Raw genomic sequence first — 57,671 nt, forward strand, 5'->3', positions numbered from 1 at the left:
AAACAAAATGGATGCCACCTGTACAATACAGGATAGCATCCATGTGTTCAGCCTAGTTCATAAATATGTGTCCAGGATTCTGGGTACATATCAAAAATTCGGGCTGGTCATATTATTTTATCTACTTAGCTTCGCTATCATCTCTCTTAATTTTTGTAAGTCCTACAAATCCTGCAATAGTGCCAAGTAATGGAAGTGTGCTTCCGTTCCAACTAACGAAACTCTTTGCAACCTCTGCAGCTTTTGCTATTTCCTGTTCCTGAATTGTAACTGTCTGAGGCATATCATCCTCAGCCTCTATATCCACTACTGCTAGAGGTACCTGAACCTCCTGTATAGGCTGAATCACTACCTGTCTTGCTGAAGCTTCCACTGCTGGCTGAGCTACCTCCTCCTCTACCTGAGTAACTGTAGCTGGCACCTGACTCTCTTCAATAGTTCTAGAAGCAACTACTGAAGCTGTTCTCTGAACTGAAGCCTGTGATATTTCAACTACCTGTTCTGTCTCTACAGCCTGTGGCGCTTCTACAACCTGTAGTGACTCTTCTATCTGTAGTGACTCTTCTATCTGTGGTGTTACAACAATCTCAGGCTCCACATTGTTCTGTGTCTGCTGCGCAGCAATAATATCCTGAATTCTGCCATTAAGAGCATCCACCTTATCCTTTAAGTAGTCAACTTTATTGTCATATCCTTGGATTTCAACCTGAATATCTTCCAGGTCTTCACGAAGAGTATTAATTCTATTTGTCACATTAGAAAGTGTAGTGGTAAGCTCTGCTATTTTGCTATCAAGATTTGATAAAGTGTTTGTGACTGTTTCTACAAACTCTTTATACTCATTTCGATTATTGGCATCCTGCTGATACTGCTTCTGTGTATACCAGTCAACGCCCTTCTTCTGCTGACCTTCTTCCGCATAAAAACCAGCCTTTTCATCGCGCTGTGCTGCATGGAAAGTATAACCAAACACTGTCTGATTCTTAATTTTTCCTGACACGTTTTTTTCGTATGTAGATACCTTATGTGGGTCCTCTGTCCATACTTTATATGTAGGAGTCTTTTCAACTACGTTGATACCCGCAGCTAATGAAGAATCATTCTCATTTTCAACAAGCCCCTGAAACATTGAATTACCTTCTTCATCACAGGTTACATAATCAAAATATCGCTCCACATATACTGGTTCATCATCAATAATTTTTACGTACTTAACGCAATAATGCTTGTCTTCATAATCATGATTGAAGTTCTCTCCAAAAAATACTTTATCAGCATCCTCTGCACTAACTTCTCCAGTGAGAATCAGCTTGTATAAAATCATTTCTTTAGCAAGCTGACGACCTTCGTTCTTATAGTAATTATCTAATGTAAGATTCTTGCCCTGCTCGCTAAGAGTTTCTCTTACTGCAGCTTCCTCTTCAGCCTTTTCATCTACCACAGCCTGCTGCTCATCAAGTCCCTCTTGATCATAACCTGCTTCGTGATATGCCTGCTCTCTCTCAACCATATCCTGCTCAACAGCAGCCTTTTGATTTTGAGCCTCTAAAAGCTCGTTAGCTACTGTATTCTGTTCTGTCTGAGCACTCACAAGATTCTCTACAATAGTATCCTTCTCTATTTCAGCCTCAGCCTTCAATTCTTCTGTTGCTGTAATTTCCTCCTCAGCCTCAGCTACTGCCTCCTCTGCGCTTTCTACTGTCTCATATGAATATAGGTCATATTCATCCTGCTGCTCCTGCACGTATGTCTCTTCAATACTCTGTTCTGTAACAAGCTCTGTTTCAGTATTCACTTCCTCCTGAATCTCCTGTGCAAATACTAAATCAGCGCCTGTTAGAGCTGATGCTCCGCCAATTGCAACTCCTGTGATAGCAGCTCCCTTTAATAATCCTACAACTTTCTTTGCCATAATCCCTCCAAAAATATCATGCAACACTTCAACTTCATTTTTGTTACTCGATATATCGGAGGGAGTATTAGGTCTCTTAACATTATATCTTGCCAGATAATTGCTTTTTATGCCATGCAATATAACTATTTATCTGTGGATTAATTCTCCACTTTATCAACTAAATAGCCATGAACTGTAAATCTCATTTCCTGAGCAGAACAAGTAGAAAGAGTTACTATTTTATCTGACGAACTGACCTCACTGGAGACAGAAGGCTTTCTATATGAGTGCTTATTTAGATTATTAATATAATCCTGAAACTCTGGATTGTCATAATAAGGAACTGTGTAGACCCATGAGGCTGGCTCCGTGTCAAAATATGAAAAGATTTCAAATCTCATTTTTCCAGATGGTGTAATAATCTGAAAGTACCTATGCTCATCATAGAAAATCTCATCTGATTTGTAATATCTTAATTTTCCAAACATGGAAAGATTTCGCATATTATGTCCGTAGATAATGTTATGGCTATCACTAAAATCCTTTAGGTTGTATCCCTCCAGGAAAATACTTCCTGCAGTGGCATACTCCTTATCTATAGTAGTGCGAAGATATCTTTCATCATCCCCTGAATACATTATAGGATAACTAATTTCTGTCCCCTCTAAATATATCCATCCTGCTACATCGGGATTGATGCTCTGCAAGGCGGAAATATCCACATCAATCATTTCCTGCCATGGGACTTGTTGTACTTGATTATCTGCCTTTGTAACATAGGTCTGTTCCAGTGAGTCATATAAGTTATTGGACTTTTGATATCCCATATAAATGTATATAAATCCCCCTATGGAACCAAACACTATTACAAGACCTGTAATTAGGATTATCGTAGGATTAACACCTTTTTTGGTTTTATCAGATGAACTTCTCTCCTCCGGAATAATTTCATCTGACTTCTTTTTCTTTTCACCAATATTAGAAAGAAGCACTCCTACGACAAGAATAATAAAGGCCGCAATCTTTCCTGTAGTTTCTGATATTAATGCCGCCAGATTTCCCACGAAAGGATAGTGTTTAACTACCTTTCCCCTGACTTTTGCGTAGGACACAGGCATAAAATCATTAGTTGGGTTTGCATCACCTTTTGTAGTGAACATTCTCCTGTCAGTGTCGATATCAGCGATTCTATGAGTGACTATAGTTGCTCCCACATCAAAAGCAATAACATCACCTACTGAAAGGTCCTGAAAATCAACCTGCTTGACGTAGACAATTGAGCCAATTGGAATTTCAGGAGTCATTGAGCCTGTAATGACATTATATTCCTGCATTCCCATTGCCCGTGGAATGACAAGTGGAAGACATGAAACTATCACTAAAATGACTATACAATTCCCCAGTATTTTTAATAATTTTACCATAATTAAATTTTACCACACTTTAAAAGGGACGACTATTAAGTCGCCCCTAATTCTCTTTAGTTGTTAGTTTTTGTGTTTTTTATCGTAATTAACTTTGATAGTACCAATAATAGTAATGAAAGCGATTAATAAACCAATCCCTGCAATGATAATAAGATAACGGATGTACATTGTAAATAATGCATTTTCATCCTTTCCCTTTGGATTCTCAGGTTCTGGAATATTTGTAGGAGTTTCTTCTCCACCACCTAAAGGAACCTCAGCCTCTCCAATCTGAGTGGTATCAGCCTCTCCTCCTGCTTCTCCTGCCTCGCCACCTGCTGCACCGCCTTCACCGCCTGCTGCAGGAACTCTGTTATCTGTTATACCAGCTTCTTCTGCAGGCATTCCAGGAATTGTTTGGTATGTTGTTGTTGGATCCCCAATAACCGTTGAATAAGATATAGAATCTGCCCCCTGTGTGTATGTAATTGTATCAGTAGGACGATTCGTATATACGAACTTAACAACCTCACCCAATCCTGAAAGTGTTACAGCCTTATATTTTTCTCCATTAAGCGGATAATATCCTTCAATTTCCTTATATGGTACATAAAACTTAGTATTGTCTATACCATAATATGTTTCATCTGCAATAGGATTTCCATCCTTGTCCAATATGGTATTGCCCTTCTCATCCACAAACACTGCTGTATATGGAATAGTCTTATAAACACCATATGCAATGACGTATGATTCATCCTGTGTAACCGCTGGAATACTTATAGTGCTTTCACACTTATTATCACCACTTCTTCTTGCACCTATAACTTTATATCTGGCATCTGTAGAAGAAATAATAACTTCATCCTGAGGATTAAAGGTAAATGGCTTACCTGACTCAACCTTTGTGTCTATATAACTTCCACTTGCAGATCTGAAAGATGCACCCTCTTCACCCATACCACCTAAATAAACTCTGACGGTATAAAGATATTCTGCATGTGAAACTGTAGATAAAGACATCACACCAGATATCACTATAAGCGTTGCTAAAAGCAGGCTTGTAAATTTATTAATCCTTTTCATTTCAGATTACCTCCTGCTTCTTTGCTTGAAAACTATAGAAAAATAAATTGCAATTATAAGAAATCCCAAAACTAATCCAGCTGTGCATACCAAGATAGGAGCAACTAAATCACCTGTCTGTGGGTTATTTCTAACAACTGCCAGCGGTGTATCTGGATCTGTTATTGAAACAATATCCAATCCACCAGGCACTGTATAAACAACATTCTTTGTAGTACCAGGTTTGTGCTCAATTATGTTTTTTGGAGCAGCCTGAGCACCAATCTTGATATCAAGAGTAGCTAGTTTATACATGTATGAGTTGTCCTGTGAGTTACCATCAAGAGTAATTGAAATGGTAACTTTACCAGTTTTTCCTGCGGCAAGACGGCCAAGCTCAAAGTACTTGTCCTCGCCATCAACCATCTTAAGACCTTTTATAAGATCCTCTTCGTCAGACACACCGAACAACTCACTATCACAAACAACCTGATCTCCGTTCTTAATGATGTAAGTATAAGCACCTTCTTTTGCCTCTGAAGAATCAGTTTTATCTGCTGCCTTCTCCTCAAGAGAATTTATAATATCTGCATTAAGATAAAAGTCCGCATCAACTGATGTACTGTAATTTACTTCATATATTACGGTGTCACCAGGCATTACAGCTGACAAAGTGTCATTTGTAACATTCTCAGAAAACTTAGATGTAACCTTACTTCCATCATATGTAACTGGCCAGCTGGTTGTATGTGTCTTCGCCTCTGCTATAAGATTTTGTCCTGCCAGTCCTACTACTGTCAGCGCCAGAGCAAGGACTATATTAAGTATTCTCTTTTTCATCGCTTGCCCCCTTTTTTATTCATCTTCAATAACAAAGTTTACTGTTGTTTCGTTTCCTGATGTATCTATACCTGTAAATGAATCTTTAATTCCCCATGCAGCGCTTATTGCATCTCTGCCGCTGTTTGTCTGAACTGCATCTGCCTGTACTGAAATATCTATGCAGGCTCCGTCATAAGAATATTCATTGTAAATAATAGTAGATGAATCACCATGCTGAACTTCCCTGATGACTTTATCATTAACCTTGATGCCTGTAATAAAAGGAACTTCTTCATTCTGAGCTACTGGTGTAAGTCTGTAGTACACTGTAGTCTCATCTGTTGATTCATCTTTATTGATGTACCAACCTGGTGCAACCTTTACTTCGATAAGAGCAGGTGTAAGAGAAAGATTCTTTCTATAGCCACCACCGTCTATCTCATTTTTCCAGCTCTTTCTTAAAACTACTCGAATATATTCGTTATAGTTTCCACCAGAATCATTTTTTACTGATATATTTTCATTGTAAAGCTTTCCAATTTTAATTGGCTCTTCTTCATTAATCTCTGGGAATTGAATCTGATTATCAGCAACATCTCCCAAGATATCAACAGAGAAGGTAGCTGTTGTAAAATTCACTCTGTCAGCCTCATCCTGGGAGATCATTGCAGCTCGTGTAGCTCCTACTGTACTGGCTCCGATTACCAATAATCCCAATGCCAAAAGCACCAGAGGGTTCTTATAAAATTTTTTCATATCATCCCCTCCTATCTTCCAACATTAATACTGTTAGTAATGGCATTTGCCCAATCATCTGGGATAGGGTTGCCCGCTTCATCGTAATATACCTTTGTTGCTTCCTGAACAATTACTACGTTAAAGCTGTCTGGAACGTCATATTCCTCTTCTACCTGCTTTGGAAGGATTTCCAGGGTTAACTGTGTAGCTGTAGGTTCCGATGGAGCAATTGGCTTTGTGTAGTAATAATAATCACCTTCCTGAATCCATCCATCTGTTGCAGTGAACTTTACAGTCCAGTTATCAGGTGCGATGGCTCTTGCTCTAACGAAAATGTCAGAATCACCATTATTCGTAATTACGATTTTCTTAATCATTCCATCGATTTCTTCATCCAAATATGGTGGACTATCTTTAATCTCCAACGCTTTGGTTGTTCCATCTACAGTTTTTGTTGCTGTGAAGTATGCTAAAGCAGGCTTAACTGCAGATATACTTAGTACCAATACTACTGCAGCAACTAAATATAACCATTTTGTTTTCATAATTAGTTACCTCGCTCTCTCATCACTATCTGTTCTATGACCTACATATTCACCATCTATTTTCTCGAATGTATTCACAGCACTTATACCGCCTGAAATCAACTTGGTGTCATCATATTCGTTTTCGAATTCAACTGTTGTTGTAGTCTCTCCTGTAATCTCTATATCTGATTCTGTAGCAACTCCAACTACCTTGTAGCTTGCACCTGTATTTGCCTCTGTAATTGTTACTATTGCTGTTGAAGGAAGCTCTATTCTTAATTCCTGAGTTTCAGGCCTCTCAAAATCCAATGTTCTTACATCATCAAAAACTACTGTACCTTCAGCAAGCTTAGCCTTTATCTTGTATACAAATGAAGCAGTGCCAAGGTCTATATTGTAATTATCCAAAACCTTTCTAATTACAAGTGTTCCATATCTTCTCTCTTCGCTAGACTTAAGCTTGAAGCTTACATCATAATTCCATTCATCTGAGCCCTGACCTGAAGCGATGTACTCACTACCTGGTGCATAGATTACATATGGAGTAAATTCATATTTATATCTGTCATCCTCAGCAGGCTGTGGAATGTAAAGGTAAATTCCTGCTCCAGCTTCAATTGGAACACTGGCACTTGTCTGCTGCTGTTCTCTGTCTAATGTTATTACCTTATCAGCTTCAAGTGATTCAGAAACTGGAATAGCCTTATCGACAATTGCTGTTTTTACATCATCAACTGTCGGCTTATTCTGAAGAACAGTTAAATCTATGCCTGAATTTTCAAAATTAGAAGTCAGTTTAGGATTTCCTGATTCATCAAGAGATGCCACCTTATACAGTTCAATCTCAACTTTGCCATTGTAGTCTGATGCGAATTTAGATCCGTCATTCAAATCTACCAAAGCTGTGATTGTAACAGTTTTGTCAGTTTCTACCCTTGTTGCAGCTCTAAGACTATGAGCTCCAACGCCCAGGATACATAAGGCTAATGCCATGCATATTCCTATTAGACCTTTTCTTCTCAAACTAACTTTAATCACTGGCGACTCCCTTCCAAGCCACTAGGCCTTTCAACATTATTACTATCCTCCGATTTACATCACCTGGAACAAGATACTGCATCAATATCCTCTTCCTGATAATGTATTGGATGTCACTCCCCCGCCGCGAACCTACAACGGCGGGGAAACGCATCCTATTGTTTACTTAATTACTTAGTTGTTTTATTCTTCTTGTTTGAGTAGTACAAACCTGCTGCTACGCTCATTAAAAGTACACCAAAACCTGTGAAAGCTGCTGTACCCTTACCACCTGTATAAGGAAGCTCTGAAAGCTTTGTATCATACATTTCAGCTTCTGCTATCTGCTGATCATCTGGCATATCAACTTTCCACTCCGCCTCAACAGGATCAGTATTAAGTGCATAATCTGTAGGTGCTACAACCTCAAGGAATCTATATTTCTGATCTGGATCAAATCCCTTTACTGTTGCTGTACCATCAGAACCAGTTGTTACATAGCAATCCTCTGTGTACTCATCTACCCATTCCTTAAGAGTATCATCCTCGATAACTGCGTACTGTCCATCTGCATTCATTACTACGAATGATGCTCCAGAAAGTTTCTCAGGATTGTTTGAATTTGCTTCATTGTACTTTGTAATCTTAAGCTTACCAGTATATGAATTAACCTCGTCTTCTGTTAATGGGTCATTATTCATAGTAGCTTTATTGTTAATTACTTCTGCTGTACAAATTGCAGTATAGGTAATGACTAATTCCTTATTAGCATTCTCATTATCCTCTGAAATCAAATCACCAAGATCAATTACTAACTTTGAATCTGACTCAGGTTCAATATATCTAGGTGTACTCTCGATAGAAATCTGTACTTCTACCTTACCCTGATTTGCTCCTTCTTTTACTCTCTTGAAAACACCACCTGTAAGAGTATCAGTAATAACAAGCTCTGCTGTTCCGCCCTTTGGAAGATAAGGAACTGTTGCATTTACGTCGTAACTAATTTCCTTGTTATTTTCAACATAATGATCATTATCTTTGTCAGAAAGTTCCTTGTCTATCTCATCTGGAGTTTTCTTTGCTATAACTGTAATTGTTTCGCCATTCTTTGCATCATCTGGGCTAACGTAAGCAAGCATTGGGCTGAATGTATATCCAGGCTCAGTTCCCTTGATTAAATATAAACCAGCTGCTGCACCTTCTAATGGATTAGGGAATGTAGTTGATACAGTTGCTGAACCAAGCTTTGATAATCTTGTTGATTCAGATTCATCAATAGCAGCTATCCATCCCTTTATCATGGACTGCTCATCAGTACCATACTGTGTAAATAGAGAAGAATAACTTGAATTTGTAAATGCCCAACCAGTTTCTTTTGTAGGATCAACCTTAATAACCTGTGCGTAGGTTAACTGAGCATTATCTCCCACACCTTCTACCTTGATTTTAGCTCCTGCTGGAACATCGTTACCTGAATCTGTTGCAAATGCCGTAATAGACATTGCAAACATCATGGTGATTGCCAAAATTAGAGTTAATAGTTTCTTTGCTTTCCTCATAGGTTTACCTCCTTAATTTGATGAACCATCCTACTTGATACAAACCTTTGATTTTTTCTTGTTTCTATAGAAAAGGAATACTGAAGTAAGCATTAATACAATTCCGTATAATGTAGTTCTGTAAATTCCGTTTCCACCTGTTTCTGGTAATGAGTATGTCTCATGCACATTCTTGAAATACAGTGAATAAGTGACTACATTACCATTTCTGTTTCTAACCATCTCATATTCGCCTTCTGTCTCATCCTCCTTGTATGCATTGACTGTTGGGACATTGTCTTCGCTTATTTCAATTTCCCAATAATCCGTGCATTTGAGATATCCAAGTGGTGGTGATTCTTCAGTAAGCGTATATGTCTTTCCTGTAGGAATAACCTGTGTTCCATCAGATCCCCATTTAACAATACCTTTGTCTTCAGGGGTATCTAATTTACTAGTACCTTCATAAGACTCTTGTGGATTATCCTTTACCGCAAGTTTAAACTTTGCTCCTCCTAGAGGATTCTCAAAACCATCTGTCTTATAAAGATTCCACTCATTTATTACGTATACCTGAATTACTGGATGTGGGAATTCAGGTGTAGGATTATTACCTTGGAACTCATAAGATACAATTGCCTTATCGTTTGAGTAGAATCCATCTTTTAATGAAGACGTTGGTTGTTGAGCAGTTTCATTATCGGTATTAGGATCACCCACAGCATTATAACCGCTATTTAGATATTCCTCGTAAGCTGTATCACTTGGAATAACCTGGAAAGATAACTTAAATGCGTAGTTAGGCTTTAATTCATAATCCGAAGGGATGGTCATTTTCATCGTTCTACCTTCGGCATCATACTCGGCTTTAAGTTCATGTGTACCACCATCTTCGAGATAGAATATAGCTGGATTTAACTGTTTACCATCTGCACCAATTTTTCCATTGATGTATGTAGCTGACTGCCATATATCAACGTTATCTATTTCCACACTGATATAGAACTCTGAACCTGGTTCAATATCTACATACTCACTTAACGGATCTGTAATTACTACATTAGATGCTCTATAAGTAGTTGTTTCAGTTATCTCCTCTCCTGTGGTAACTGATGATATCTTTCCTGCAATGCTTCTAAATAATGCTGGTATATTTTCAGCATCCACTGTAGAATCACTCTTTGTTGTTGCATTAACCTTAGCCGTAATATTCTTTAACATATCAGCTGCATACAAATATGTGTTACGTGAAATCTGATATGGAGTATTATCGAAATCAACACCTATTGAGTAAAATGCATTACAGGTAATTCCTTCGGCAGCTGAAAGAGCCCTCGTGTATGCTGTAGCGGTAAAGCTTTGTCCACCACCACTTTCGTTATACATTGTAGGCACACCATCTGTAAGGAATATGATGACCTTTTCTACATTAGCTTCCGCTGTGGCAATTTCATCTTTTGCCTTTAGAAGTGCTCCCTCGTAATTTGTACCACCACGCTCCCAACGATCATATCCATCATAATACCAATCAAAACCGTATCTATCGTTATTATATGGATCAGTAGCAGCTCCTGAATAACTCCTATTGGTTCCTTTCTTGCTTACAATTCCATAGAATGTATCAGTGTCAACCCAATTACTTGTAGCACTAGCTAAATTTGCATATGAACCAAAATCAACTATTTTCCATTTGGCTTCTACATGCTTCTTGGTTTTAAAAACCTCTGCCATAAGTTGTGTAGCTTGCTGTATATGACTGGCTCTGTTTCTACTTCCCATCGAACCCGAACGATCAATTACAAGTACAATATTTAAATGTTTTGGTTCTATAACTGACTCAGATTCAATTTCATAGCTAGTCTCTTCTACAACTTTCTCAGGCCCTACGAATTTGAGTTGAAGATTATAATCTTTTGCATCAGGATCATATTTAATATATTTTGAAAGAATTTCCTGACTTTCAGATACCTCTTCTTTTGTATAGTAATAATTCTTTACAATAATATCTGTAAGATTATTTTCCTCAATTGTAAAAGTAGCATTTCTTTCTCCTGTATATTCTGGAGAATACGGCTTGCCATTAAATAACTCACCATTTACAAATATCATTGTTTTGAAATCAGATAGCTTATATCCTTCTACATCACCTTCAGTCTGAGATTCGACAACTCTTGTCTCTGTGATAATATAAGTTCCGGAATCAAACGTAGCAAAATCAGCACTTTCACCGGCCTTAAGAGTAAATACTCCATTGCTGTCAGTAGACTTATCAGTATTTCCTACCTTAAAGCGTTTATTAGCTGCTGGAGCATTTGTCCCACTTTCAACAATTCTAAACTCATATTCTGTCTCATCATCAGCTGCTGGATCGCCAGTAGCCTTCTTTGTAATAGTAAGAGCAAGGGCTTTTTCATAAATCATATCTACAAGCAACTCGCCCGCTATCTCAATACTGTCAGTAACCGCAGTGTCGTCCTGATAAAGCCTAATAAATCCGCTATAGACTGAACCCCAGCCATTACTACCTGTTTGCTTGGTCTCATATTTAAACTTGTTAAAAGTTACTGTCTCCTTAGATATAGGGTCTGTATATCTTGCCTCTAAGAACCTGTAACCTGGAATTGCTTCAACAAAATCTCCAATATTATCTACCTGACTAGCACTAGTAACACGATGATTAATTACAGTAGTACTTACATCTGAAAGATTCTGATCATTTCTATCAATGTTATTAAACAGAATTCTTATCTGCTCATACATGTTTGCTGTATAAGTAAATACATATGTTGAAAATGTATCACTTGTAAACTCAGCATTGGATATAGCTTTTTCACCATCTAGTTTTAATTCTGCCTTATTTTCTTTTGTTAAATCATCAACTGTTCCTGTCTCTTCGTTTATATGAATTACCGAAACATCAACAGATTCAACTTCATCAAAATTCAGATTGTCAATTGGTAAAGCGTGCTGCTTGTACTCCATCGAAATGGTTACATCGCCATCCGGCTCTACCTCTTCCTTAGTTTCAATATTAATGAAGCAAATATCGTATGCTATGAAACCAACTGTTCCGAAGTTTTCAACCTCTGTATTTTCAAGTACTTTCGCTGCGACCTCTTCAAAGGCTTCAGCTGTCTCCTCTACATCCTTCTTAATTGGTGTAACCTTAAGGTCTGCGTTCTCTGGAACTGCTCCCTTTACTGTTACGATTACTTCGTCATCCTCATAAGTAAGAACTGGTTCAGGAAGTCTTTCGAATCCGCAGTGGATACATTTTCCGTCCTCATCGAACTCGCATGATTCTGTGTACTCTTCCATATCGCATTTGCTGCACTTAACTGTGTGAGTACCATCACCGTTTGATGTGTAAACTAATTCGTGTTCACATTCATCCTTGGCTTCCTCGTCAAGTTTTTCCTCATCAAGTTTTTCCTCATCTGTCTCACCATCTTCGGTTTTATCTTTCTCATCATCCTTTAATGGATCTTCTTTTGGATCACCTTCAGGTTCTCCTTCCTGAGTTTCCTCTGGATTTCCCTCTGGATTTCCTTCTGGGTTCTCCCCAACAGCCTCATCCTTGTTGGCCTCGTCTGTTGCTTCAGAACCTTCCTTAGGAGTCTGAGAATCACCGCCGATGACCTCTGCCACCTTATCGACAATCTCGCCAACGACTTCTCCTATTGAGGAATTTTCTTCCGATGGCACCACAGCCTCTTCAGTAGCTGGTACATCAGAAATAGCAGCCTCTTCTGATGACTCCACTGTTTCTTCAACTGCTGGAGCACTTCCTTCATCAACGTCTGCAAAAGCAGATGCAGAAGAAGTCAGAAATAGAACTGCTACGATGCTTAATGAGATAATTCTATTGAATAATGATCTTCTTTTCATATAATTCTTCCTCACTAAAACCAAACCACTGAACCAACACATTTGATTAATTGTTTCATATGATACATAAAATAATTGTGTTATACGAAATAATTAATGTAAGGATAGAATACCATTAATGTTGTGACAAATCTGTGAACTGGCATGAGTTTTCTGATAGTGGCAAGAAGTGTTAAGAATCGATATACAATTTGTGAAGAGAGTGTGAACCGTAATAGAAGGTAATATTATGCACAATTATACCCAGTGTGTGTATTAAAATCTTGCAAAAGCTGTAAATAAAAAGACCGGTCAAAATGACCGGTCAATCAATTACTATTCTTCAACTATCTTTTTATTTTTACCTAAGAGACTAAAATACCATGCTATTAATCCTAATCCAAATAAAAGTCCTATTCCACAAGCAAGCATTGGAATAATCGAATCTCCTGTCTTAGGATTTCCGCCAAATAAAGGCACTGGCGATTCCATTTCGATAATATCCTCGCCCCAGTGCACGATTTCATCACCGTGAGTTGGAGTTGGATCATCAGGGATTTCAACTATTATCGGAGTTTCCTGTGGCTTGATAATAAAGCTCACATCATACTTCCAGGTTTCATCTGCTCCAGCAACACCACTAACAATATAATCGCTTGTTGGTGCAAAGATAATATAAGGCACGAAACTGTAATTATTTTTTTCATCTGAAACAGACTGTGGAACGTAAAGATAAATTCCAGCTCCGTTTGCTATAGAAATCTGACCTGAAATAGAGCCATCTTTTCTTGAGGCTGTGATAACTGCATCTGCAGTCTTACCGCTGGCAGCTTTAACAGCTGGCTCAACTATGTTCTTCTCTATATCTGCAACCTTTGGGCTATTGTTTAAAACCGAAATATCAATTCCGCAATTCTGGTATGAATCAGAAATTATAGGATTACCTGTCTCATCAACAACAGCTATTTTATATAGATTAATATCAACTGTTCCCTCAAAGCTTTTAGCAAATACTGATGTATCATCCTTACCAACCTGAGCGGTAATTGTGACTGTTGCATCTGTATTAACTGATTCTGCTGCACAAACATCAATAGTACCTGTGCAACATGCAGCTATAACTGCTACAAGGGCAAAAGCCAACATATTCTTCTTAATACCAAAAAACTTCACGATATTATTGCTCCCTAATAGTTTGTTTCCTTTTAAAAATACTTCTAATTATTGTAATGATTATAATGGCAGCAGCAAATCCTGCTATACCAAAAATCAAATAATAATTCTTAACTGTTTCAACAACTGCCTCTGCACCTGTAGGAACCGCATCCTCTCCCAGATATTCAACTCTGGTGCCACGCACAAGCAATCTGTGTGTGTTTACACCGTATGGTGTACATGTAAACAAAGTGACAAGATCCTTTCCTGCCTCAACCTTCATTAAGTCAGCAAGAGTATCTATGTCTTCTGCCTCAATCATTGGATTTATTTCATCCACTTCATAAGCTAATGTTTCATCCAACACATGGATGTAAAACTTATCTCCAACTTCAAGCTGGTCTATATTGGTAAAGAGCTCTGCATTTGGCAAACCTCTGTGGCCTACAATAACTGAATGTGTACCAGGACCGCCAATTGGAAGGGCCGTGCCATTAAGATGCCCTAGTGCCTTTTGTATATATTCATCAAAAGTACCATGCATAATAGGTAACTTAAGATTTATCTTAGGAATAGACAAGTATGCCATTATTCCATCGCCATTTAGATTTAAAACAGAATAATATTCAGAATCCTTGAATTCTTCTGTAGGAATAACTTCATTTCCATCTGCTCCAGTTTTAAAAGCATCTGTGCCTATGGCATTTTCTACAATACCTTCATTAAAGGCTCTGGCTGCTGCCCATTGTGAGGAATAATCTTCCTCAGTCATCTCTGTTATTGAAGTCTCATAATCATTTATGAGTCGACTTTGAACATAGTTGTTCCACTCATTAGAGATGGTTGGATATGCTAAAGAACCAGCTCCTACTATAAACAATATGAAAATTAATCCCTTAATTATCCTTTGTTTCAATTTTTTCAGCCCTCTTAGTTTGGTGCCTATCGAAAAGATACAATATCAAAATAAAAGCTGCTACTGTTAACAATCCCAAGATTACCCAAAGTAGGTAATTTGTATGGAGACTAACTGCTCCAAATGCTGGTGTTCTGGCATCCTCCAAAAGCTCTGGTGTGTAATCAACCCTATGACCTCTAACCATAAGACGCTGAGTATTAACACCATATGGAGTACATGTAATCAGTGTACATAAATCCTGCCCGTCTTCTACTGCCAAAAGTGTTGTATCATCTGGTTCAACAACATTAATAGAATCCACTTCGTAGGCATAATATTCATCCATGATAATCAGGAAGAAATCATCCCCTAATCGAACCTTATCTAAATCAGTGAAAAGAGTTGCACTTGGCAGACCTCTGTGAGCCGAAAGTACCGAATGGGTACTTGGTCCACCAACTGGAAGTGATGAACCCTGAAGATGTCCAACACCTATCTGTAGTACATCCTCGTTTGTAGTATGGAAAACCGGAAGCTTTATATTGATTGCAGGGATTTGAATATATCCCATTATTCCGTCTCCATTTACATTAAGAATGCTCATATATCTTTCATCCACACCATTAGCCTCTGCTTCCGCAAAAGAATCTGGTAGGATACTAGGAAGAAGGTCTTCATTGTACTGATATGCTTTTTCAAGCTCTCCCTCAGCATTAATAGTTCCTTCATCTATTGCCGTAGATACCGCCTCTGTGTACCCCTTTACAAGGGTAGCCTGCACATGATTATTCCACATGTTTGCCACGAGAGGATAAAACAGCAAGGACAAGCCAGCTATCATCAAAGCTCCAATAAAGATTAATTTGAAATACTTAGCAAAAAAAGTTTTCATCTTCACCTGACCTCTCCTTGATGCTTTAGTTAACTGAATTATTCAGCACACATTCGCAAAATCGCTTAAAAAGGCTTTCCTTTTGCTCATGTGTGGTTCTCACCAAATAAATTTTATTAGTAAAATGAATGCAAGCATTCATTTCCTATATAAAATTTACTTAGCTCTGAATAATTCATCATAACACAAATTTGTGTCTATTTAGTTTACAGAAGCCTTTTTCTTTGTTGCAAAGTAAAGAGCTGATGCAAGTGCCATAAGAGCTACACCAAATACTGTGAAGATTGTTGTACCCATACCGCCAGTGAATGGAAGTGAAGAAAGCTTTGTATCGATCATCCAAGCGTTCTTCTCTAAATCCTTCTTCTGCTGCTCACTGAGTTCCTTAACATGGATAAGTGTTGTGCTATAGTAGTTTTCTCCGTCAATTACAACATCTTCGCCAGCTGTATTGATTGAATATCCCTTTGGAGCCTTTGTCTCTGTGAAGTGATATGTTCCCTCATCAAGACCAAGAAGTAATACTGCACCATATGTTGCTTTAAGAGTCTTTGTTGCACCCTTTGTAGATGCGTCTGCAAGATGATAAACACCTACTGACTTTTCTACAAAGTAAAGTGCTTCATTGCCCTTATTAACCTCAAACTCGGCACCTTCAAGGATTGTTACTCCATCCTCTGCATACTTTGTAAACTTAATGCATGCTGGATGACCATATACTTCTGGTGGATTTACTGGATCACCGTTTGAATCAAATTCAAATGTGCTGTCGTATGCCTGGTTAACATAACCTTCTACACCAACAACTGTTGCTTCATATGTGATAACTACTGTCTTACCAGCATTGCTATCATCTGCTGTGATAAGATTAGACAAATTCATAGTATAAAGAGCTGAACCATTCTTCTCTGAAACTAATTCAAAAGAAGCCTTAACTGCGTCAGCATTTCCGACCTTAAGTTCTACATTTGTAGGAGCTGAAAGATTTGTCTCCTTATCGAATACCTTGTACTCTCTATTCTGCTTGTTAGCCATGTATGGAACAGTAGATGTAATTGTGAACTTAACAGTCTGTCCTGCTCTAACAAGACCATCATTTGAATCCTTTGTAAGAATGTTTGTAGCACCCTTAGCCTTGATTTCAATGGCTTTAGTCTCAGCAACATAGTTACCATTAACATCTGTTGTGTAAGCTACCGCTACCATTGTGTTGTACTGTACCTTATCACCAACAGCCTTAATCATGTAAACACCACCTGCAAGACCTTTGAACTCTACATCTGCACCTTTTACTGACTCAGCAGTCTTTACTACTGAAGGCTTTGGATTAGCCTTCTCAAATGCATTATTAAGTTCAGTTGCATCAAAGTTTGGCTGAAGCTTCTCATTGTAAGCAGCCTTAGCCCAATCAGCTACTACGATTTCATTTTTCTTAGAATCAATAGACGCAATCTGGTAAACAGTAAGTGCTGTCTTATCATCTCTCTCTGAAATGTTTGTAACTTTAATTGTAGCACTACCTGTTTCTGGTGCTGCAAAAGCTGTGATGCTCATTGCCATCATCATTACCGCTGCTAAAGCAAGAGCGATAACCTTCTTGAAATTCTTCATCTCAAAATTCTCCTTAAATGTATTTCTTTTTGTCTTTGTATAACAACAGCGCTGCTACAAGTAATAGTAGGATTCCGCCGATTGTATAATATTGGATTCCACTACCTCCTGTATTAGGAAGAGTGTATGAAACTTCATTCTCAAAACTAAGCTTAACCGTCTTGAGAACACCACCGTTTTCTAAGGTCTGTTCCTCATAAACAGTATTTCCAGCTAAATCGCCTGGATTAGAAATGTATGCCTGTACACCATTATCTCTATCGATGGTTATCTGCCATACATCCTCACTCTTGGCATATCCGCCAGGAGCCTTGGTTTCTGAAAGAGTATAGCTTCCTACTGATACTTCAATAGGATTTCTGTTTTTATCTCTATCACTAACAGATTTGTACCAAAGAACCACACCGTTAGCATCGCTCTTTCCGTAGTACTTATCTGTAGAACCCTTTTCTTTGGAAACAAGAGTAAACTCTGCTCCCATTAGTGCTAACCTGCTTGTTTTGCTGATCTTAATCAGCTGCCAGTCAAACACCTTTACCAAATTATTTTCAAACTCAGCGGCCTTTTCGTTTGCTACCGATTTAACTTTATTTTCCCCGATTGATTCAAAATCTATAAGCACAGAACGATTACCTTCAACGTCATGCTTATAGGTAATAGCCTTTGTATCATCACTGTCCACAGTGATTTTTGTATCATAGTTTTCAAGCTTATAGCCATTATTTGAAAGCACGAAGGTCTCAGTTATTTGGTACTGAGTCTCCATAAGGTTCTCAAATACTGCTACCTCGCCAGCCTTTAATACAAACTGTCCATACTCATTGGTTTTGGTTTCCTTATCACCAATCTTAAATGACTGATTCGCCATTGCAGTACGTACTTTACCAACAAGCTGCTCTATTACAAATACATACTGAGCATCATTATCCTGTAACTTATCCGTTCCATAAGTTACCTTCTTGCTTACAGTAAGCTTCTTTGCAAACTTAAGTGGGTTGTTCTTTATTTTGTTTACATTAGTAGATGACTTATGGACATTATTGTCATTTATATCAAATGACAACGCCTCCGCCTCTGAATTAAGGGCATAAAGCTTTTTACTAAAATCCTTTTTGGAATCAGAATAGGCTGTAAGCTCAAGCTTCCAAAGAGCCCCTTCAGGAGTCATGTATTCCTCTGGTGCTTTTGTCTCTTTCAGATAATATGTCTTAGTTACAGAATCACTCCCTCTTGGGATAACACCAGCAGAAAGATCTGTAAACTTAATCGTTCCGTTCTCATCTGATGTAACAACAGCTGGAACACCGATTCCCATAGTTGCAACATTTGTGCATTCTTCATCTGTGTATAAAGTGAACTCGGCATTTTTGAGTCCCTTCATATTCTCATCAACCTTAAGTCCTGTAAAATCCGCTGTTCTAGTCTCAGTCTTTGTAAAGTTGTAGCTGATTTTACAGTTTGATTCGTGGGCACCACGCTCAAAATATACAACTGTAAGAACGTGCTCTTTCTTACTGAAAGAAGAGACATCATTTTCAGAAATAAGGTCATATAAATTGGTAGTGCCAATTCCCTTTGCGACAGAACCATTATTTAATGTTACATAACATGAATCATCACCCGCTAATGATGAAGTAAGCTGGTTTTCTCTATCACCCTGAATAACGATATCGCCAGTTCTAAAATTAATCTGACCTCGAACTGCGTTGTGAATACCACCAAGATCAAGCACTAACTGACCATCTACATATACAAAAACATCATCATCACCAAAGAATTTAAAGATAGTATCTTTACCCTCTTCAGTTAATCCATCTTCTGCAACGCAGAAGTTAATAGGAAGTATCATTCCGAAGTGATTCTCTTCATGAAGTGATTCTTCACCCTTACTGTTCTTATACGTTCTTGGCTTAAATGGTCTAAACTGAGAGCCAGCTGTTGGCTCCAATTTATATTTTTGTAAATTGTAATCGTAATTGGTTACATACTTATACTGACTACTATCCAAAGTCCAGTATCCTTCTTCATCAAGTCCAAACTGAACTAATGTATCGTTATAGTATTCATCTATGTATGAATATTTATCTGTATGCCATAGCCAAGGCTGACTAGCAGCCCATTTTTCGTAGTTATAGGCATCAAAATTTGGAAATACTGTTTTTCCGTTATCATTTGCCAATCTAAATACGCCATTTGTCAAAGTACTTGCTGCAAGTCCCTGATATACCTGACCATAACTACAATGATTGCTTTCCGCACCAGTCTGTCCACTACCAAACATAAACTGATCACCAAAGACTTTATTTTCATTGCCTGCAACTTTTCCGTAGAAATTTCCATTTATAAAATTTACAAATGTGGCATGTTCTACATATTGATTCTTGCCTGGAACATAGAAAGATGGCATTGGCTCTAAATCAACAACAACTGCGTTAACAAATTTGTTGCCGCCTTCCATGCCTCTTAAATAAAGAGTAACCTCACAATCAGTCTTATATCCATCAACATTTACTGTCTGCAGAGCTGAATTCTTATAAAAATCAGTGCCATTGTCTTCATATAATGTAACCTTGGCTACATAATAGTTTTCTGGCGCCTGGAATCTAAATGTAAAATCTCCAGCTTTATCAGATCCATATTGAAAGCATCTGCCATTATCGTGAGGAGCGATTTCATATGGTGTATAATTCTCATTGTTTTGCTGATAGATTCTAAAGGCAATTCTGCCTTTGTTTGCACCATTTTCTTCATTAGTTCCTTTTATGAAATTGTATTCCTTGTTTAGAACCTCTGCAGAACCATACAATGTGTTGCTGTACAGAGTATTTCCATCATTAAGCTTTTCAATAGCCTCTGTAACAACATAAGTTGAAAAACTATCAGACTCAAAGATAATCTTATCTTCTTTGATGTCAGACTTAACTTCTTCCGCTGTATTATCATCTTTAATATGTACTACCGCATTTGCACTTATTGAAGATGATTCAATAGAAATCTTTACGCTCGAGCCCTCCCTTGGCTCAATCTCTTCGCCGTCCGCCTCAAAGCGAAGATCAAATGCGTAATAGTCTTCCACTTCTGCATTATCAACAGCATCGCTGACAAGTTTCTGCTCAGAAGTAGAAAGGTTTATTCTATCTGCCTTGAACTCAACATCCGCATCAAATGTTCCTTCTGGAACAAAAGCTGTTATATAAAAATCTCCCTTTTTTACATTGAATGTTTTGTCCTTTGAGACTTCCGCACTAGTCTCTTTTTCTTTTGCATTAGAATTTTCAGTCTCTACTTCTTTTTCGTCAGAAACTTCTTGACTATCGTCATCCAAACTTTCTGGTATATTTTCTTCTTCACTGGAATTCTTGTTTTTTGAACTAACTTCTTCAGAATTATTTTGAGTATTGCTTAGATTAGTTGATATATCTTCGGAATTGGTATTGCTCGTTTGTGAATTACTAAATTCGGTGTTGCTTATTATCTCCGGACCAGGGTCCCCTCCATCTATTTCAGCAGCATATACCGCTACCTGGGTGGAGAACAGCATCGCTACCGAAAGACTACAGCAAAGTAATCTCCTTAGGATAGGATACTTTTTCATTAACTTCTAACTCCTTAAATAACTAGCCGCATAAAGGATACTAAATGTGAATAAACCGTTTTCATTTTGTGTCCTTTTTGTGTCCGAGAAGTATGATATGATTTTTCATTCATAAAATAAAGCCTGTGGCAACAACTGAACATTTTTGGCAAAAAATAACCTAGTCCGTTGTGGACTAGGTTATTAAAAACACATGATTTTCAGTTATTCTCTATTTATAATTTCTTCTACGTACTATATGACTTGTAATAGCGATCAAAATTAAAACAATCAGAGTGAGAACTGTAACCGTTAATACCACTCTACTTATAATAGGAGAGTTTCCATTTTCAGTTGTACTAATTCTCAAAGGAGTTTCTGTTTCAGGAATAGTTATTTCCTCTTCCATAGTAGTATCACTATTTTCTACAACTGTACTAACGGCTGCATCTTCTCTAACTGAATTGTCTGTAGCACTGGCAGTTATTTGTATTGCAACCAATAACGCACAAACCACCCCAAAAGATATGCAGATTCCTAATAATCTATGTATCATTTTCATATTAGTCCGCCTTTCTCTTTCTGTTTATATTATATGCAACATACCAAAAGACTAAACACATACCAACAACAAATACAAAACTACAAATTGCTGATGGTAAAATCGAACTATCTTTATTAGACCCTGAAAGTGGTGTATTTGCATCTTCAACCACAACCATATCTACTACACTATTTTCAGGTTCCATGGTTGTCCCATCTAGTAACTCATCCATTTCTGTTCTCCTATTCTACTTTTATATTTGTAATATCACAGAAATAATGGCATAACTATGCCCCCAAATGTTATGCTAAATCACTTAATAAACGAAAGATAGATGTATGGCAAAATAAACTATTTTTTGGCAAAAAATAATACTCAGAGCTATTGTCTGAGTATTGTATGTTATCCGATATATTGTTCGAAAACTATGTTTCTATAACGATTAGTTTAACGGTTAATTAATCTTGATGATTAATTAAAGCCTACTATCTTCTGAGCAATCTTATATGCTGTGACAGAAACCACTCGTCCACCGTGGCCAGGAAGATTGGTGGTAGCACACATAAATCCGTAGCGAAGCTTACGATAGAGGTAATAATCGTAAGACTTAATATATTTCCATAAATCGTGGCGCTTCTGCTGATGCTCCTTTGTACCACTCTTCATAAGAAGCACTGTGGAAATAACAGTAATCATCTCCAAATAATTGAACATGTACTTTCTAACATGGGAGTTTTTAATATTCTTATAATCATAAGCCTCAAGCATAAGCTTATTAACTCTAATCTGCTGATCAATACGAGAAATCATAACCTTCTCGTTTACTGACTGATCATCTCTACCGATGAAGTAACGGTAGAAATCCACGTCGAGATAATACATAGTCTTAACATATGGAAGTGGATAATAAACATAGAGATTATCCACATAGAATGTATGCTTTGGAAGTTCCATTCCACAATCTCTCAAAAGCTTTGTTCTATAAATTACAGAATGCATGAGAATGTACTGTCCCTTTCTAAAGTGACCGCAATCATCCCATGTAAAATATGTATTCTTAGGAAGGTTTGAATATGACATAACCTTTTTATGAGTAGCACCTTCCTTATCATATACGAAGTTAGAAACCAGCATATCCAGATTCTTTCCATTTTCAACTGACTGTCGAAGAACCTTTAAAACCTTATCGTATGCTTCCAAATCAACCCAGTCATCTGAATCCACTACCTTAAAGAAAAGACCTGTTGCATTCTTAAGACCAGTATTAACGGCCTGTCCATGACCACCGTTTTCCTGATGAACAGCCTTAACAATAGTAGGATGCTCCGCTGCAAGACGGTCTGCTATTTCTCCAGTATTATCTTTTTGACTTCCGTCATCTACGATTATGATTTCAACATCCTCTCCACCATGAAGAAGTGTCTCAACGCAGTGTTCCATATATGCTGATGAATTGTAGCATGGCACTGCAAATGATAATAGTTTCATTATTATTTATTCTCCTTAAAACATCAAAATCTGCTTTGATTTATGCACTTTTTAACAACTAATTTTAACAAATTCTAGAATTGTATTCAACTTATACAAAATTTCAAAATCGTTATAATACTTGTTGAATTTTCAAAGAAACCAATATATAATAACTGAGTTTCTGTTAAATATATTATTTGTTCTAAATAATAGGGGATGATTATGACAAAAGAAATCGACGGTTTTATCTCTGATCTTCCTACGGGATGTATCACAGAATCCGATATTTTTACCGATACAGGTGCACTTCTTTGCCCAAAGATGACAATCATGGATCAAAAGATGATTGATTCTCTTTCTCATTACAAAGGAAGAATTCACGCTATTGTTTCATGTGAAGGTACTTCAGATGAAACATCAAAATATAACACCTACATAAATAACCTTAAACCAGATGAAGACTACTCTATTGAATTTGAAGATTCTTTCAAGCAATATGCAGTTGAGTCATTGTCTATGCTCTACTCTAACCTTGAAGATGTTGAAGGTCTTACAAGCGGTGTTAAAGAGCTTGGTAATAAGGTTTGCGAAATAATAGATAATTCAAAAGAACTTTCCATTAACCTTTCAAAACTAAAAGTTTGTGACGAATATACATACAAGCATTCTGTAGATGTTGGTACAATGGCTGGTGTTTTAGCAAAAGCACTTGGTGAATCAAGCGAGTTTGTAAGAGATATTACAGTTGCAGGTTTGCTCCACGATATTGGCAAGGAAAAAATACCTAATGAAGTACTCAATAAGCCATCACGCCTTACAGATGATGAGTTCATCGTTATAAAAACTCATCCTGTACATGGCTATAACATATTACGAGATACCACAAGCATAACAGAAGAAATTCGTCAGGGTATTCTTAACCATCATGAAAATGTAGATGGTACTGGTTATCCAAGAGGCTTACGTGGGTCTCAGATTGGAAAAATGGCTGAGATAATCTCCATTGTTGATGTTTATGATGCACTGGTTACTAAGCGCTCATATAAGGATGCCAAGACTCCTGCTCAGGCAATCGAGATTATGTTTACAATGAGCAATAAGTTCAATAAGGAGTATTTCAAGGCATTCCTTTCAATTGTAAACATTTATCCAAATGGATCTACAGTAACACTTAGTAATGGAGATCAGGCTGTAGTGCTTAAGCAGAATCGTGCTTATCCTCTCCGTCCAATCATTAAGTCAATTACAAAGAAGTTAGTGGTGGATTTAGCTACTAATCACGATTATTTAGCTACTGTAATCGTTGCTTAATAAGCATTAGAAAAGGGGCTCGCAAATGCGAGCCCCTTAAATTTTACCTATTATTCAGCTTCTACTGTAGGTTCTGTCTCTTTCTTCTTCTTTAAGTATGTCTTAATAGCACGATACTCAAGGAATGCAATAAGTGCGATAAGAAGAGCATCTACAGCGTAAAGAATCTTAACCCATGTAGGTGCACCAGTGCTAACCTCTGTATCGTATGCACGGCTGTTTACAACTGTGTAAAGAATGTTCTTTGAAGCCTGTCTCATAGCGATTAATGAAGTTGCAGATTCCTGATCAGTAACTGTAGACTGTGGAGTCTCATAAGTTGCAAGCATAAGGTCGCAACCGTTTCTAATCATTCTGTCTGAATCCTGGTAACCATAGCCACCAAAGTAATCTGTTTCAGCAAGACCTCTGAATCCCCACTCGCCACGAAGTACTGTGTTAAGAAGTGGTGAGCAAGCCTCTGCTGGAATTGTACCAATGTTGTTGAATGCAACCATTGTTGCAGCTGGGTTAGAGTTCTTAAATGTAATCTCAAATGACTTTAAGTAAATCTCACGGAGAGACTGCTCATTAAGCCATGTGCAAAGGAATCCTGTACGGTTTGTCTCCTGATCATTTGTAGCAAAGTGCTTTACGTAAGAGTATACACCGTGCTCTCTAGCACCCTGTACAGCGTTTGCACACATCCAACCTGCAAGAACACCATCCTCTGAGTAGTACTCAAAGTTACGTCCTGCAAATGCGCTTCTGTGTGTGTTTGTAGCTGGAGCATACCAACCAGATACATCCATTTCATCAGCCATCTGACCGATTGAATCACCAAATGCGTGAGCTAAATCCTTGTTCCATGTGCAAGCAATCATAACTGCTGCTGGGAAACCGATAGAACCCTGACCTGTAAAGTTGTTGTTGATTGAAGCAGGACCATCACAATCGTATGTCATAACCTTGCCGATCGAATCAACTGCTGAAGTCTCATATCCACCAAGTGCGATAAGAGTGTTCATATCTGCAGCTGTAAGCTCGTCAAGAAGCTCATCCCACTTAGCATCGTCATAATCTACACCACGAAGGTCTGCAAGCTGAACGCCATTGTCAGCACCTGTTGTAGGCATAGCATCTGAATCATTGTTGTAATCTGTTGGATCGTAATTTGTCTCGTTGAAATATGTAGCCTTAAGCTCATCTCCCATCTCAAATGATGTAGGAGCTGCTGTTGCTACGTCGTAGTTAGCAAATCCATCTGCTCTTGAAAGGTACTCGAAGTTCTCGCCCTTTGCAAAATCAAACTGATTTGTTGCTGCAACCTGGTCAGACTCTCTCTTGTTAGACTCGTCATAAACTACTGTAGATGCTACTGTAACCTTGTCTGTAGCAATCTTGTTGTGTGAATCTGAGTTGATAGAAATCTCATAATCACCAGCTTCAAGTACATAGCAGCCTTCACCGTCTGTGTCGTATGAAGCCATATCCTCAAGTGCGAATGAAACTGAGATTGTCTCAGAAGCACCTGGCTCAAGTGTGCTAGTCTTTGCAAACTCGATAAGGTTTGCTGCAGACTTCTCGATGCCACCGTTTGTATATGGAGGTTTGTAGTAAACCTCTACAACATCCTTACCAGCAACATCACCAGTATTTGTAACTGTTACGTCAAAGGAAACTGTCTTGCCATCTGTAGAAACAGCACCCATTTCCTGCTTGAAAGTTGTATAAGAAAGTCCATAACCAAATGGATATACAACTGTGCTGTCATAGTCGAATTCCATGTTGCCAGCCTCTGCCTCAGCGAAAGCTGTCTCATAGAATCTGTAACCAACATAGATGCCCTCTACGTAGTTAACGAATGTTGGATAAGACATGCCGCCCTCAGCGAACATATTCTCATATCCAAACTCAGACATATTTGTGTAATCGAAATCACCAAAGTTGTTTGCTGTTGGTGTTGAAAAAAGGTCAGCTACAAATGTATCTGCTGTCTTTCCTGAAGGATTTACCTTACCCGCAATAATCTCGCCAAGTCCGTCAAAACCTGTCTGACCTGTACCTGGGCAGTAAAGAACTGACTTAATCTGTGAGTAATCATTTACGAAGCCAAGCTCCATAGCGTTAGCTGAGTTAACAACTAAGATTACTTTATCAAAGTTTGCTGTAACTTCATCAAGGAGAGCCTTCTCTCTGTTTGAAATCTCAAGATAAGACTTAGATGCATCTAAATCATCTGCCTGGTCTGAGTAACGAACACCAGAAGCACCAAACATACCCTCTGTAGAGAATGTGTCTGCTCCATCATAGCTCATTGGAAGGTCTGCACCTTCACCACCTGAACGAGCGATATAGAAAATTGCTGTATCAGAGAAGTTCTTAGCATCAGTAATGAGGCTACCATACTCTGAAACCTTTGGTTCAGGAATTGTCCAATCCTGTCCCATCATACCTACTGTAGGTCTTTCTGTTCTCCAACCTGTGTAGAAATCTACAAGATCCTGGTTGTACTCGATACCTGCATCAGTAAGTCCTGTAAGGAAATCTACTGTAGGATAAGCTGCTGAAAGAGCGCCTGAACCTGTACCACCGTAGATTGGGTTTGTTGAAGACCAGCCAAATACGTTAACCTTTGCACCGCTTTCAAGTGGAAGTGCCTTGTCATCATTCTTTAAAAGAACAATACCTTCCTCTGCGATTTCTGTACAAAGTCCCTTTGCCTCTTCAATGGCCTCTTCTGAGATTGTTCCACCACCCATGGCCATATTTACCATTGAGTAAAGTGGTGACAATAAAATGTTTGAAACCACGATAACCAATGTAAGTAAAACTGCAAGCCAAGCCTGCTTTCTAATGAAACCTCTAAGTGGCTTCTTAACCTTAAGCACCGCGATAGTGCAAATAATTGCAAGAGCAAGTACTACACCGATAATTGTGAGCTGTACTTTAATCTGCTCCAGGACGGCAATTACGTCCGAGATGTTGATAGATAACATTCTTTCTTCTCCTTCCTTTTATAACTACTCGGTGGTTTTTGGTGTCTCTGGGAAGATGATCTTATTAACAAAGAAGAACACAACCATAGAAACGCCACCGTTGAGTACTGTTGTACCGATGTTGTATACGAATGGGGCAACAAATTTGCCAGCCACTGCAACCCAAATACAATTGATTGAGTTTACAATGCATGTGATTACGATGAATGCAAGTACATACCATGCAATCTGCTTTCCAGCTTTGTCGTGATTACGGAAAACCCAAAGCTTCTGGATTGGGAAATTGATGCACTCACCAATAACCATTGCAACCATGTATGCTGCGAAATATGCTAATCCACCATGTGCATCGTCATATCCTAATATATTCCACTGGAAAGTCTCACCAAATAAAGTGATTTCTTTTCCAGGCCATCCAAATGAGCGGGTTCCTAAAAATGCAAATGCGGCTGGCAAAAATGTAAGTAATAAATACTTAAAAACTGTAATGGCATTACTTACAATTACAAACAAGCCTCCTTCACGAACCCACTTAGCAACTGCAGGATGCTTATCTGCAAAATTATTCCAAAAATTCATTTAACTTCTCCTTAATCTCTCTTCATATTTCTTATTTTCACGGCGGTTTCTAAAGAAGCCTCCGATTACTCCACCAAGTCCGCGGAAGAAATGTCCATTAAATATGGTTACAATGGATTCTGTCATCTCGCGGGATACCATTCCACCAGTCATCTTACTCATTGCTCTAAATGGCATATTGTAGATGAACATGATGTTCAAATCAGGAATTCCCTTCTCATATGACTGGTCAAGCTTCTTCTTGAGAATTCGGTAAACTAAACGCCCAATTCCACTCTTTGCATCCTCCATCTGACAAAAAGCATCGTTGATATCAAGTGGTCCAACCTTTTCCTCTGGAAGAGGCTTAGCATAAAGCTTTTCGAACTCCTCATAGTGAACATTGCGAACCTTTCCTGACTTATAGCTAGGAAGTGTATTGATATCGTATGGCAACTCTGTGATTGTGCCTTCCTTTGTGATTGTGCCTGTAAGCTTAATATCTGATACGTTTGCACCAACGTAAATTTGATATTCGCCACCTTCAATCTCCCACTTGTTGGAAACAGTTGAGAAATAACGGAAAGTCTTATCATCAAATGGAATTTCTACGTCAGCTGCCTGGCCAGCCTTGATCCATACCTTCTTAAAGCCCTTGAGCTCCTTCTTAGGTCTGATAAGTCCTGACTCTGCCTTACCAACATAAAGCTGTGCAATCTCCGCACCATCACGCTTACCTGTGTTTGTGATTGTGAACTTAACACCATCTGCTGAAACAGTAAGTGCTGAATATTCAAATGTGGTGTAGCTAAGTCCAAATCCAAATGGGAACTGAACTGCCACATCAGCTGTATCGTAATAACGATATCCAATAAATGGTCCCTCGCGATACTGAAGATTTCTCTTCTCTGTACCAGCGTAGTTATAAATCGAACAATCCGCATACGCGAATGGATAAGATTCTGTAAGCTTTCCTGTAGGAATCTCCTTACCAGTGATGATATCAAGAAGAGCTGATGCTCCTGCCTGTCCCGTAAGATATCCATGAAGAAGTCCCTGAAGATTATCAAGCCAAGGCATCTTTACAGAGGAACCAGCACTCATAACACCAACAATATGCTTGTTGAATACTGTAAGGCTCTCAAGCTCCTTAATCTGATACTCAGGAATGTCGATTGACATTCTGTCGCCGCCCTCAGACTCTGCAATTTCGTCAAGTCCGAAGAAGAATAAAACAACGTCAGCTTTCTCTGGGTCATCAACCACATTAAGGTCGTAATTCTTAATCTGCTCTGCAATAGTCTCTACCTTTGTAGAATTAACCTGAGAGCTTCCTGAACCCTGATAACGAGGTTTTTCTACGAAAGGTCCTCTTAAGCAAACCTTTGTGCCGGCTGCAAGTGGAAGAATATCCTCATCATTCTTAAGAAGAACTGCTGAATTAACAGCTGCCTTTCTTGCAATTGCATGATGAGCTTCCTTATCAAATCCCTTTGTATGATCATTCTCTTTAAAGTAAATTGCTGCCTCGATAATAGGTAAGATAGCTTTATCGATTTCTGCCTCTGTGATGCGACCTTCGCCCTCTGTAGCAGCCTTAATAAGCTCTCTTGCTGAATCAAGTCCAGGATTTGGCATCTCAACATTTGACTGGCACTTAACACCAGCAACATGGTCGTTGCTTGCGCCCCAGTCAGTAACTACGATGCCATCAAATCCCCATTCATTTCTGAGGATATCTACAAGAAGATGCTCATTTTCATTTGCATACTTGCCATTAACCTCGTTGTAAGCAGACATGATTGTCTTAGCGCCACCTTCCTTAACAGCAATCTCAAAGGCTGTAAGGTAAATCTCACGAAGTGTACGCTCATCCACAACTGCATTCATTGCCATTCTACGATACTCACGAGAATTTACAGCAAAGTGCTTTGGGCAGGAATATACGTGCTTGCTCTGAATACCTCTTACATAAGAAGCAGCCATCTTTCCAGCAAGAATTGGATCCTCTGAGAAATACTCAAAGTTACGTCCACATAATGGAGAACGTTTCATATTAAGACCAGGTCCTAATAAGACATCAACGTTCTGCGCAACTGCTTCTTCACCAAGTGCTGCACCAATTTCTTCACCAATAGAAGGGTCCCAACTGTTAGCAACTGTAGCTGCTGTTGGAAAACACGTAGCTGGAAGTGAAGCATTAAGACCAAGATGATCTCCTGCACCTTCCTGACGTCTCAAACCGTGAGGGCCATCAGAAAAAGTAATTGACTGAATATCCAAACGAGGGATATCTCTTGATTCCCACTCATTCTTACCGCTTAAAAGTGCGGCCTTCTCCATAAGTGTTAACTTTGAAATTATTTCTTTAGCTTCCATAAATCCTCCATTAGTCCGGTGTCTACGGTCACAAGCCTAATGATTTCCCGCTCATCTAACACGATTCGCTCAGAAAATATTAGAGCTTGTTACCTGCCACCTCATCGAATCATGAGTTTAATATAGCACGCAATAAAAAAGACAAGTCGCCCCAAAGGACAACTTGTCAAAAATCCGTGATAACTTGCATTATGAATTTTTATTAGCTAAAAGCACCTTTACCTTGAACCATCCATCATCGTAGCTACAATTCATAGCACCACCGTACTTCTCAGCAACCTGGTTGATTGACTTTAATCCAAAGCCATGCTTAACATTATCAGCCTTTGAAGTCTGAGGAAGATTGTTACTTCTAAAGATACGCTTTCGCTGACTACTCCTCAATCTTACATTTGTACCTTCGGAATAGTTTTCACATTCTACTATTATAAATTGATTTCGTCTTCTGACAGACAAGGTGATAAGGCGCTTTTCTTCATTCTCTACCTGCTGAGTGGCCTCGATAGCATTATCAAGAATATTACCAAAAAGCGAGCAAATATCCTTTACGTGAATATCCGCCAACAAATCACCATCTACCATTGCATTTAATGTGATGTTTTTCTTCTGACACTGAAGACTCTTTGTGGTAAGGATAACATCAAGTACCTTGTTTCCCGTATTCATAAATGATTCCTGGATGGCTATGGACTGCTCCATATCCTCAAGAACCTCTGCGCGGCGGGCAGGGTCATCCTCGTTCTTTAGAGCCATAAGATAATGCTTCATGTCATGCATCTCTTTTCTAAGAGCTTCTGAATTATCTACAGCCAGCTTATACTGCTCATACTGCTTTTGGAAAAGCTGGTTGATCTCGTTACTTTCATTCCTGAGAGTAAGCTCATTTCTACGGCCCATCTGGGTCATTAGCATAAGCATTCCTCCGAAATCAACCAATGTTCTTACGTAAAGCATATTTTCTGTAGCTGAAAATGGTGTACGGCTACTTACGAAGCTAAGGTTTGACATGATAAAACAGCCTATACCTGTAATCACAACGCTTATAAGCTCCCTGTTATTAACATTAAGGTTACGATTTGGAGCAATATTTCCACGCTCAATTTTGAAATATACACTGTATGTAATGGCATAAACCACTGCCATTATAAAAAATGAGCCCATAATAGTCTTTTGATCAATGAATCTGACAATCCACACATAAAGCTGATTATAAAGACTGGCTGCAAACTCAGCCAATACAAATGCGTGAGTTGTAAGGACTCCACAATCCTTAGGCTTTATATCCAACACTTCATAAAGAGACACATACATCAATGCAACTGCACCTATCATTGCCGGTATCCAAAAGGAAAGTGACAATAACCCCGCTATAAACTGGAATAATGTAAGCAATGCAAAGGTGAGCACACATTGAATTACAAACAAATAATCATTGTGGCGTCTCTTGTAAATATTGAAATAAACAAAAACCGCCAGCCATTCGGCAATAGCGGTAAAAAATCTTGGTGTGTCCTGTAATTTTACTGGGTCTAAAAATGCGGATAAATTCATATATTAACACCTCTTCTAAAGAATATCTTCAGTCAACGCAGCCATAAATTCTTTCTTTTTTGCACGGCTGATTGGAAGTGTGATTCCATATTTAAGAAGCACTTCTTCCTTCTGAATAGCATCCACACAAGAGAGATTGACGATGTAAGCATTATGGCACTTGCTAAATCCATGCGGACTGAGCATCTCTTCAAATTTCTTCAGTGGGCCTGCCGTAGTGTAATCTGCTTCCTCACAATGAATGATTACATTATTTCTCTGGCTTTCAATATACAAAACATCATCACAGTCAAGCTTAATCTGCTTATCATCCACAGAAACCTTAATATATACGTGCTGCTGTTTTGCCTTAACTCTGGATGTAGCCTTATCAAAAAGCTGCTCGAACTGAGTAAATGGAACAGGCTTTAGAACATATCCCAAAGCATCAACAGCATATCCCTGCACCGCATACTGAACAGTGGAGGTGATAAAGATGATGATAACATCAGAATCAATCTTACGTATCTTCTCTGCGGCTGCCATTCCATCTAAATGCTTCATCTGAATATCAAGCAAGATAATATCAAACTGTCCCTTGTAATCATCTACAAGATCCATTCCATCAGGCAAGTGGGTAATTGCAAACTGCTGCTTGCGCTCATCACCATATTTAATTATGTATTTTCCCAGAAGCTCTGCCTGAGCTTCCTCGTCCTCGACTATGCATACGTTAATCATGTAACTAAAATAACATAAATATTATTTTTTAATCAAGAATTTCTATACTAGTACATTAATGATGATTTTAACTCAGAGGTTTAGTCTATGGCTAAACCTCTTTTTATTTTAAGGGGTGAAAATGGGAGTTTTACTACCTGAATAGATTTTGCTTATAGAGGTAGTAGTTTTTGATTTATAAACTACTGCCTATTTTGATAGTTTTTCCTGAGGTAGTAAAAAGTTACTACCTGTGTTCATTTCTTGTATATAGGTAGTAGAATATCTAAAAAAATTTACTACCTTATCAAATTAGTAGGTCTCAGGTAGTAAATGCAATGGGCTTTGCCACAGTCCTATTTTTTTGAGCTTGTTTGCCTAGTATCTGCCAAAAGAGGCGCTGTCAAGAGGCGGCGAAGCCGAGCCGCCAGGCCTTGCACTTGACTGGGACTCTTGGCAGATAGAATGAACAAAGCTCAAATAAAAAGAGGTTTAGCCATAGACTAAACCTCTGCGATAAACTCATCTTTACTTATCATTCATCTTTGCAAGCTTTGCAGCCTGATCAGCTGCGATAAGTGCATCTAAGATCTCCTGGATATCTCCATTCATAATCTTATCAAGCTTGTAAAGTGTAAGGTTAATTCTGTGGTCTGTAACACGTCCCTGTGGGAAGTTGTATGTACGAATCTTCTCGGCACGATCACCAGTACCAATCTGTGAGCGACGCTCTGCTGCCTCAGCATCCTGCTGCTTCTGTAACTCTAAATCGTAGAGCTTTGCACGAAGGAGTGCGAAAGCCTTTTCCTTATTCTGAAGCTGTGACTTCTCTGTCTGGCTGTAGATAACAATACCTGTTGGGTAGTGAGTAAGACGAACAGCTGAATCTGTTGTGTTGACACACTGACCACCGTTACCAGAAGCACGCATAACGTCGATACGGATATCCTTCTCTTCAATCTGGATATCTACTTCTTCTGCCTCAGGCATAACAGCTACTGAACATGTAGATGTCTGGATACGTCCCTGTGACTCTGTCTCTGGAACACGCTGTACACGATGTACACCTGACTCGTACTTAAGGATAGAGTATGCACCTGTTCCCTTAACCATGAACTCGATGTTCTTCATACCGCCAATACCTGTCTCGTCTGCCTCAAGAAGCTCAACCTTCCAACCGCGTGACTCAACATAGTGTACATACATACGATAAATCTCTGCTGCGAAAAGAGCTGCCTCTTCACCACCGGCACCTGCACGGATTTCCACAATAACGTTCTTATCATCGTTAGGGTCCTTTGGAAGAAGAAGAATCTTAAGCTCCTGCTCAAGACGCTCAACCTCAGCCTTTGACTCATTTAATTCTTCCTTTGCAAGCTCCTTCATCTCCTCATCTGTCTCCTCCTCAAGAAGAGCAAGTGAATCCTCGATGTTCTGCTTGTGTGAACTATACTGCTTATAAGCTTCTACGATAGGAGCTAAATCTGACTGCTCCTTCATAAGAGCTCTGAAACGTGCATTATCATTTGCAACATCTGGCTCAGAAAGAAGGTTCATAACCTCTTCATATCTAAGTACTAAATCTTCTAATCTATCAAACATGCTTTACTACCTCCATGTTATATATGTCCTTTAACTACTCTGTCGTTTCCAGGGAGATCCTTAACAACCTCTACATCCTTGAAACCTGCTTCTTCGAATAATGCAGAAACATCCTGTCCCTGGTCATATCCGATTTCAACTAAAAGCCAACCACCTTCATTGAGATACTCTCTGGCGTGAGCTGTAATCTCTCTGTAAAAGAACAAACCATCCTCTGTGCCATCTAAGGCAAGACGAGGTTCGTGATCTTTAACCTCTTCTTCCAACTCCTCCACATCCGCAGTGCGAATATATGGTGGATTGGAAACAATAGCGTTGAACTTACCAGTAACTGGCTGCCACAAATCGCCTTTTTCAAAGACGACCTTTGCTCCAACAAGGCGCTTGCCATTCTCTCTTGCAATCGTAAGGGCTTCCTCAGAAATATCTACACCAATTCCTGATAGTCCCTGTCCAAGCGCAACAAGAGAAATAATAACACATCCGCTGCCTGTACACAAATCTAAAACGTGACTTCCAGAAGGAATGACCTTTAACGCCTCTTCTACAAGTGTTTCTGTGTCCTGTCTTGGAATAAGAACATGCTCATTTACCCAAAAGCTTAGCCCCATGAAATCCTGCTCCCCAGTAATATGCTGGAGTGGAATATGCTGGGCTCTTTTACAAAGCACATCCTGATATTTATATAAAGTAAGCTGGTCTATTTGCTCTGTCTGCTTCAAAAAATACTGAGCCTTTGTCATTTCACTGACGAATGAGAGCAAAAGCCATGCATCTATCTTCGCATCTGCAATCCTTTCGGATTCAAGTATAACAATACCTTTATCTAAAGCTTCTTTATATGTCATTTAGAAACATCCCTCATTTTCTTCTTGGAACTTCTTCCAGTCAAAAACTGCCTCGACGGAAGCTATGCCTACTTCAATCATGTCGTCATCAGGTTCCATAACCGTAAGACGCTGTAACCACAAGCCTGGTTTGGAAATGATTTCCACAAAACCATTGTCATATCGGCCTGCAAGTCGAATGAACTCATAAGAAATTCCTGCGATAACTGGGATAAGCAAGAGTCTTGCAACGAGCTTAAGCCATACGTTATCAAAGGATATAAACATAAAAACAAAAACAGATATTATAAATACTATAAATATAAAGCTGGTGCCACATCTCTTGTGGAATCTAGTGGAAGTTCTTACATTTTCAACTGTAAGAGGCTTTCCTGCTTCCACACAATTAATGCATTTGTGCTCTGCACCGTGGTACATGAAGGTACGTTTTATATCCTCCATGCGGGAAATCACCACCACATATCCAATGAAAATAGCAATTCTGATGATTCCCTCTATAAAAGCAATCAATGCCTGTGAAGCAACAAACTTATTTAAAGCTAATGAAATAAAATAAGGCAATGCAAAAAATACTGCCATGGCCATAACAAATGAAAGAACTAAAATGCCTCCCATCTCAGCCTTTTCTTTCTTCTCAAGCTTTGAAAGCTCCTCTTCAGATAATTTTGATTTATCTACTGTATCCTCCTCATCTTCAAAAAATGAAGCCGAATACATAAGAGTGCTAAGACCTATTGTCAAAGACTCAATGAAAGAAACAACACCTCTGATGATTGGAATCTTGTGCCAAACATCATTAGGGTCCCTTGTATTTTTAACATCTACGACTATCTCTTTGTCTGGCTTACGAACCGCAACAGCATATTTAGCGCCGTTACGCATCATGACGCCTTCCATGACAGCCTGACCGCCTATTCCTGAATACTTCATTACCTCTCCTATACACGACAAAAGGGCTGAGATCAAACATCTCAACCCTTAAAAGTCCATAAAACAAACTACTTTGCGTCAATACCGTACTTCTTGTTGAACTTGTCAATACGTCCACGAGCCTGTGTAGCTTTCTGCTGGCCTGTGTAGAATGGATGACACTTTGAACAAATTTCTACGTGGATGCTCTCCTTTGTAGAACCTGTAACGAATGTGTTACCACAGTTACATGTTACAGTAGCCTGATAATAATCTGGATGGATACCCTGTCTCATTGATTTTCACCTCTCATTTAATAAATGTTTACAATTTCCAACTGTAAGTATAGCTGTTTAAATGCGAGGGTCTCGCATTTCATCCCGATTAACAGCTTCACAAGTATAACATCAGTTCATTAGGATGTCAAGCAGTGAATCGTAAACCTCCTGTGCCTTTACTTTCCAGTTGTTACACAGTGTCTCTGCTATCTCTTTAGAACCTACATGGAAGCTTACATCAATGGTAGGTACTTCATTTTCTGTGATACGAAGCTGTACCACATATCCTCCTCTATCAGCCTTAAAATATGTGGCTTTATAGGAATTCTCCTCCTTCATGGAGATTGAATTAGCCTTTAAATATTTGTTGATATCCTTGGAAAGAGCTGGAGTAATCTTTTCTTTGAAAAGCTCCAATGTTTTGTTGCCCTCATCCGTAATAGAATATGTTGTATTGTTGTGATTTGTAACTGATTTGATAAGCCCTGCATCCTCATCATCACTAATTGCCTGCTGGGCAGTAAAATAATCCGTCAGATCTCCCTCAAGAAAGAAATCTGTAATTTGGCTATTGCTAAGCGGGAAACCACTTCGATGAAGTAATTCTAGTATTGTAATCTTGTATATCATGGTTGGTTCTGCCATGGTATCCCTCCTGTATAACTAAATAAATCTAAAACTAAACCAAAGCTTTAATAGCATTTGCTACAGCTACTGGTACACGAGGATCAAAAGCCTCTGGCAAAATGAAATCATCGCAAAGCTGCTCATCATCCACAAGGGACGCAATTGTTTCAGCAGCAGCAAGCTTCATCTCTTCTGTAATAGCTGTGGCACGAGCCTCTAAAGCGCCTCTGAAAATGCCCGGAAAGGCAACAACATTGTTTACCTGATTTGGGAAATCGGAACGTCCTGTACCTACGACTCTCGCACCTGCTGACTTTGCCTCATCCGGCATGATTTCTGGTGTTGGATTTGCCATAGCAAAAAGAATAGAATCCTTAGCCATAGATGCAACCATTTCCTTAGAAACAATGCCTGGTGCAGAAACACCAACAAAGATGTCTGCCCCTACGAGAGCATCTGCAAGTGTACCAGTCTTATGAGAAAGGTTTGTAACCTTTGTCATTTCTTTTTGCATCCAGTTAAGATCTGGATAATCAGGACCAATGATGCCCTGACGGTCACACATTGTAACATCTTTGAAGCCATATGTAAGGAGAAGCTTTGTAATTGCAACACCTGCTGAACCAGCACCATTGACTACAACCTTGCATGCTTCTTTGTCCTTCTTTACTACCTTTAATGAGTTGATGATGCCTGCTAAAACAACAATAGCTGTTCCATGCTGATCATCGTGGAAAACAGGAATATCTAACTCCTGCTTTAAGCGCTCCTCAATTTCAAAACATCTTGGAGCTGATATATCCTCAAGATTGATTCCTCCGAAGGTAGGAGCAATAGCCTTTACAGCTGCTACTATTTCATCTGGATCCTGAGTACTAAGTACTATAGGGAATGCATTAACACCACCAAACTCTTTAAACAATACACATTTGCCTTCCATAACTGGAAGTCCGGCAAGTGGTCCGATGTTTCCAAGTCCTAAAACTGCTGAACCGTCTGAAACTACTGCCACTGTGTTGGCCTTGAGAGTGTAATTGTAAGCCTCCTCGCTATCCTCTGCTATGATTCGGCAAGGTGCTGCTACACCTGGTGTGTAAGCAATGGATAAGTCCTCTCTGTTTCTGACAGGTGCCTTCGAGGTAGTCTCGATTTTACCGTTCCACTGCTTGTGTAAAAATACCGCTGTTTCGTCTACTGATGCCATATTGCTCTCCCTTCTAATCCTTACTAGTTGAAGAACTGCCATTATAATTGCCTCCGGCAATGGGGCAGTTCTGGGTATTAAGAAATCTTCCCTAAAGGGCCCCTTCTTAATACATTAAATTACACGCTTTCTAATAACCATATCAATGTAATCATCATTGCACTTAGTATGTGCGAACATATTTAATATAGTCTCAATAGCGTCCTCTTTGCGGGCACTATTGATAGCTCTACGCATAATTTCCATAGCATCTAATTCCTTACGTGAAAGAAGAAGATCCTCTCTACGTGTACCTGATGCTGTAATATCTATAGCTGGGAATATTCTCTTCTCTGAAAGCTTTCTATCGAGAATGAGCTCCATGTTACCAGTTCCCTTAAATTCCTCGTATACAACATCATCCATCTTTGAACCAGTCTCAACAAGGGCTGTGGCAAGAATTGTAAGGCTGCCACCCTCTCTCATGTTTCTGGCTGCACCAAAGAACTTCTTTGGCATGTGAAGTGCTGCTGGATCAAGACCACCTGAAAGTGTACGTCCTGATGGCTGAACTGTAAGGTTGTAAGCACGTGCAAGTCTTGTGATAGAGTCGAGAAGAATCATAACATCCTGTCCGTGCTCCACAAGTCTTTTGGCTCTCTCGATAACCATCTCAGAAACACGTCTATGATGTTCTGGGCTTTCATCGAATGTTGAATATATAACCTCTACATTCTTGCTGTTTCTCATAGTGTCCTTCATATCTGTAACTTCCTCAGGACGCTCATCAATAAGCAAGATGATAAGATGCATATCAGGGTGTGAATAATTAACTGATGTAGCAACCTCTTTTAAAAGTGTTGTCTTACCTGCCTTAGGCTGAGCAACAATCATACCACGCTGGCCCTTTCCGATAGGACTAACAAGGTCAACGATACGCATTGCAACTGAGCTCTTCTGACGTTCAAGACGAATTCTCTCGTTAGGGAAAATTGGTGTAAGATCCTCAAAGTTAGGTCTTCTGCAGGCTGCTGCCGGATCATATCCGTTAATTGTATCGATAATCATTAGCGCTGCGAACTTATCTGTAGGATTGTTAAAGCGCTTCTTTCCAATTATGATATCACCAGTCTTAAGATTGAATTTCTTAATCTGTGACTGTGAAACATAAACGTCATCTGTACCTGGCATATAGTTATCGCAACGGATAAATCCGAATCCATCACTCATAACCTCTAAAATACCACTGGCAGAAAGTAGTCCGTCTGTAGGAATATCCTGAGGAACGTTTTCATTTCGCTCAACCTTCTCAGTCTTTTCTACTCTTTCTGGACGTTCTGGTCTTTCTGGACGTTCTGGTCTCTTAGTTCTCTCAGGTCTAGGCATTCTTTCGTTCTCTGCCTTAACAGGATCTGATTTTGTCTCTGTCTCCTTTGCTGGAGTTTCTTTGGCTGTAGCTTCCTTAACTGCTTCTTTCGCATCGATTTCGTCCTGCGCAAGCATAGCTTCTACTAAATCGGCTTTTTTCATAGAGGAAACACCTTTTATTCCCCTTGCTTTCGCCAAGTCACGTAGTACCGCAACAGCCAAACTCTCATATTTTTCTCTCATTTAACTCTCCTTAAATTTATATTTAAACAAATTATTTACGTCATGGAATTAAAAGTCGAATCGACTAATGAATTATACCTTGATGATAACTGAATTATATACTCTGATTAAGGCAAAAACAAGGACTTCAAGAATTTTTTGCGAAAAAATTCTTGAAGTCCAATAATGTTTTACTCTTGTAAAGACTCCATAATAGGTGGGATGAGCTGCTTCTTTCTAGAAACAACACCCTCTAAAATGTAGCTGTCATCAGAAACTGGTAATCTAAATGCATCAGCAATAATCTTATCAGCATCATCACCAACAAAGAGAAGCTCTGTTGACTGATTAAGAATATCTGTAAGCATGCAGAATACTGCATCTAAGTCTGAAGAATCCTTTAATGTGCCCATGTAGCTCTTGATTCCATCCTTGATAGAATTGAGCTGGCCCTTAGAAATTGAGCTAACCTGTGCAACACCAAAGTTGATATCTCCGCTGTTGAAAATCTTGTAATCTGTGTGGAAGATCTGATCTGGAGTCTTATCCTTGAAATCACTTCCAGCTTCAAACATTGATGTAGCAAGCTCAACAACATCAACACCTGCGATATCAGCAAGCATTCTAGCCTTTGCCTCATCTACAGGAGTACATGTAGGTGAACGGAACATAAGTGTATCTGAAATGATAGCTGAGCAAAGCACACCTGCGATATGCTTTGGAATCTCAACACCCTTTTCCTCATACATCATAGAAACAATTGTTGCTGTAGAACCTACAGGCTGGTTTCTAAAGTAGATAGGTGAAACTGTCTCTAAAGAACCAAGTCTATGGTGATCGATAATCTCAAGCACTTCTGCCTGATCAAGACCATCTACAGCCTGTGACTTTTCGTTGTGGTCCACAAGGATAACCTGCTTCTTCTGCATATTTAAGAGAAGTCGACGTGAAACCATTCCAACGTAATGTCTGTTCTCATCCAAGATTGGGAAATCGCGGTGACGAACTGACTTCATGATTTCTCTAACATCATCTACATAATCATCTAATTCAAAGCTAACAATATCGTCCTTCTGCATGAACTGACGAATTGGCATTGACTGGTGAATAAGACGCGCAACAGTGAAAGTATCGTACTCTGTTGTGATAAGTACACACTGGTGCTCCTCTGCGAGTCTGATAATCTCAGGCTCAACATGGCTTGCGCCGCAAACAACAAGACAGCTACATCCAGCTTCAATACAAATAGCCTGGCGAGCTGTGATGTTACCAACGATAGCTAAATCATCTACGTTGATATCATCCATAAGGTCCTCGCGGTTGCTTGATGCAATTACAACCTGTCCCTTAACGAAATAAGCGTGTGGATTACCTGTGACAAGGTTTCCATTTAATGTGCCAATGATATTGCTGTACTGTGTTCTGGCACGTGAAAGGATGCTATTGTCGTAAATATCCATATATGAATATGCGATATCTCCGTTTACGATAACTCCTTCAAGCTTTCCTGTCTTTCCTACTACAGGAAGAGTGGCTACATCTCTCTCAAGCATAAGTTCCCAAGCTTTCTTAAGTGAAATGTGACCATCAACTGGCTCAAGACGACGATATTCAATATCTGTCAACTGAGCTCCAACGTCCATAACTGTCTCTGGCTCCTGGATGTTGAATCTTTCCAAAACGTAACGGGTCTCCTCGTTGAGTTGTCCCGCCTTTTTAGCTTCGTAAATAGTGCCATTATTTGATGTGGCATTTTTCAGATATGCATACGCTACAGCTGCGCAAACACTATCTGAATCAGGGTTTTTGTGTCCGATAATGTAAACCGTATTCGGCATAGTACCTCCGTTAAAATAAAACTAACTTATAAAATTCCAAATGAAAGTAATAAACCCGCAATACCAACCCCAAGATTTGCAGCAAGAAGAACTAATGCTGCAACAATAAGCTTCTTTAATGAGCTATAATGCTCTACAGCCTTTAATGACTGCTCTTCGCTCTTATCATGCTCCTTTAGGAGATCCTGAATCAAGCGATATAAATGAACTGACTCAGAATGAGTTTTCTCTGAAAGCTCGCTCTGAATACTGTCAAGACCATCTGAAACATTTCTCAGAGTATCCTGAAGATTTCTGTTATGTGTTTCATAGGACTCTTGATTATCTGATACTTGTCCCTTAATGTCAAGCTCTAATTGATCCATGTTGTTCTTAACAACCTGCATCATTCTGTCAACCTGAGTCTCAACATCAGCAACCAAGCTGTCTGCTTCCTCTTGTTTTTTATTAAGTTCATTCTGAAGCTGAAGGTTAATAGCTTCTTTTTCCTGAACAAGAGCTTCAAGCTCAGCAGCCTTCTGTTCCTTTGCTAAAATGAGCTGCTGAAGCTGTGTAGCCTTCTCGCGAAAAGCATCAATCTGCGATAGTAATAAATCCTCACCATTATCGATTTCGATGGATGTTACGTTAACAGATGGCTGTGAATCCTCTGTAGAATTAACGTCATCAAGCTCGATTTCTTGAACATTTACGTTTTCCATAGCATCTCTCCTTATTAATTATTAATTTAGAAAGTGAACTTGTCTGCAAAGTAAGCATCTAAGTCTGCAATAGCGATACGCTCCTGCTCCATAGAATCACGGTGACGAATTGTAACCATGTTATCTTCTTCAGAGTCAAAGTCATATGTAATGCAGAATGGTGTTCCGATTTCATCCATACGACGATATCTCTTACCGATTGTTCCTCTGTCATCAAATTCACAATTATATTTTTTAGAAAGCTCTGTAAATACCTTCTCAGCACCTTCATTGAGCTTCTTAGAAAGTGGAAGTACACCAATCTTAACTGGTGCAAGTGCTGGGTGGAAACGAAGAACTGTACGAACATCACTCTTTCCATCCTTACCAACCTCTTCTTCATCATATGCAGCACAAAGGAATGCAAGTACTACACGGTCTGCACCAAGAGATGGCTCGATAACGTATGGTAAGTACTTCTCATTTGTCTCATCATCAAAATATGTAAGATCCTGACCAGATACATTCTGATGCTGTGTGAGGTCGTAATCTGTACGGCTGGCAATACCCCAAAGCTCGCCCCATCCGAATGGGAATAAGAACTCAATATCAGTAGTACCTGTAGAGTAGAATGAAAGCTCCTCTGGATCGTGGTCACGAAGACGCATCTCATCTTCCTTCATACCAAGTGAAAGTAACCAGTCACGGCAGAAGCTTCTCCAGTACTGGAACCATTCATCCTGTGAGCCTGGCTTACAGAAGAACTCAAGCTCCATCTGCTCGAACTCACGAGTACGGAATGTGAAGTTACCAGGTGTAATCTCGTTACGGAATGACTTACCAATCTGGCCGATACCAAATGGAACCTTCTTACGAGATGTACGCTGTACATTCTTGAAGTTTACGAAAATACCCTGAGCTGTCTCTGGGCGAAGATATACTGTATTCTTAGCATCCTCTGTAACACCCTGGAATGTCTTGAACATAAGGTTGAACTCACGAATATCTGTGAAGTTGTGCTTTCCACATGTAGGACATGGAACGTTGTTGCTCTCGATGAATTCCTTCATCTCTTCCTTTGTCCAGCCATCAACAGAACCCTTAAGCTCGATGTTGTTCTCAGCTGCAAAATCCTCGATAATCTTGTCAGCTCTGAAACGCTCGTGGCACTCCTTACAATCCATAAGTGGATCTGAGAATGAACCAAGGTGACCTGATGCAATCCATGTCTGTGGATTCATAAGGATGGCGCAATCAACACCAACGTTGTATGGATTCTCCTGAACGAACTTCTGCCACCAAGCTTTTTTAACATTGTTTTTAAGCTCGACACCAAGATTTCCATAATCCCATGTATTAGCAAGTCCGCCGTAAATCTCTGAACCTGCATATACAAAGCCTCTTGCCTTAGCAAGAGCAATGATTTTGTCCATTGTCTTTTCCATAATTATTATTTCCTCTCTATATAAATAAAAATTTATTTCTATTATTTTTCTGGCTGGTAAACAATATAAACCAAATCTGTAGCATCATTATTTCCATCAGCCTGCTTTATGCTAACAGTATTTGCATCAACTACATCTGTGGATTTTTCTGAAACATAATAAATCTGTCCTGGCACTTTAACTGTTACATTTTCGCTAACTACCACTACATTCATGCCTGCAAATTCTTCATCAGGCGTTACTGCGCGAGCTGTACCCTTTGTATCGTTTTCAGTGGTACAAAACAGTACTGAAAAATCGTAGCCAGCATTAACAGCACCCTCGTAGGAACCATTATAAGTGCTATAAGAACTGAATGCTGCATAACTTTCAGCATCTTTATAGGTAGTTTTAATGTAAACCTGCCCTTTTCTATATGTAAGTCTCTTTAATGAAATGGATTTTTCTCCATTTGTTTCATTAAACTCTTTAATCAAATTCTGTGTATATTTCTTAAATTCTGACTTAGAGTATGTCTGGGTATCGAAATCGGTGACTTCCTCAAAAACAACCTGTCCATCCTTTGAAAAGGTGATGGTGGATGTATCGGCTGTTCCTCCTGAAGATAAAATTGCACCACCCAGCTTTACAACTAAAGTAACCAAAAGTGCAAGTAAAGCTACACATACCACACCCAAAATGATGCGGTTTCTCATTACTTCTTTTTGTCTTTTTTTTCGTCTGGCTGCTTGAAGTTCTTTGGCAGCAACACCCTGTCTTGTTGGACTGGCAGCATTCCTGGTACGCATACCGCCTTTTCCCCCAGCAGGTCTTCTTTGTGTCATAAAAATTCCTCGCTTTTATATTTGTGCGCTCTATAGTTTAATCTATAAGCGGACAAAATTCTAGTCAATTCTTCTTCCGTTTCGTTATTCAGTACAAAAGTATACAACTTTTCTATCTTAGATGAAACTATGAATTGCATGGCATACAGTGTAGATCCTGATATATCAGTGCCTGATTCCAGATTGCCACACTCTCTACATAGCATCCCGTGACGCTTAAGAGAAAAGGTTGTTAAATTTTCCTTTTTTCCACAGCTGCAACACTGAAATACGTTGGGATATTCGCCATCTATAACCCAGGTTCTTAAATCATAAATGTTCTTTAATAACCTGAGTGAAAACTTTCCTGATTCTAATGCCTTAAGACTTTGATATAAGAGAGCAAGCCGATGTCTCTCGTCAATACCCTCTACTGATAAAAAGTCTGCGACCTCAAGAAAATATGAGCCAAGACAAACCTTCTCGTAATCCAAAACCAAATCCCTGAAATAGTTGGAAATATTCGCTTTTGAAATATGATAAGAATTCCGACCTTCATATGCCTCAAAAGTACCGAAACAAAATGGTGAGCAAGCAGCAACCAGAGGGTTGTTTGGCCTTCTCGCACCCTTAGCAAAGGCTGTTACCCTGCCTGATTCCTTGGTAAGAATCACCAGTCTCTTATCAAATTCTCCCACATCAGAACTGGAAAGCACTAATCCAGTAAGGGTAACAAGTCCCATTGATTACAAGTCCTCTTTTTTGTATCCAAAATTCTTCAGCTCATAGTCGCTGTCACGCCAATCCTTTTTAACCTTAACAAAAAGCTTAAGATTAACCTTGGCATCTAATAATTTTTCTATTTCGTATCGGGAATTGGTACCAATCTTCTTAATCATGGCACCACCCTTTCCTATTATAATTCCCTTGTGAGAAGTCTTCTCGCAGATAATTGTTGCTTCGATATCCCACATAGCCTTCTTGCCAGGACGTTCTTTCATGGTATCAATGGCAATTGCGATACCATGTGGAACCTCATCATTAAGAGCATGAAGTGATTTCTCTCTGATAATCTCTGCTGTGATTTCTCTAAGAGTCTGATTTGTAACAGTCTCTTCGTCATAGAAGGCAGGACCTTCTGGAAGATGTTTAAATATAGTAGAAAGAAGATCGTCACATCCCTCTCCGTGAAGAGCAGAAACTGGAACTACCTCGATAAAATTGCATAAATCCTTGAACGCCTGGATTGTTTCTCCAACCTTTGCACCATCAGCCATGTCGATTTTGTTGATAACTAAGATAACTGGCGCATCAACTGTGGAAAGAAGCTCTGCAATCTTCTTATCTCCAGCTCCAACCTTTGTATCTGGCTCAATCAGCCAAAGAATAAGATCCACATCATTGATTGTACTCTTTGCTGCAGACATCATGTACTCACCAAGCTTGTTCTTAGCCTGATGCATACCTGGTGTGTCAAGAAATACAATCTGACCTACCTCTTCATCTGTGTAAACAGTCTGAATACGGTTTCTGGTTGTCTGTGGCTTGTTGCTGGTGATAGCAATCTTCTGACCTATGATATGGTTCATCAAAGTGCTCTTACCAACATTTGGACGACCTACAATTGTTACAAATCCCGATTTAAAATTACTCATACTCTTTCCTCTTAATACAAATTTTCAATAGAATCAAATAAATTACTATTTTGATTTATTACGTTCTCATTTCCTACGACGCATACGTGGTGCTGGGCTACGGCGGCATCGATTGGCGCTGCCAAAGCTCTGATATCTTCTACTGTAGCATCAAGAACTTCATTACGAACTTTCTGAAGATCCTCGTACTTCGTTCCCGACATATAACAGTTCAATCCTCTAAGTCCTCGCTGTGAAGGAGTGAGAGGTGTATCCATGCCGCTGACAGTTCCAATTATGTACTTGGTCATATCTCTGTCATCAGCATCGAAGTTTCTAAGGTAATCTCCTGTCTCCTCAAAGACCTTTAATGTCTCTGTAAGATTTGGATCACGATATGAAACAAATACCAAATCTCCCTGACGGCTGGAGTTCATGCTACATCCATATGCACCGCCCTGAACTCTGACCTTTATCCAAAAATAATCATAGCCAAGAATGGTATTTAATATCTTGAATGCTCCATTGTATTCATAGCCAGCTTTTCTAAAATCACCTGCCATTGCAACATATTGAATCTGAGAAGCATCCTTGAGCGCTTCTTTAACTTCATGCTCTTTGAACTGGAATCCGCCAAAATCATATCTTTCATCTGATAATAATGGCTTAATCTCAGCAACAAGTCTCTTGGCCTGACTGAGAACCTCAGTCTTTCCTGTAGAGGATACAATTAGTCTTGATTTAGAGAAAATATACTTAGTTAATAAATTTAATTTAGATATAACTTCATCTTTTCTACTATCAAAGTTCTCTTCTAAGTCAACAAGGAAGCGATAGAATGAAATTCCACTGCCTGCCTCTGAAATGGCAGCCTTCTTTGAGAATCCACATCTTGCTCTGGTAGCTGCAATCATGTTTCCACGAGAGCTGATATTTGATTCCATATGAGACTTTTCAGCTGTAATAAGTTCCTTTAAACGCTTCTCATCTGAGAAATCTGTATGAAGAAGCATCTCTAATGCTAAATCCTTTGCTGCATCAGCTTCATCATAAATAAACTTAGAACGAACTTCAAAAGTAACTTTACATTCGTCTGGCGAACCAAATACTTCATATATAGCAGTGTTTGTAGTGATTCCACCTGTGTGAAGATACATCTCATTAGTGAAATCTGTGTAGGTGAAATGCTCAGTGTCCAGCAAACCAATGAATCTCTCAAGCATAGATACATATGGAAGCCACTCAGCACTAACATCACTTATATCAAATACCATATTGAAGTAATGGATTCCATTGGTGCTAACCTTGTGATGAAGCAATGTGGTGCCATCCTCATCATGCACAGCTAAATCTATTGGACGAGCTTCTCTTCTAAGATCCAATCGAGAAAGCATTGGAATCTTTTCCAAGTCCTTCTTTGGAGAAGGTGTCTCCTGATATTCTTTAAGGTAAGCTGTGTGTTCAACTATCTGCTTTATCTCTTCACGAGAAAGCTTTGATTTTACCTCTGCTAAATGTTTCTTCAGTTCTTCATCATCGGCACCTGTAAGCCCCTGCTTAGGACGAAGTGTGACGATAGATTTGTGATTATTAGAAAGTAGGTAAACATCGGCAATATAATCAAAAAGCCCATTCTCAACTCTAGATTTAATTTTCTCCAATACTTCAACAGAATGGAGATGTAAGAAAGGCTGGTTCTTATCGTAAAGCCAGCTATCCAAAAGCTGAAGACCAATGATAAGACCCTTTGGAGCACTTCCAAAATCCAGCTCTCTTGCTCTAAACTGTTCTCCGTTAATTGAAGCAAATAGAGTCTTTTTATCGATACCCTTCTTTATTTCTTTCTCAAGAGTAGTATCGATAATTTCTACGAAACGATCCTTGTCTTCCTCATTAGCTCCTCTTGCTACAATACTAAAAAACATCTGTCGCTGAGAAGATTCAAATGAACACTCCACGTCCTCTGCGATATTGGCATCAATAAGAGCCTGGTAAAGTGGCGCACCCGGAGCAGAAACTAAAGCGTAATTTAATATATCAAATGCACGGTACATATTAGGGTCTAGAACATCGCCTATACATACATTGTATGAAAGGTAGGCGTTGTTTTCGATTTCCTGATCCTCTGCAATAGAATAATCAACAGTCTTCTCTACTGGCTTATCAAAAGGCTTCTGCATCTTAATCTCAGAATCTACCTCTAGATAATCATAGTAGCGGAGATATTTTGTATCTAAGTACTCTAAAAGGTCATCTATATCAACATTGCCGTAAATGTAAATATATGAATTGCTTGGGTGATAATACTTGCTATGGAAGGCAAGGAAATCCTCATAAGTAAGTGATGGAATTACCTTTGGATCGCCACCCGACTCAATAGCGTAAGTGGTATCTGGGAATAGTGAATTTAAAATCTGACGATTTAAAACATCATCTGGAGATGAGTATGCTCCCTTCATCTCATTGTATACAACACCATTGATGGTTAATTCGCTATTCTCATCCTCCATCTCATAGTGCCAGCCCTCCTGCTCAAATATCTCACGATACTTGTAGATATTTGGATGGAAAACCGCATCCATGTATACGTCAATAAGATTCATGTAATCATTGTCATTTGTACTGGCAATTGGGTATACAGTCTTATCAGGATATGTGATAGCATTAAGGAAAGTATTAAGACTTCCCTTTACCAACTCTACAAATGGGTCCTTAACAGGATATTTGTCTGAACCGCAAAGAACAGTGTGCTCTACAATATGCGCCACACCTGTGGAATCCTTTGGTGGTGTTCTAAATCCTACATAAAATACCTTGTTATCGTCATCATTTGAAATAAAACAAATTCTAGCCTTTGTCTTTTTGTGTTCAAATATAAAACCAAGGGAATCAAGTCCCTCAAGCTTTTCTTCCTTTAATAGTTCATATGCCTTGTTCAAAGCTACTTCTCCTTTATGTGAACGTCTAACTGATTAAAGCAGATTTCGACGCCTTCTTTATCAAATCTATTTTTAATTTCTTCTAAAACATCCCATTTTGTCTGCCAAAAGTATTCTGTCTCCACCCAAAATCTAAGTCCAATCTGAACTGAGCTGTCTGCCAGCTCCGCAACGAATACTTTTACTGGTTCATCAGTGATAAGGTGATCCTGCTTCTCAGCAATGGCCTTCATTATCTCCTTAGCCTTCTTAATATCTGAATCATAACTGATGCCGACTGTCTCATTAAACATACGACGAGTCATGGAAGTATTATTTGTGATAGATGATGACGAAAGCAAACCGTTTGGTACCTGGACTAAACGTCCATCAATCATCTTAAGAGTAGTGTAGATAATATTAATCTTCTCTACTGTACCTTCCTGACCTGTAGAATGCTCGATAATATAATCTCCCACTCTGAATGGGTGCATGAGAAGAATGAGAACTCCACCAGCAAAATTTGAAAGTGCCCCCTGCAAAGCAAGACCGATAGTAACACCAAGACCTGCCACTGCAGCGGAAATTGATGTAGTGGTAACACCAAACAATCCCAGTATGATAGTAATTAAAATAATATAGAAAATCCACTTAAGCACAGACTCCAAAAACGTCTCCACACCTGGATCCACGTCCTTAAGACTCATCGCTCGATGGAATACCTTTATAATTCCTTTGATTATTTGGGTACCTACAAAGAATACTACAATAGAAAGTACTACGCTCCAGCCAAAACTCCAGAATTTGGGAATCATTCCCTCTAGCTGTTGCTGTATAACACCTTTTTGAATGTCTTCTACTAATTCTTCCGCTGTAACTGTCTCTAATTCTGCTGCTAACACGTGCGATCCTCCCTCTCGTTACAATCCGTAATATTATAGCACAATCAAGCTAAAAAAACACCTAGTCACACTCTCAAGCCTCAGTATTGCCCGTCGCGAGATTGGCTCCTTGAGCAACACTGAGAGCTTGATAGCTACTAGGTGTTTCTTAATTATTCTATATACGGTGTATAAACAATCCACTTCTGAGCTTTGGCTCAAACCATGTGCTCTTTGGTGGCATGAGCAGCCCTGCATCAGCCACATCAAATAACTCCTGAATGCTGGTTGGATACATAGCAAATGCGATTTTGCAATCTGTGTTACAACGACGCTCCAGCTCTTCTAAGCCTCGAATCCCACCGACAAAATCTATTCTGTCATCAGTTTTTGGATCTGAAATTCCAAGTAGTGGCTCTAATACAAGATTTTGAAGAAGAGATACATCAAGTCCTTCAACAGGATCGTCTACTAGCAATTCTGGTTTCACCTGACATAAATACCAGGTTCCTTCCAAAAGCATACTCCACTGTCCCTTAGTCTGTGGGCGAATCGGCTTATCAGAGGTTTCCAAAACCTCTACCACCGAATCCAACTCCTCTAAAAGCTCCTCAGGTGCAAGTCCATTTAAATCCTTTACAACTCTGTTATAATCGTAAATTTTAAGTTCCTCATCTGGAAAGAGAACTGACAGGAAGAAATTAAAATCTTCCTTTCCTGTAAATCCTGGATTCTCATCTCTACGCTTTAATCCCACCTTAACTGCACTTGCAGCACGATGATGACCATCTGCAATATAAATGCTATCCATCTTATCAAAGGCTGTCGTAATAAGCGCCTTATCCATCATCTTATCGATAACCCAGCAGCGATGTCTGATTCCATCCTCTGCTGTAAAATCATATACTGGCTGACGGCTCTTGGTCTTGGCTACAACACCACTTATTGTATGATCCGCCTTATATGCCAAAAAGATTGGCCCTGTCTGAGCACTACAGGTATCCACATGTCTGATTCTGTCTTGCTCCTTTTCAGCTCTGGTATTCTCGTGCTTTTTGATGACAGATTTCTGATAGTCATCAATAGATGCACATGCCACGATTCCAGTCTGTGAGCGACCATCCATAGTAAGCTCATAAAGATAGAAGAACTCGCCATCATCCTGAATAAAGTGGCCTTCGTCTATCCACTGATTTAACATTTCTGCAGCCTTGTTATAAACAGCATCCGAGTACATATCTACATCCGGTGCAAATTGTGTCTCTGGTCTATCAATCGCAAGAAATGAACATGGCTGTTCCTTAACCTTCTCGTAGGCCTCCTGTCTGTTATAAACATCATAAGGAAGGGCTGCTATAACAGCAGCCTCCTCTTTGCTTGGACGTATGGCCTTAAATGGTACTATCAACGCCATTTTATTTAACCACCCTTACTTTTATTACTCCTTCTACCTTAGCAATTTCATCAACGACTGAGTCGCTAATCTTTGAGCCTAAATCAAGGAGTGTATATGCATAGTCTCCGCGGCTCTTGTTTGTCATATCATCTACGTTTACATTTTCATTACTAAGAATTGTAGTGAATGAAGCAATAAGACCTGCCTTGTTCTTGTGAAGAATAGCAACACGTGACTCAGCAGTACAAACACCCATATCACAATCTGGATAGTTTACAGAATGTGTAATATTACCATTCTCCATATAATCCATTACTTCCTTAACTGCCATGACTGCACAGTTATCCTCAGCCTCCTCAGTTGAAGCACCAAGATGTGGTGTACAGATAACCCCCTTCTTTCCTGCAACAGTTGGGTTTGCAAAATCTGTTACGTAATTGCGAACCTTTCCTGCCTCGATACCATCAAGTACAGCCTTCTCATCAACAAGAAGATCACGGGCAAAGTTAAGAATAACAACACCCTTCTTCATAATCTGAACTGCCTCTTTATTAATCATGCCCTTTGTAGCATCAAGAAGTGGAACATGAACTGTAATGAAATCGCACTCTCTATAGATGTCCTCAACGTTAGTAACGTGCTTTACATTTCTTGAAAGATTCCAAGCTGCATTTACGGAAATATATGGATCGTAGCCAAGCACTTCCATTCCAAGGCGATTAGCATCATTAGCTACCTTTACACCGATTGCTCCAAGTCCGATAACACCAAGCTTCTTTCCTGCAATCTCAGTACCTGCAAAAGCCTTCTTAGCCTTTTCAGCTGTCTTTCCAATGTTCTCGTCATCCTTGTTTTCAAGTACCCAGTTGATACCACCTACGATGTCACGGCTTGCAAGAAGCATTCCTGCAAAAACAAGCTCCTTAACACCATTTGCATTTGCACCTGGAGTGTTGAATACAACAATTCCTTCCTCAGCACATTTATCAAGTGGAATATTGTTTACACCGGCGCCGGCACGGGCAACGCATGAAAGCTTGTCACCAAGCTCGATGTCATGCATAGCTGCTGAACGTACAAGAACAGCATCTGCCTCACCGATTGTCTCTACCTTTTTATAATCTGTTGAGAAAAGCTCTAAGCCCTTGTCAGAAATTGGATTTAAGCAATTGAATGTATACATTACGCGTTCTCCTCCTCAAACTTCTTCATAAACTCAACTAACTTCTCAACACCCTCGATTGGCATTGCATTGTAGATAGAAGCTCTCATACCACCAACAGTTCTGTGTCCCTTAAGGTTTACAAAGCCAGCTTCTGTAGCTTCCTTTACAAACTTTGCATCAAGCTCCTCATTACCAGTAACAAAAGGAACATTCATAAGTGAACGGTCTTCCTTTCTTACAGTACCCTTGAATAGCTTTGAAGAATCAAGGTAATCATATAAAATCTTAGCCTTCTTTTCGTTAAGCTCCTTCATAGCTGAAAGTCCGCCATTCTTAAGGAGCCACTTGAACACCTTGCCACAGATGTAGATGTCGTAGCATGGAGGTGTGTTATAAAGGCTGTCGTTGTCTGCCTGTGTCTTGTACTTAAGCATTGTAGGTGTGCCTGGAAGAACATCATCACGGATAAGATCCTCACGGATGATTACAATAACCATACCTGCTGGTCCAACATTCTTCTGAACACCACCATAGATGATGCCATACTTTGTAACATCAACTGGCTCAGAAAGGAAGCATGAGCTAACGTCTGCTACCAAGTCCTTACCCTTTGTATTTGGTAGAGTTTTGAACTTTGTGCCATAGATTGTGTTGTTCTCACAAATATATACATAATCCATATCATCTGTGATAGGAAGGTCCGAACAATCTGGAATATAGCTGAAGGTCTCATCAGCTGAGGATGCAAGCTCTACAGCCTCGCCGTACATCTTTGCTTCCTGAAATGCCTTCTTAGCCCACTGACCTGTGATAATATATCCAGCCTTCTTATTCTTCATAAGGTTCATTGGAACTGCAGCAAACTGCTGGCTTGCTCCACCCTGAAGAAATAGAACCTTGTAGTTGTCTGGAATGTTCATAAGAGTTCTGATATCAGCTTCTGCTTCCTTGATAATCTGGTCAAAAACCTTAGAACGATGGCTCATCTCCATAACTGACATGCCACAGCCTCTATAATCAAGCATCTCCTCTGCTGCTTCCTTAAGAACCTCCTCTGGCAATACTGCTGGTCCTGCACTAAAATTGAAAACTCTACTCATTACACTAAATCTCCTTTCGTCGGCCTTCGGCCTCCTGATGTTCAAAATCTTCACTCCGTTCGATTTTAAACATCACTTTCCTTAAAAAACTCATTAATAGGTGCTCCCGGTGCTACCATTGGCCATACCTTCTCATCACTGTCGATGATACAGTCAATCAGCACTGGCTTATCGGATCGAAGTGCCTCCGATAATGCCCCCGAAAACTCCTCCTGAGTTGTTACTCGTACGCCTGTGCATCCCATAGCCTCTGCGAGCTTGACATAATCAACCCCATCGTCAAGTACAGTTGCTGAATAATGTTTGTTGTAGAACAAAGTCTGCCACTGTCTAACCATTCCAAGTACATGATTGTTTACAACAATTTCTATAATAGGCAACTTTTCTCTGCTTGCTGTTGCCAATTCGTTCATGTTCATTCTGAAGCAGCCATCACCTGCAATATTGATAACTGTCTTGTCAGGATTTCCTGTCTTAGCACCGATTGCTGCGCCAAGACCATATCCCATTGTTCCAAGACCACCTGATGTAAGAAGCTGATGTGGTTTCTTATATTTGTAGAACTGTGCTGCCCACATCTGATGCTGACCAACCTCTGTAGCAATAATCGCATCACCCTTTGTCTGGCGATAAGCCTCTGCCACAATATATGGACCAGATAAACCTTCCTTATGAATTGTAAGTGGATACTTCTCTGCAAGTTCCTTTGCATTCTTCATCCAAGAAGCATGCTCCTGTTGGTCAAGTATCTTATTTATTCTTGAAAGAGTCTCCTTAACATCTCCGATTATTGCATGGTCTGTCATGATATTTTTATTAATCTCAGCTGGATCTACATCAAACTGAAGAATCTTAGCCTTGCTAGCAAATTTCTCAGGATTTCCAAGTACTCTGTCTGAGAATCGTGTTCCGATGGCAATAAGCAAATCGCAATCAGAAACGCTAAGGTTCGAAGCCTTTGAACCATGCATACCAAGCATGCCCAGATATCTTTCATCTGTACCGTTGAATGCGCCCTTACCCATAAGTGTGTCACATACTGGAGCATCAACTAAATCTACAAACTTCTTTAAATCCTTTGATGCATTTGCAAGAACAGCGCCACCTCCTACAAAGATAACTGGCTTCTTTGACTTTTTGATAAGCTTAACAGCTTCTTTTAATGCATCCTCTGTGATATCCTTTTTAACCCTTCCCGCTGGAATAGGCTTCATAGGCATATACTCGTATTTATTTGTAAGAGCTGTAATATCCTTTGGAACATCGATAAGTACAGGGCCTGGACGTCCACTCTTTGCAATAAGGAATGCACGGCGGATTGTCTCTGCCAAATCACTGATATCCTTAACGATGAAATTGTGCTTTGTAATTGGCATGGTAATGCCTGCAATATCTATCTCCTGGAAAGAATCCTTACCAAGAAGAGGTAATGTAACATTGCATGTAAGTGCAACGATTGGAACTGAATCCATGTGAGCTGTTGCAATACCTGTTACAAGATTTGTTGCTCCAGGACCACTTGTTGCGAAGCACACACCAACCTTACCTGTTGCACGAGCATAACCATCTGCAGCATGTGCTGCCCCCTGCTCATGGCTTGTAAGCACGTGATGAATTTCATCGCTATGCTTATAAAGCTCATCATAAAGATTGAGGATTGCACCACCTGGATAACCAAATACGGTGTCAACTCCCTGCTCTTTTAAACATTCTATAATTATTTCTGAACCACTTAATAACATTATTAAACCTCCGGTGTCTGAAGAATTGCTCCGCGATTTCCTGAAGTAACCTGTGCAGCGTATCTTCTTAAATATCCTGTAGTAACACGAGGCTCGCGAGGCTGCCACTTAGCCTTACGTGCAGCAAGCTCTTCATCGCTAACCTTTAAAGTCATTGAATAGTTTGGAATATCAATTGCGATGATGTCGCCTTCCTCTACAAGTGCGATTGGTCCGCCTACAGCTGCCTCTGGCGAAACGTGTCCGATGGAAGCACCACGGCTTGCACCTGAGAAACGACCATCAGTAATAAGAGCAACTGATGAGCCAAGTCCCATACCTGCGATTGCAGAAGTAGGATTGAGCATCTCTCTCATACCAGGGCCACCCTTTGGTCCCTCGTAGCGAATAACTACAACATCACCTTCTACAATCTTTCCACCCTTGATTGCTGCGATTGCATCTTCTTCGCTGTCGAATACTCTTGCTGGGCCTTCGTGAACAAGCATCTCTGGAACGACTGCACTACGCTTGACAACTGAGCCATCTGGTGCAAGATTTCCCTTAAGGACTGCAAGTCCTCCAGTCTTTGTATATGGGTTGTCCACAGGTCTGATAACCTCTGGATTTCTATTTACTGCATTTTTAATATTCTCGCCAACAGTCTTGCCTGTAACTGTCATACAGTCTGTGTTGAGAAGTCCGATGTCTGCAAGCTCCTTCATGACAGCCCAAACACCGCCTGCCTCGTTAAGGTCTTCCATGTAAGTAGGACCTGCTGGTGCAAGATGGCAAAGGTTTGGAGTCTTTTCTGAAATAGGATTTGCAAACTCAATATCAAAGTCAAAGCCAATCTCATGAGCAATTGCTGGGAGATGAAGCATTGAATTTGTAGAACAGCCAAGTGCCATATCTACTGTAAGAGCGTTAAGTACAGCCTCCTTTGTCATAATCTGACGAGCTGTGATACCCTTGTTATACATGTCCATAACAGCCATACCAGCATGCTTTGCTAAGCGAATTCTCTCAGAATAAACTGCTGGGATTGTGCCATTTCCTCTAAGTCCCATGCCAAGAGCCTCTGTAAGGCAGTTCATAGAGTTTGCTGTGTACATACCTGAACAGCTTCCGCATGTAGGACAAACATTCTCAACGAAGTTCTCAACCTCTTCCTCTGACATATTGCCTGCTGCATGAGCACCAACTGCCTCAAACATAGAAGAAAGTGAGCGCTTCTGACCACCAACATGACCTGCAAGCATAGGACCACCTGAAACAAATACAGTTGGAAGGTCAAGACGAGCTGCTGCCATAAGAAGTCCTGGAACGTTTTTGTCACAGTTTGGCACCATAACAAGTGCGTCAAACTGATGAGCAAGTGCCATACATTCTGTAGAATCTGCAATCAAATCTCTTGTTACAAGGGAATATTTCATTCCGATGTGTCCCATTGCAATACCGTCACAAACAGCGATTGCCGGGAAAACTACTGGAACACCGCCTGCCTCGGCTACGCCAAGCTTTACAGCATCCACGATTTTATCAATATTCATATGTCCTGGTACTATCTCGTTGTACGAAGATACGATACCGACCATAGGCTTTTTCATTTCTTCCTGAGTAAATCCTAATGCATTAAATAAGGATCTTGCTGGTGCCTGCTGCATACCAGCTCTAGCATTGTCACTTCTCATTATTAAACTCCTCCAATTCTATAATCCGGTTGTCACGGTCTCAATCCTAAGATATTGCACCGCTCGACTAACACGTCTCGCTTTGCAACACTTAGAGATTGATACCTACAACCTCACTTAAAATCTATAAACGTTCTACGATTAAATCGCCCATCTCGACGGTGCCTACCTGCTTTACGGTGCTGCCGTCGCGGGGCATGATGTCGATGGTGCGGTAGCCGTCTTTTAGTACCAATTTTACGGCCTTTTCGATGGCATTGGCTTCAGCATCAAGATCAAAGCTGTAGCGAAGCATCATAGCTGCCGAAAGTATAGTAGCAATTGGATTTGCGATACCCTTTCCTGCAATGTCTGGTGCACTTCCGCCTGATGGCTCGTAAAGACCAAACTTTGTATCATTTAATGAAGCTGACGAAAGCATTCCGATGGAACCGGTAACCATAGAAGCTTCATCGCTCAAAATATCTCCGAACATGTTCTCAGTAAGGATTACATCAAACTGGCGAGGATTCTTCACAAGCTGCATTGCACAGTTATCAACCAGCATGTGCTCATACTCAACCTCTGGATAATCCTTGGCAACTTCTTCTACAATCTTTCTCCAAAGACGTGAAGAATCAAGAACGTTTGCCTTATCAACTGAAGTAACCTTCTTGCGGCGCTTCATAGCAATATCAAAACCTCGCTTTGCAATGCGTCGAATCTCACCTTCCGAATAAGTAAGACTGTCTCTTGCAACAAGCTGCCCGTCCTCCTCTACAGTGGAACGCTCTCCAAAGTAAAGACCTCCTGTAAGCTCACGCATAATCATCATATCGAAACCATCGCCGATGATGTCATCTCTAAGTGGGCAGGCCTCTTTTAA

Annotated in this window: 44 protein-coding genes (1 of these 44 running past the window's edge); 1 reads left to right on the plus strand and 43 read right to left on the minus strand. The window is 39.6% G+C overall.

Going from position 1 to position 57,671, the window contains the following annotated elements; genetic code table 11:
- Positions 1–121: 121 nt before the first annotated feature.
- The 17 genes from BUA88_RS04940 to BUA88_RS05025 all read right to left on the minus strand — a co-directional run bounded on the left by BUA88_RS04940 (position 122) and on the right by BUA88_RS05025 (position 23,036).
- Positions 122–1,912 (minus strand): hypothetical protein, encoded by a 1,791-nt coding sequence (locus BUA88_RS04940; RefSeq protein ID WP_072913504.1) that lies wholly within the window; start codon positions 1,910–1,912, stop codon positions 122–124.
- A 140-nt stretch (positions 1,913–2,052) separates the two neighbouring features.
- Positions 2,053–3,318, minus strand: a complete 1,266-nt coding sequence (gene srtB, locus BUA88_RS15895; protein ID WP_083572401.1) for a class B sortase — start codon at positions 3,316–3,318, stop codon at positions 2,053–2,055.
- A 63-nt stretch (positions 3,319–3,381) separates the two neighbouring features.
- Positions 3,382–4,386: a hypothetical protein gene (locus tag BUA88_RS04955; RefSeq protein ID WP_072913506.1), complete on the minus strand. Its 1,005-nt coding sequence runs from the start codon at positions 4,384–4,386 to the stop codon at positions 3,382–3,384.
- Between the two features lie 6 nt (positions 4,387–4,392).
- On the minus strand, positions 4,393–5,205 hold the full coding sequence (locus BUA88_RS04960) for a hypothetical protein (RefSeq protein WP_072913508.1): 813 nt from the start codon (positions 5,203–5,205) through the stop codon (positions 4,393–4,395).
- 15 nt (positions 5,206–5,220) lie between these two features.
- The gene (locus BUA88_RS04965; RefSeq protein ID WP_072913512.1) at positions 5,221–5,943 is read right to left on the minus strand and encodes a hypothetical protein; all 723 of its coding nucleotides are present in this window, start codon (positions 5,941–5,943) and stop codon (positions 5,221–5,223) included.
- An 11-nt stretch (positions 5,944–5,954) separates the two neighbouring features.
- Positions 5,955–6,470, minus strand: a complete 516-nt coding sequence (locus BUA88_RS04970) for a hypothetical protein (RefSeq protein ID WP_072913514.1) — start codon at positions 6,468–6,470, stop codon at positions 5,955–5,957.
- A gap of 6 nt (positions 6,471–6,476) precedes the next feature.
- Positions 6,477–7,445, minus strand: coding sequence for a hypothetical protein (locus BUA88_RS04975; protein ID WP_072913517.1), 969 nt, complete (start codon positions 7,443–7,445; stop codon positions 6,477–6,479).
- A gap of 215 nt (positions 7,446–7,660) precedes the next feature.
- Positions 7,661–9,028, minus strand: coding sequence for a SpaA isopeptide-forming pilin-related protein (locus BUA88_RS04980; RefSeq protein ID WP_072913520.1), 1,368 nt, complete (start codon positions 9,026–9,028; stop codon positions 7,661–7,663).
- Between the two features lie 30 nt (positions 9,029–9,058).
- Positions 9,059–12,895, minus strand: coding sequence for a DUF7604 domain-containing protein (locus tag BUA88_RS04985; RefSeq protein WP_072913523.1), 3,837 nt, complete (start codon positions 12,893–12,895; stop codon positions 9,059–9,061).
- A gap of 315 nt (positions 12,896–13,210) precedes the next feature.
- On the minus strand, positions 13,211–14,047 hold the full coding sequence (locus BUA88_RS04990) for a hypothetical protein (RefSeq protein WP_072913526.1): 837 nt from the start codon (positions 14,045–14,047) through the stop codon (positions 13,211–13,213).
- Positions 14,048–14,051: 4 nt separating this feature from the next.
- On the minus strand, positions 14,052–14,945 hold the full coding sequence (locus BUA88_RS04995) for a class C sortase (protein ID WP_072913529.1): 894 nt from the start codon (positions 14,943–14,945) through the stop codon (positions 14,052–14,054).
- Positions 14,926–15,819, minus strand: coding sequence for a class C sortase (locus BUA88_RS05000; RefSeq protein ID WP_072914051.1), 894 nt, complete (start codon positions 15,817–15,819; stop codon positions 14,926–14,928). The genes BUA88_RS04995 and BUA88_RS05000 overlap by 20 nt, the downstream gene beginning before the upstream one ends.
- Before the next feature lie 201 nt (positions 15,820–16,020).
- Positions 16,021–17,430, minus strand: coding sequence for a SpaA isopeptide-forming pilin-related protein (locus BUA88_RS05005; protein WP_072913533.1), 1,410 nt, complete (start codon positions 17,428–17,430; stop codon positions 16,021–16,023).
- A gap of 13 nt (positions 17,431–17,443) precedes the next feature.
- Positions 17,444–21,025: a SpaA isopeptide-forming pilin-related protein gene (locus tag BUA88_RS05010; RefSeq protein WP_083572403.1), complete on the minus strand. Its 3,582-nt coding sequence runs from the start codon at positions 21,023–21,025 to the stop codon at positions 17,444–17,446.
- Positions 21,026–21,236: 211 nt separating this feature from the next.
- A complete protein-coding gene (locus BUA88_RS05015) occupies positions 21,237–21,566 on the minus strand; it encodes a hypothetical protein (protein ID WP_072913539.1) in 330 nt (109 codons plus the stop codon).
- Between the two features lies 1 nt (position 21,567).
- A complete protein-coding gene (locus BUA88_RS05020; protein ID WP_072913542.1) occupies positions 21,568–21,780 on the minus strand; it encodes a hypothetical protein in 213 nt (70 codons plus the stop codon).
- Positions 21,781–22,019: 239 nt separating this feature from the next.
- Positions 22,020–23,036: a glycosyltransferase family 2 protein gene (locus BUA88_RS05025; RefSeq protein ID WP_072913544.1), complete on the minus strand. Its 1,017-nt coding sequence runs from the start codon at positions 23,034–23,036 to the stop codon at positions 22,020–22,022.
- 204 nt (positions 23,037–23,240) lie between these two features.
- Here BUA88_RS05025 and BUA88_RS05030 point away from each other — a divergent pair, with 204 nt between their 5' ends.
- Entirely contained in the window at positions 23,241–24,329 is a 1,089-nt protein-coding gene (locus BUA88_RS05030) for an HD-GYP domain-containing protein (RefSeq protein ID WP_072913546.1), read from the plus strand.
- A 50-nt stretch (positions 24,330–24,379) separates the two neighbouring features.
- Here BUA88_RS05030 and BUA88_RS05035 read toward each other — a convergent pair whose 3' ends face one another.
- From BUA88_RS05035 to leuB, 26 genes are all read right to left on the minus strand, one after another.
- Positions 24,380–27,307, minus strand: coding sequence for a glycoside hydrolase family 3 protein (locus BUA88_RS05035; RefSeq protein ID WP_072913548.1), 2,928 nt, complete (start codon positions 27,305–27,307; stop codon positions 24,380–24,382).
- 24 nt (positions 27,308–27,331) lie between these two features.
- The gene (locus BUA88_RS05040) at positions 27,332–27,886 is read right to left on the minus strand and encodes a GtrA family protein (RefSeq protein WP_072913550.1); all 555 of its coding nucleotides are present in this window, start codon (positions 27,884–27,886) and stop codon (positions 27,332–27,334) included.
- Positions 27,887–30,244: a glycoside hydrolase family 3 C-terminal domain-containing protein gene (locus tag BUA88_RS05045; RefSeq protein ID WP_072913552.1), complete on the minus strand. Its 2,358-nt coding sequence runs from the start codon at positions 30,242–30,244 to the stop codon at positions 27,887–27,889. It lies immediately after the preceding gene.
- 189 nt (positions 30,245–30,433) lie between these two features.
- Complete coding sequence (locus BUA88_RS05050) at positions 30,434–31,795, minus strand: sensor histidine kinase (RefSeq protein ID WP_072913555.1); 1,362 nt, start codon at positions 31,793–31,795, stop codon at positions 30,434–30,436.
- Between the two features lie 15 nt (positions 31,796–31,810).
- Positions 31,811–32,515, minus strand: a complete 705-nt coding sequence (locus BUA88_RS05055) for a LytR/AlgR family response regulator transcription factor (protein WP_072913557.1) — start codon at positions 32,513–32,515, stop codon at positions 31,811–31,813.
- A gap of 507 nt (positions 32,516–33,022) precedes the next feature.
- Positions 33,023–34,096, minus strand: coding sequence for a peptide chain release factor 1 (gene prfA / locus BUA88_RS05060; protein ID WP_072913561.1), 1,074 nt, complete (start codon positions 34,094–34,096; stop codon positions 33,023–33,025).
- A 17-nt stretch (positions 34,097–34,113) separates the two neighbouring features.
- Positions 34,114–34,944 (minus strand): peptide chain release factor N(5)-glutamine methyltransferase, encoded by an 831-nt coding sequence (gene prmC / locus BUA88_RS05065; RefSeq protein ID WP_072913564.1) that lies wholly within the window; start codon positions 34,942–34,944, stop codon positions 34,114–34,116.
- The gene (locus BUA88_RS05070) at positions 34,945–35,874 is read right to left on the minus strand and encodes a DUF1385 domain-containing protein (protein ID WP_072913567.1); all 930 of its coding nucleotides are present in this window, start codon (positions 35,872–35,874) and stop codon (positions 34,945–34,947) included. It abuts the gene before it with no gap.
- A 68-nt stretch (positions 35,875–35,942) separates the two neighbouring features.
- Positions 35,943–36,149: a 50S ribosomal protein L31 gene (rpmE, locus tag BUA88_RS05075; protein ID WP_015550865.1), complete on the minus strand. Its 207-nt coding sequence runs from the start codon at positions 36,147–36,149 to the stop codon at positions 35,943–35,945.
- A 111-nt stretch (positions 36,150–36,260) separates the two neighbouring features.
- Positions 36,261–36,776, minus strand: coding sequence for a DUF4364 family protein (locus BUA88_RS05080; protein ID WP_072913570.1), 516 nt, complete (start codon positions 36,774–36,776; stop codon positions 36,261–36,263).
- Positions 36,777–36,810: 34 nt separating this feature from the next.
- On the minus strand, positions 36,811–37,962 hold the full coding sequence (locus BUA88_RS05085) for an NAD(P)-dependent malic enzyme (RefSeq protein ID WP_072913573.1): 1,152 nt from the start codon (positions 37,960–37,962) through the stop codon (positions 36,811–36,813).
- 114 nt (positions 37,963–38,076) lie between these two features.
- Entirely contained in the window at positions 38,077–39,552 is a 1,476-nt protein-coding gene (rho, locus tag BUA88_RS05090) for a transcription termination factor Rho (protein WP_072913576.1), read from the minus strand.
- A gap of 170 nt (positions 39,553–39,722) precedes the next feature.
- Positions 39,723–41,369, minus strand: a complete 1,647-nt coding sequence (locus BUA88_RS05095; RefSeq protein ID WP_072913579.1) for a putative manganese-dependent inorganic diphosphatase — start codon at positions 41,367–41,369, stop codon at positions 39,723–39,725.
- Between the two features lie 26 nt (positions 41,370–41,395).
- Complete coding sequence (locus BUA88_RS05100; protein ID WP_072913582.1) at positions 41,396–42,070, minus strand: hypothetical protein; 675 nt, start codon at positions 42,068–42,070, stop codon at positions 41,396–41,398.
- A 26-nt stretch (positions 42,071–42,096) separates the two neighbouring features.
- Entirely contained in the window at positions 42,097–43,494 is a 1,398-nt protein-coding gene (locus BUA88_RS05105) for a glycine--tRNA ligase (protein WP_072913585.1), read from the minus strand.
- Between the two features lie 41 nt (positions 43,495–43,535).
- Entirely contained in the window at positions 43,536–44,318 is a 783-nt protein-coding gene (locus tag BUA88_RS05110; RefSeq protein WP_072913588.1) for a hypothetical protein, read from the minus strand.
- A complete protein-coding gene (gene recO / locus BUA88_RS05115; RefSeq protein ID WP_072913591.1) occupies positions 44,315–45,040 on the minus strand; it encodes a DNA repair protein RecO in 726 nt (241 codons plus the stop codon). Before recO ends, BUA88_RS05110 begins: the two co-directional genes overlap by 4 nt.
- A 3-nt stretch (positions 45,041–45,043) precedes the next feature.
- Positions 45,044–45,952: a GTPase Era gene (gene era, locus BUA88_RS05120; protein ID WP_072913594.1), complete on the minus strand. Its 909-nt coding sequence runs from the start codon at positions 45,950–45,952 to the stop codon at positions 45,044–45,046.
- A gap of 11 nt (positions 45,953–45,963) precedes the next feature.
- Positions 45,964–48,870, minus strand: coding sequence for an insulinase family protein (locus tag BUA88_RS05125; protein WP_072913596.1), 2,907 nt, complete (start codon positions 48,868–48,870; stop codon positions 45,964–45,966).
- Between the two features lie 2 nt (positions 48,871–48,872).
- Positions 48,873–49,751, minus strand: coding sequence for a mechanosensitive ion channel family protein (locus BUA88_RS05130; RefSeq protein WP_072913599.1), 879 nt, complete (start codon positions 49,749–49,751; stop codon positions 48,873–48,875).
- 157 nt (positions 49,752–49,908) lie between these two features.
- Positions 49,909–51,144 (minus strand): DUF1015 domain-containing protein, encoded by a 1,236-nt coding sequence (locus BUA88_RS05135; protein ID WP_072913601.1) that lies wholly within the window; start codon positions 51,142–51,144, stop codon positions 49,909–49,911.
- A gap of 1 nt (position 51,145) precedes the next feature.
- A complete protein-coding gene (locus tag BUA88_RS05140; protein ID WP_072913604.1) occupies positions 51,146–52,309 on the minus strand; it encodes a phosphoglycerate dehydrogenase in 1,164 nt (387 codons plus the stop codon).
- Positions 52,309–53,391 carry a 3-phosphoserine/phosphohydroxythreonine transaminase gene (serC, locus tag BUA88_RS05145; protein WP_072913607.1) on the minus strand — a complete coding sequence of 361 codons (1,083 nt, stop codon included), beginning with the start codon at positions 53,389–53,391 and terminating at the stop codon, positions 52,309–52,311. Before serC ends, BUA88_RS05140 begins: the two co-directional genes overlap by 1 nt.
- A gap of 65 nt (positions 53,392–53,456) precedes the next feature.
- The gene (ilvB, locus tag BUA88_RS05150; protein WP_072913610.1) at positions 53,457–55,133 is read right to left on the minus strand and encodes a biosynthetic-type acetolactate synthase large subunit; all 1,677 of its coding nucleotides are present in this window, start codon (positions 55,131–55,133) and stop codon (positions 53,457–53,459) included.
- A gap of 2 nt (positions 55,134–55,135) precedes the next feature.
- A complete protein-coding gene (ilvD, locus tag BUA88_RS05155; protein WP_072913613.1) occupies positions 55,136–56,806 on the minus strand; it encodes a dihydroxy-acid dehydratase in 1,671 nt (556 codons plus the stop codon).
- 124 nt (positions 56,807–56,930) lie between these two features.
- Positions 56,931–57,671, minus strand: the 3' portion of a protein-coding gene (gene leuB / locus BUA88_RS05160) for a 3-isopropylmalate dehydrogenase (RefSeq protein ID WP_072913616.1). 351 nt of this gene lie beyond the right edge of the window; the window shows 741 of its 1,092 coding nt (coding positions 352–1,092); its start codon lies beyond the right edge, outside the window; the stop codon is at positions 56,931–56,933.

Source organism: Pseudobutyrivibrio xylanivorans DSM 14809, assembly GCF_900141825.1.
Classification (GTDB): domain Bacteria; phylum Bacillota; class Clostridia; order Lachnospirales; family Lachnospiraceae; genus Pseudobutyrivibrio; species Pseudobutyrivibrio xylanivorans.

What these genes read in the sequence shown, in the direction of transcription:
- BUA88_RS05095 (WP_072913579.1), bottom strand. Translation starts at nt 41,369, where the DNA reads ATGCCGAATACGGTTTACATTATCGGACACAAAAACCCTGATTCAGAT.
- BUA88_RS04965 (WP_072913512.1), bottom strand. Translation starts at nt 5,943, where the DNA reads ATGAAAAAATTTTATAAGAACCCTCTGGTGCTTTTGGCATTGGGATTA.
- rpmE (WP_015550865.1), bottom strand. Translation starts at nt 36,149, where the DNA reads ATGAGACAGGGTATCCATCCAGATTATTATCAGGCTACTGTAACATGT.
- BUA88_RS05045 (WP_072913552.1), bottom strand. Translation starts at nt 30,244, where the DNA reads ATGGAAGCTAAAGAAATAATTTCAAAGTTAACACTTATGGAGAAGGCC.
- BUA88_RS04985 (WP_072913523.1), bottom strand. Translation starts at nt 12,895, where the DNA reads ATGAAAAGAAGATCATTATTCAATAGAATTATCTCATTAAGCATCGTA.
- BUA88_RS05135 (WP_072913601.1), bottom strand. Translation starts at nt 51,144, where the DNA reads ATGGCGTTGATAGTACCATTTAAGGCCATACGTCCAAGCAAAGAGGAG.
- BUA88_RS05110 (WP_072913588.1), bottom strand. Translation starts at nt 44,318, where the DNA reads ATGACACAAAGAAGACCTGCTGGGGGAAAAGGCGGTATGCGTACCAGG.
- ilvD (WP_072913613.1), bottom strand. Translation starts at nt 56,806, where the DNA reads ATGAGAAGTGACAATGCTAGAGCTGGTATGCAGCAGGCACCAGCAAGA.
- BUA88_RS05055 (WP_072913557.1), bottom strand. Translation starts at nt 32,515, where the DNA reads ATGATTAACGTATGCATAGTCGAGGACGAGGAAGCTCAGGCAGAGCTT.
- BUA88_RS05010 (WP_083572403.1), bottom strand. Translation starts at nt 21,025, where the DNA reads ATGAAAAAGTATCCTATCCTAAGGAGATTACTTTGCTGTAGTCTTTCG.
- BUA88_RS04970 (WP_072913514.1), bottom strand. Translation starts at nt 6,470, where the DNA reads ATGAAAACAAAATGGTTATATTTAGTTGCTGCAGTAGTATTGGTACTA.
- recO (WP_072913591.1), bottom strand. Translation starts at nt 45,040, where the DNA reads ATGGGACTTGTTACCCTTACTGGATTAGTGCTTTCCAGTTCTGATGTG.
- BUA88_RS05030 (WP_072913546.1), top strand. Translation starts at nt 23,241, where the DNA reads ATGACAAAAGAAATCGACGGTTTTATCTCTGATCTTCCTACGGGATGT.
- BUA88_RS05080 (WP_072913570.1), bottom strand. Translation starts at nt 36,776, where the DNA reads ATGGCAGAACCAACCATGATATACAAGATTACAATACTAGAATTACTT.
- serC (WP_072913607.1), bottom strand. Translation starts at nt 53,391, where the DNA reads ATGAGTAGAGTTTTCAATTTTAGTGCAGGACCAGCAGTATTGCCAGAG.
- BUA88_RS05105 (WP_072913585.1), bottom strand. Translation starts at nt 43,494, where the DNA reads ATGGAAAAGACAATGGACAAAATCATTGCTCTTGCTAAGGCAAGAGGC.
- rho (WP_072913576.1), bottom strand. Translation starts at nt 39,552, where the DNA reads ATGAGAGAAAAATATGAGAGTTTGGCTGTTGCGGTACTACGTGACTTG.
- BUA88_RS05070 (WP_072913567.1), bottom strand. Translation starts at nt 35,874, where the DNA reads ATGAAGTATTCAGGAATAGGCGGTCAGGCTGTCATGGAAGGCGTCATG.
- BUA88_RS05000 (WP_072914051.1), bottom strand. Translation starts at nt 15,819, where the DNA reads ATGAAAACTTTTTTTGCTAAGTATTTCAAATTAATCTTTATTGGAGCT.
- BUA88_RS04940 (WP_072913504.1), bottom strand. Translation starts at nt 1,912, where the DNA reads ATGGCAAAGAAAGTTGTAGGATTATTAAAGGGAGCTGCTATCACAGGA.
- prmC (WP_072913564.1), bottom strand. Translation starts at nt 34,944, where the DNA reads ATGACATATAAAGAAGCTTTAGATAAAGGTATTGTTATACTTGAATCC.
- srtB (WP_083572401.1), bottom strand. Translation starts at nt 3,318, where the DNA reads ATGGTAAAATTATTAAAAATACTGGGGAATTGTATAGTCATTTTAGTG.
- BUA88_RS05025 (WP_072913544.1), bottom strand. Translation starts at nt 23,036, where the DNA reads ATGAAACTATTATCATTTGCAGTGCCATGCTACAATTCATCAGCATAT.
- ilvB (WP_072913610.1), bottom strand. Translation starts at nt 55,133, where the DNA reads ATGTTATTAAGTGGTTCAGAAATAATTATAGAATGTTTAAAAGAGCAG.
- BUA88_RS05015 (WP_072913539.1), bottom strand. Translation starts at nt 21,566, where the DNA reads ATGAAAATGATACATAGATTATTAGGAATCTGCATATCTTTTGGGGTG.
- BUA88_RS05035 (WP_072913548.1), bottom strand. Translation starts at nt 27,307, where the DNA reads ATGTTATCTATCAACATCTCGGACGTAATTGCCGTCCTGGAGCAGATT.
- BUA88_RS04980 (WP_072913520.1), bottom strand. Translation starts at nt 9,028, where the DNA reads ATGAGGAAAGCAAAGAAACTATTAACTCTAATTTTGGCAATCACCATG.
- BUA88_RS05140 (WP_072913604.1), bottom strand. Translation starts at nt 52,309, where the DNA reads ATGTATACATTCAATTGCTTAAATCCAATTTCTGACAAGGGCTTAGAG.
- BUA88_RS04975 (WP_072913517.1), bottom strand. Translation starts at nt 7,445, where the DNA reads ATGGCATTAGCCTTATGTATCCTGGGCGTTGGAGCTCATAGTCTTAGA.
- BUA88_RS05005 (WP_072913533.1), bottom strand. Translation starts at nt 17,430, where the DNA reads ATGAAGAATTTCAAGAAGGTTATCGCTCTTGCTTTAGCAGCGGTAATG.
- BUA88_RS05085 (WP_072913573.1), bottom strand. Translation starts at nt 37,962, where the DNA reads ATGGCATCAGTAGACGAAACAGCGGTATTTTTACACAAGCAGTGGAAC.
- BUA88_RS05020 (WP_072913542.1), bottom strand. Translation starts at nt 21,780, where the DNA reads ATGGATGAGTTACTAGATGGGACAACCATGGAACCTGAAAATAGTGTA.
- BUA88_RS05040 (WP_072913550.1), bottom strand. Translation starts at nt 27,886, where the DNA reads ATGAATTTTTGGAATAATTTTGCAGATAAGCATCCTGCAGTTGCTAAG.
- BUA88_RS05050 (WP_072913555.1), bottom strand. Translation starts at nt 31,795, where the DNA reads ATGAATTTATCCGCATTTTTAGACCCAGTAAAATTACAGGACACACCA.
- prfA (WP_072913561.1), bottom strand. Translation starts at nt 34,096, where the DNA reads ATGTTTGATAGATTAGAAGATTTAGTACTTAGATATGAAGAGGTTATG.
- BUA88_RS04960 (WP_072913508.1), bottom strand. Translation starts at nt 5,205, where the DNA reads ATGAAAAAGAGAATACTTAATATAGTCCTTGCTCTGGCGCTGACAGTA.
- BUA88_RS04955 (WP_072913506.1), bottom strand. Translation starts at nt 4,386, where the DNA reads ATGAAAAGGATTAATAAATTTACAAGCCTGCTTTTAGCAACGCTTATA.
- BUA88_RS05100 (WP_072913582.1), bottom strand. Translation starts at nt 42,070, where the DNA reads ATGGAAAACGTAAATGTTCAAGAAATCGAGCTTGATGACGTTAATTCT.
- era (WP_072913594.1), bottom strand. Translation starts at nt 45,952, where the DNA reads ATGAGTAATTTTAAATCGGGATTTGTAACAATTGTAGGTCGTCCAAAT.